Source organism: Afipia sp. OHSU_II-C1, from assembly GCF_000497575.1.
Lineage (GTDB): Bacteria > Pseudomonadota > Alphaproteobacteria > Rhizobiales > Xanthobacteraceae > Afipia.
Genome location: NZ_APJI01000002.1, coordinates 1 through 56893, shown reverse-complemented (window position 1 = coordinate 56893; position 56893 = coordinate 1). Strand labels below are relative to the sequence as shown.

The window sequence follows — 56893 nt, the reverse complement described above, 5'->3', positions numbered from 1 at the left end:
ACGCTCACGATCTGATCTACTGCATTGAGAATGCGCCGGAAGGGATGGATGCCGTCGCGGCCGCGTTTCGCGAGGCGCTCGGCGGCAAGCATGCGGCTGTCGTCAAGGAAGCCCTTGCGATCCTGACCAGGCGGTTTGCAACGGACGACAAGGCTGAGGGCTATCGCAAGGACGGTCCGATTGCTGTCGCACGCTTCGAATTGAGTGAGAGCGAGGACGCCGAGCAGCGTGAGGCGAGGCAGTTGCGGCAACGCCGGGTCACGGACGTGATCGAGCAGCTCGTGAAGAAGATCGGCTAGCGGAGAGGCCATGGTGCCGATGACGCTGATCGACCTGCACAGACCAGCATCGTGGCCAACCGATCTGCGGTCCTATCTTGATGCGCGCCATGATCTGTTCCTGGGCTGGGAAAGAGGTAATGTCGCCGCGCCCGCCTATGACGAAGCGATCTACGGTCTGATCGACGTCTTGCAGCCTTATGCGATTACCGGCTGGCATTGCACGCGCCTCACGGATGCCGAAATCGATCAGATTGCGCGCGACGGGATGCAACTTCCCAACACCGCCTTACTCGACCGTCGTATCGATGCGCTCGTGGCGTCCGGCGAGTTGGTGCCTGAAATCGCGGTGAGGCTAAAGGCAACGAACCAGAGCGGCGACGCGAACCGCGCCGGGATGGTCTGGTTTTGCTTCTTCCATCCACGGCTCGCGGGCGAGAGCGGGATTGAGCGATTCTTCCGTCATTGGGGTGGCGAGGCTCTCTACAATTCGCATGAGCGCGATCCGATCACATCGCCAGCCATCAGCGTCATCGGGAAACCGTGTGTGATTGAAGCCGATATTCCGATTGCCTCGCTCGGCAAACATGGCGGTCTATCGTTCAAGATCGTCCGCCGATTCTTGAAGCGTCGCGGCTTTCGAACGCGCGAGCCAGTCGACCACGAAGATCGCATAAGAAAGCCCTTGCCGGCCGAAAACATCCGGCGAATCGTTTGTTTTTCAGAAGCCGACTTCTCTTCGCTTACCGGTTGCGCGGAATGGCGGCAACCTCTCCGTGCCGCCAACCGCGTGCCAACCCGACGGTGATGTATTAATGCGCTCGCTTTCGAATTTCCTCAATGATCTTCCGGGCGTTCGCCCACGAAAGGCAAGAACGCTTATTCTTGAAGGGGATCTGCTATCGAAAGATGAGCGCGCCGATATTCGCTGGCGCGACAACAGCTGGCTCGACGCTGTCCTCGAGGTCGGACCCGACGCTGCCGCTGCGATTCTAGCGGCGTATAAAGAAGGTCTCCTGCCAATGAAGAAAGGCGCGGTACCAATTGCAGCGCCAGAAGCGCAGGCGTATCTCGCGCAAGGCGATGAACTGAGGAGACAGATCGCTGAACGGACACGACGCGAACAAGCAGTCAAGGATTCCTCGCTGATCCTGGAGAATGATCTGACCAATCATCGTTTAATCGACAGTGTCTTCATCGCAAGCATCGGGCCGGGTTCAGGAACGATGGTGCTGGCAGGCATCACCGTGCACAAGCAGGTCATCGGTTACAAAAGTAACAGCGGCAAGAACACCGGCTGGCGTGTGCGATTCGATTGGATTGGATCGGACGGTCAGCCACGCCATTCCGAGACAATTCCTCCCGAGGCAGACAATCGGCGCAATGACCCCGACCGGAATTGGGGGCTGTACGAATAGCTGCAAGCCTTTAACGACTTTTGAAGTGCGTCTCCCTCCGGGACCGGGCTGTCGGCTTTGCTGAAGCCCCGGCGTGCCGGGTCTTCACCCTTCGGGCTTCCATCCCTGACGCGGCGACTGCGGTTCCTCTGCCGCTCTCGAATCAGGCGGCGCAAGCGGCTGTCGCAACAGGAAAGTGAGAGTGCCGGCCGGTTTGGCCGTGACGGGTTGAAGGCCGCGGGAGAGGCTCGCGGCGCCCGTCGCGGAGAACCGCGATGCCGAGACATGACCGCAACGCCCGGACCGGCGCTGGCCGGACCGGATTCTACGAGGACATCACCAACGAGATCATCGCCGAACTGGAAGCAGGGCGTGTGCCCTGGGTTCAGCCGTGGGGAACGGCCGCGGCGAAGGCTTCGCTCGCCATGCCGCAGAATGCCTCCACTAGCCGACGGTACAGTGGCATCAATGTCCTGATTCTGTGGGGCGCCGTGATCGAGCGCGGTTTCTCCGGCCAGAGCTGGCTCACCTTCCGCCAGGCGCTATCGCTCGGCGGCCATGTCCGCAAGGGCGAGCGCGGCACCACCGTCGTCTATGCCGACCGCTTCGTTCCCGATGGCGAGAAGAGGCGCGCCATCGACGCCGGCGAAGAGGTCCATGCGATTCCGTTCCTGAAGCGCTTCACGGTCTTCAACACCGATCAATGTGACGACTTGCCCACGCAGATCGCAACCGCCGCGCCTCCGCCCGGCGTGGTTGAGCCGCAGGTTGAAGCGTTGATCAAGGCCACCGGCATCGACTTCCGGATCGGCGGCAACCGCGCCTTCTATCTTCCGTCGGAAGATTATGTACAGGTGCCGCCGCCCGCCGCTTACTTCGAGCCGATCAACTGGCACCGCACGGCGCTGCATGAGTTGGGACACGCAAGCGGTCATCGCTCCCGCCTCAACCGCGATCTTTCCGGCTCGTTCGGCTCGAAGAAATACGCCTTAGAAGAGCTAATCGCCGAACTGTGTGCCGCGTTCTCGTGTGCCTCCCTCGGCATCGTGCCGACCGTCCGCCATGCCGACTACATTGGATCGTGGCTCGAGGTCTTGCGAGAGGACAACCGCGCCATCGTACGTGCCGCCAGCGCCGCGTCGAAGGCAGCCGACTTCATCCTCGGTTTTCGGCCCGACACCGATGAGGCGACCGCCGGATCGGAAGGTGACGGTGGTCGGGAAGCTGCATAGTGAGCGCATGCGGCCCCACCGCATGAATTACGGCATGTTTTCGAAACGGGTTAGCGCCTGCGGGCATCCGAACACTCGACGCCGTGTCGAAATGCTCGTTTCGCAGATTACGCACGCTCGCGGCGCGGCGCATCCCGCAAATCTCGCGTTTCAGAGCCCATCCACCTGAGTCCGAAGCGAGCCGCCCGAGAGTAAGAGGCGGGCCGGAGTTTTCGTGACGGGTTGGAGGTCGAGAGAGAGTCTCCGGCCGCCCGTCGTGGAGAATCCGACATGGCAAGCGCCGTACAGAAGATCAAGCTCAGTCCCTCCCGCGATATTCCCTTCAACAAGCTGGTGCTCAGCCAGTCCAACGTCCGGCGCGTGAAGGCCGGCATCTCGGTTGACCAACTCGCCGAGAGCATCGCTCAGCGAACCTTACTGCAAAGCCTAAATGTTCGGGCGGTCGTCGACGCTGACGGCGTGGAGACCGGGATGTTCGAAGTGCCCGCCGGCGGGCGACGCTACCGCGCGCTCGAACTGCTGGTAAAGCAGAAGCGAATGGCGAAAACGCAGCCTGTCCCTTGTGTGGTGCGGGATGGCGGCATCGCGGAAGATGATTCACTTGCTGAGAATGACGAGCGGGTCGGCCTGCATCCGCTCGATCAGTTCCGAACGTTCAAGCTCCTGCGCGACGGCGGCATGAGCGAAGAGGACATCGCTGCGCGGCACTTCGTGACGCCTGCGATCGTGAAGCAGCGGCTTCGTCTCGCCTCCGTGTCACCTAAACTGCATGACGTCTACGCCGCCGACGACATGACGCTCGAACAACTCATGGCCTTCTCCGTCGTCGCCGACCATGCGCGCCAGGAGCAGGTCTGGGACAGTGTGAGCAGTTCCCAGCTCGATGAGCCCTACCAGATCCGCCGGATGCTCACGGAGAATACCGTGCGGGCATCCGATCGGCGTGCCCAATTCATTGGGCTCGCTGCCTACGAGCAGGCCGGCGGCGCCGTGATGCGCGATCTCTTCGAGCATGACGATGGCGGCTGGCTTCAGGACGTGCCGCTGCTCGACCGCCTGGTCACCGAGAAACTCAAGGCCGAAGCCGAGACCATCGCTGCCGAGGGTTGGAAGTGGATCGCGGTGGCCGTCGACTTCCCTTATGGCCACACCGACGGCCTGCGTGAGCTTGACGGCGAACCAGTCGACCTGACGACCGACGAACAGGCGACGCTCGAGGCGCTCAATGCCGAGTACGCCAAGATCGAGCAGGACTACCAGGATGCCGACGAACTGCCCGATGAGATCGATCAGCGTCTCGGCGAAATCGAAGCAGCACGTTCCGCTTTCGATGCCCGATCGCTCCGCTACGATCCGGCCAACGTCGCCCGCGCCGGCGTGTTCGTCAGCATCGACGCCGAGGGCGTTCTGTCGATCGACCGCGGTTACGTCCGGCCGGAGGATGAAGCGTCAGTGGTCGGCGATCCGGATTCCGAGGCTGACGCTGCAGCCGAAGGACAGACGGGCAACGGACAAACCGTCGCTGGCTCGGTCCAGCGTGCGGTCATCACCGTTGGCGGCGCGCCGATCGAACCCGTCGAGGAAGACGATGACGACACCGTCAAGCCGCTGCCGGATCGGCTAATCACGGAGTTGACCGCTCATCGGACGCTCGCGCTGCGTGACGCGCTGGCGAACGAACCGGCGATCGCCTTCCAGGCCGTGCTGCACAATTTCGTGCTGGCGACGTTCTACCGCTTTGCGTCGTCGAGCGGCTGTCTGGAGATTGCGATTCGGACGCCGACATTCCCCGCTCAGGCTCCCGGCCTGAAGGAGAGCACGTCGGCGCGGACCATCGATGCGCGTCATGATGGATGGAAGGCTCGTTTGCCCAAGGATGAGAGTGACTTGTGGGACGCTCTCACTGCACTCGACGGGAGCGCGCAGGCATCGCTGTTCGCATACTGCGCATCATCCGCCGTCAACGCGCTCTACGAGCCGGCCAACCGCTACAATGAAGGCCGTGTCTCCGCCCACGGCGTGCGTCGTCGGCTCGACCAAGCCGACGTCCTGGCGCGTGCGGTCGGGCTCGACATGGTGGCGGTTGGGTGGAAGCCGACGGTTGACAACTATCTTGGCCGCATCACCAAGCCCCGCATCCTCGAAGCGGTGCGCGAAGCGAAAGGTGAGCCGTCCGCGCAACTCATCGACCACCTGAAGAAGGCCGACATGGCGCGGGAGGCCGAGCGCCTGCTCGGGGACACCGGCTGGCTGCCCGAGCCGCTCCGTCTTGCCGAGACCGATGCGGCCCAACAGGCCGAAGGCGAGCCACTGCCCGCGTTCCTCGGCGAAGACGACGATGAAGTGTTGGGTGACGGCGACGAAGATCAGCCGCACGTCATCGCGGCGGAATAAGGCTGAGCGGTGCGGAGCGGCTTTGGTCGCTCCGCACCCTTTATCTCTTCCCGATTCACTCCCGCCCGGCCTTGTGCCGGGCTTTTTCGTTTTGGAGGCAGACCATGAGCATCCCTGATCACGCCCGCGACAACTTCAACACGCTGCTCCGCGCGGCATCCGACGGCAATCTCGCGCTGATGGAATGCACCGACGCCGTGACAGGTGAAACGCGATACGTCATCTGCGCCGTCGGGCGTGACGGAACCGACTACGTCTTCACGCCCTTCGGCCACCTCGCCGATGGCAATCCATATGACGCCTATCGGCCGCCGGTGAGTTCGTCCAGCGAACCAGTGTCTGCGCTGCCATGAAAGGGAGAGTCGGGCCGGGAGGGGTTTGAGCCGGCGTGGTCGAGAGAGCGTCCGACGGTTCATCCCGATTCCGCTCTCCGAGGTTCTCCCATGACACCGACATTCGTATCCGTGGCCGCTCTCGCGGCCACATCCCATTCCACTGCGCCCGGTTCTGTAACGAAGGTCGACGCCATCGCCAGGGTCGCGCAGTGTTTGCTTCCTCACCTCGAGCGCGGTCAGCGCATCGATGCGCCGATGCTGCGCACGGCCATGGAAAACGCCTTCAGCGCATCCGACGCCGATGGCGCTTGGGATTGGAAGGCGGCTTACGACGCTTGTGAGGCTGCGACCGTCCTGTTCATCCGCAGATTCGGTCCCGCCATGCGCGCGCGTGCCGCGTCGCCCGCCGCCATGCTGCCGATGCTGGCCAAGATCACGAGCCTACTTCCCACCCACACGCGCCGCTCCGAAGAGAGCGAGGCGCTTCAGCAGTTCTCGACGCCGATCGCATTGGGGTTCGCCGCGAGCGTCGCCGCCGCGATCTCACCCGCCGATCGCGTGCTGGAGCCTTCGGCCGGCACCGGCTTGCTTGCTGTTCTCGCTGAGTTGTCGAGCGCGTCGCTTGTTCTCAATGAGTTCGCCGATACCCGCGCATATCTTCTCTCGCATCTCTTCCCCGGTACCGCCGTCACTCGCTACGACGCCGCCCACATCGACGATCATCTCGACGCCGGCATCATACCGAGCGTCGTGCTGATGAATCCGCCATTCTCCGCGGTCGCGCATGTCGATCGCCGCATGACAGACGCGGCCCTGCGGCACATCTCGTCCGCTTTGGCACGCCTTCCTGAGGGCGGACGCCTGGTCGCGATCACGGGGGCAAGCTTCTCGCCCGAGAACCCAGCTTGGCGGGAGGCGTTCGTTGACCTGCAGGTCCAAGCACGCATTGTCTTCTCCGCTGCCATCGATGGAGCGGTTTACGCCAAGCATGGCACGACCGTCGACACGCGCCTGACCGTGATCGACAAGGCGCCGGCCCAAGATGCGGCGACGTTCCCAGCATCACCAGGGGTCGCATCGGACGCGGCCGCGCTGCTTGGCTGGGTGATGCAGCACGTGCCACCGCGCCTACCGGTCGCGAGCGCCGTGTCTCTGCCGATCTCGCGTCCGGCGATGCCGCGAACGGTGCGCGCTTACGCGATGCGCCCATCCTCCGCCCCAGCTCCGGAGCCTGAAGGGATCGAGCTCGCCTTTGAGACGGTTGCATGGTTGCCCGCCGAAAGCGTCAGGCTCACGGATACGCTTTATGAAGAATACGGATTGCAATCGATCCGTATTCCCGGCTCTCAGGCGCATCCCACCAAGCTGGTGCAGTCGGCTGCGATGGCGTCGGTCGCGCCGCCGGTCCCGGCCTATCGACCGCACTTGCCGGCGAATGTCATCACGGACGGGCTGTTGTCCGACGCCCAGATCGAATCCGTCATTTATGCCGGCGAGGCCCATGCGGAATTTCTCGCCGGATTGTGGACCGTCGACGAGACCTTTGATCTCGTCACCGCCGCGCGGGACGATGCAAAGAATGCCGTGCGATTCCGGCGCGGCTGGTTTCTCGGCGACGGCACCGGCGCCGGCAAGGGCCGTCAGGTCGCCGGCATTTTGCTCGACAACTGGCTTAAGGGCCGCCGCCGCGCGGTCTGGATCAGCAAGTCCGACAAGCTGATCGAGGACGCCCAGCGCGACTGGTCGGCGCTCGGGCTTGAGCGCCTGCTGGTGACGCCGCTGTCGCGCTTCCGTCAGGGCACGTCGATCCGCCTCGGCGAAGGCATTCTGTTCACGACATACGCGACACTGCGTTCCGACGCGCGTGACGAGAAGGTGTCCCGTGTCCGGCAGATCATCGATTGGCTCGGCACTGATTTCGACGGCGTGATCGTGTTCGACGAATCGCACGCGATGCAGAACGCGGCCGGCGGCAAGGGCGAGCGCGGCGATCAGGCCGCCTCGCAGCAGGGCCGCGCCGGACTGCGCCTGCAACATGCGTTGCCGAACGCACGCATTCTCTATGTGTCGGCGACCGGCGCCACCACGGTTCACAATTTGGCCTATGCCCAGCGGCTCGGACTCTGGGGCGATGAGGACTTTCCCTTCGCCACGCGTGGCGAATTCGTGGAAGCAATCGAAGCTGGCGGCGTCGCGGCCATGGAAGTCCTGGCGCGCGACATGAAGGCGCTCGGGCTCTACGCGGCGCGTTCGCTGTCTTATGAGGGCGTCGAGTACGAACTGGTCGAACACCGACTCACCCACGAGCAGATCGGCATTTACGACGAATATGCCGGGGCGTTCTCGATCATTCACAACAACCTCGACGCCGCAATGCGGGCGGCGAATATCACCGGCTCGACCGGTACGCTGAACGCGCAGGCCAAATCGGCCGCGCGCTCCGCCTTCGAGAGCGCCAAGCAGCGCTTCTTCAATCACCTCATCACCGCGATGAAGACGCCGTCGCTGATCGCGTCCGTCGAGCGCGATCTGAAAGACGGCCACGCCGCGGTGATCCAGATCGTTTCGACCGGCGAGGCGCTGATGGAACGCCGCCTCGCTGAAATTCCGACCGAGGATTGGGCGGACGTGCAGGTCGACATCACGCCGCGCGAATATGTGCTGGACTATCTGGCACACAGCTTCCCCACCCAGCTCTTCGAGCCGTTCACCGATAGCGAGGGCAATCTGTCGTCGCGGCCGGTGTACCGCGATGGTCAACCGGTCCAGAGCCGTGAGGCTGTTGCCCGCCGCAACGGCCTCATTGAGAAGCTGGCGTCATTGCCACCGGTCCACGGCGCGCTCGACCAGATCGTCCAGCGCTTCGGTACCGACACGGTGGCGGAGGTGACTGGCCGCTCCCGCAGGATCATCCGCAAGACAGGATCGGACAAAGTCGATCGTCTGGTTGTTGAGAACCGCGCTGGCTCTGCCAATCTCGGCGAGACGCAGGCGTTCATGGATGACGTCAAGCGAATCCTGGTGTTCTCGGATGCCGGCGGCACCGGGCGTAGCTATCACGCGGAGCTATCGGCGAAGAACCGGCGGCTGCGGATACATTATCTCTTGGAGGCCGGTTGGAAGGCCGATGCCGCGATCCAAGGGCTCGGCCGCACCAATCGCACCAACCAGGCGCAACCGCCGCTGTTTCGGCCGATCGCCACGAACGTGAAGGCCGAGAAGCGGTTCCTGTCGACCATCGCGCGGCGCCTCGACACGCTCGGCGCTATCACCAAAGGGCAGCGCCAGACCGGCGGTCAGGGTCTGTTCAGACCTGAAGACAATCTGGAGAGTCACTACGCACGCGACGCCTTGCGTCAGCTCTACCTCCTGCTGGTGATGGGCAAGGTCGAGGGGTGTTCGCTCCAGACGTTCGAGGACGCGACCGGGCTCAAGCTGACGGATTCCAATGGCATCAAGGACGACCTGCCGCCGATCACTACGTTCTTCAACCGTCTGCTGGCGTTGACCATCGATCTCCAGAACATTCTGTTCACCTCTTTCGAGCAGTTATTGACTGCGCGCATCGAGGGCGCGATCGCGTCGGGCACATATGATGTCGGTCTGGAGACGCTGACAGCCGAGAGCTTCACCGTTACGGACCGGCAGACGATCTACACCCATCCCGGCACGTCGGCCGAGACGCGGTTGCTCACGATCACCCAGCGCGAGCGCAACCGGCCGGTTACGCTCGATGATGCTTTGGATCGCCTGTCGGATCCCCGCGCCGTGCTCTTGGTCAACAGCCAGTCCGGCCGCGCCGCCGTGCAGGTGCCGGCCCGCAGCGTCATGCTGGACGATGGGCAGGTCGAACGCCGTGTTCGCCTGATTCGCCCGATGGAGCATTCGGTCACGCCGCTGGCCGTGATGCCGCAGACCCATTGGCAGGAGGCCGACCGTGAGACCTTCGCGCAGACCTGGTCGGCAGAAGTCGTGGACGTGCCTGAGTTCACCGATAGCGAGATCCATATCGTTGCCGGTCTGTTGTTGCCGATCTGGAAGCGCCTGCCGAATGAATCGACGCGCGTCTATCGGCTCCAAACCGATTCCGGCGAGCGCATCATCGGCCGCAGAGTCTCGCCCGCATGGGTCGCGACTGCGATCGAGACCAGCGCCGTGACGCTCACGCCCGATGCCGCACTTGCGGCATTGCTCGACGGCAAGACCGTGCTCGGTCTTGCCGAGGACCTTCAGCTTCGCCGCGTGCGCGTGATGGGCGCGAACCGCATCGAGTTGACCGGCTTCACCGACGCTATGCGAGACCGGCTGCGTGCCTACGGCCTGTTCCATGAGATCATCTCATGGAAGCTCCGCCTGTTCGTCCCGATCGATGCGGGTGGTGTCGCCGTCCTGGCCAAGGTGCTGGAACGCTATCCCGTCACGCGCGTCGCAGAGCGGGCGGCATGACCATGGCGGGATATGCCGGTGAACTGGCGCACCGCCTCGCGCGCGAGGCCGAGGCGGTGTGCCGCTGTTATCTCTCGAACGGTCGCCGCGAAGGCCGCTATTGGCTGGTCGGCGACATCAAGAACACACCCGGCCGCTCAATGTTCGTCCGTTTGAGCGGTCCTGAATCCGGCAAAGGCGCCGCGGGCAAATGGACCGACGCGGCCACAGGCGAACATGGCGACTTGCTCGACGTCATCCGGCAGTCGCTTGGCCTTGTCGACTTCCACGACATCGTCGACGAAGCCCGACGGTTCCTCAGTCTGCCACGGCCAAAACCGGATCCCGAGCCTAAGCCTCGTCCAGCATCCGCATCGGCCGGCTCGCCGGAATCGGCACGTCGCCTGTTCGCGATGTCGCAACCGATTGCGGGCACTGTCGTAGAGACGTATCTGCGCACACGCGGCATTACGGCTTTGCACGGAACCGGAGCCTTACGTTTCCATCCGCGTTGCTACTATCGCCCGGACCGCTATGCGGCAACTGAGACCTGGCCGGCGATGATCGCAGCCGTCACCGATTGCGACGGCCGCATCACCGGAGCGCATCGCACTTATCTTGCACCGTCTTGGCTCGCCCCGACGGGCGACGGCAAGGCGCCGATCGATACGCCGCGGCGCGCGATGGGCCATCTCCTCGGCAACGCGGTCCGCTTCGGCGCTGCACACGACGTCGCAGCCGCCGGCGAAGGCATCGAGACCATGCTGTCGCTTCGTTGCGTCATGCCGTCCATGCCGATGATGGCTGCGCTGTCGGCCGCGCACCTCACCGCCATCCTGTTTCCGGTGACGCTGCGCAGGCTCTATGTCGTTCGCGATAACGATCCGGCCGGTGATGGCGCGATGGCTGGACTGTTCGACCGCGCACGCATGGCCCGGATCGACGCGGTCGCGCTATCGCCCCACGGCGACGACTTTAATGAAGACCTGCGCCGCCTCAGTGTCGATGCGCTGCGAGCAGCCTTGCGAGTGCAACTCGCACCGGAAGATGTCGCACGGTTCATGTCGCTCTGAGGCGAGGGCCGGAACGGGAAGCCAGGCGTGCGCCGCTCCGGACTTTTTCGGCGGTCTCCGTCGGGACGCCTTCCTTCGGTGTCGGAGAGGGCCGCGCTCACGGCCTTCTGAGAGGGCGATCGAGGCGGCAAACGGCCCGGCCCCTGCAATGGCGTCCGCCGACTATTTTCCGTCGCGCCCCAAGTCCACCCCATCGCGCAAAAGCGCGACGGGGCCCCGGGGTGGGCGCTTTACATCGCGAAACAAAATAGCCGGCTCCCGCCATCCTCCGCTGCGCTTCGGCCGCTGTCGCTGCGCTCGGCGGTGCAGGTCCGGTCCGCCCGCCGCTTTTCGTCGCCACGAAGGCCGCGATGAGCGCAGCCGATCCGACAAAAGGAAATTTCCCATGACGACCGATCACGACGAGACCAGCTACGAGCCGCCGCACGCGACATCCCCGACCGACCACATCCTCGCCGAACTTCAACTCCACGGCTATCGTCCCTTCCAGGACGAGCCCGATCCGCGACCGCTGCCAGAAGCCCGCACCGTCGCTGGCGCCGTCGCCGATATCTTCGACGCCTTGATCGTAACTCTGAGCGAAACCCGCCTCGAACCCGACCTCGACGACCTGCTGTGGTCGACCGTCAATCTCTTCCACCGTGCCAACGAGCGGATCGAGCGACAGCTCGATGACAACGAGCAGGCGCAACGGCGCAGCCAACGCGAACAGGATGGCTCCGAGATCCGCTCGGTCGAACTCGAACGCCTCACAGCCGAGGGCATGACGCTGATCGAGCGACGCAACACGATGGAATTCTTCCGCGATCAGGCGGCCGAGCACTTCGCGCGCCATACCGGATCGCCCTGGCATCCCCGTAACGGCTCGATGGTGAACCATCGCGCCCTGACCGCAGCGGTGATCGACAGCCGCGACTTCCTTGCAGCCAAGCGCCGGGCCGAGACCGAAGTCATGCTGCCGGCCGGACCGAAGGTCGCCTTCACCGGCGGTCTCGACTTCAACGATCACCACCTGATTTGGGACAGGCTCGATCAGGTTCGCACCAAGCACCCGGACATGGTGCTGCTGCATGGCGGGTCGCCGAAGGGCGCCGAACGCATCGCCGCCCGCTGGGCCGATCACCGCAAGGTGCCACAGATCGCCTTCCGGCCCGATTGGACGAAGCACGCCAAGGCCGCACCGTTCAAGCGAAACGACGCGATGCTCGAGACGCTGCCGATCGGCATCCTGGTTACGCCGGGCTCCGGCATCCAGGCGAACCTCGCCGACAAGGCGCGCCGGCTCGGCATCCCGGTCTGGAAGGTCGGTACCGGCGGCGCGTAAGCGCCGCCACCGGGATCAGTCGCACGGCTTCTCTTGGCGACTGATCGAGTGGCCTTGTCGGATCGGCCGCAGGACTCCGGCGACAAGCCGGTGCATATTATGCGGTGCGCTAGGGGTGGGGAGATGCACATGGGAAAAGGTCGAAAACGGTCAGTAAGACAGCACTATATTCCGCAGTGCTATCTTCGGCAGTGGGCTCAACAATACCGCAAGAGCCACCAACTCTCCGTCTTCGACCGTAAGCGGAAGAAAAGTTACAAGTCCAACGTAAAGGACGTTGCCTGTCAGAACTACTTCAATCGCATCAATGTAGACGGCATGGATCATGAGGCGCTTGAGAAAGCGCTCTCCGAATTTGAGACGAGGCTTGCCGAGGCTCTTGTCCGCATCAATGAAGCGAGAACGCTCGATAATGAAGATGATAAGGCGCATTTGCTCACGCTCATCGGTCTGACGGCCCTGCGTTCTCCTGCAATGCGAGAGATGATCCGCAAATTGCACGAAGATATCGGCAGGCTGAATATCGCTGGACGAATAGCGACAAAGGAAATCTACGAGGCAGACGTTGCCAAAGCGAAAGAACAAGGAGCGCTGCCCGAAGACTACGACGTGTCCTACGATGAGATGAAAGCAGCGTTCGAAAGCGGCAAGTACAAACTGGCGCTTGATCAGAACTACCAGATCAGCCTGGAACTCATGCTACTCGACCACATCCTTCCGCTGCTTTTCAGGCGCGGGTGGGTGTTGGTGAGAGCCCCGGAAGGCTCCGGCGGCTTCATCACAAGCGACAGTCCGTTCTATCTCACGTGGTCTGACCCGGCGAGGCGGAAAGGTGATCTCGCGCCGGGCCTCGCCATGAACGGTACTGATGTTTACCTTCCGGTCTCGCCGACGCTCGCGGTTGTGGGCGCCTTCAATCTTCGCAACGCCAATGATGATGCTGATGATGCACGCGTGGCAATGCTGAATAGCGCGATGGTCGCGAGTGCCATTCAGCAGCTCTACTCCCGTGATCACAAGTTTTCATATACGAGAGGAACTGATGATCCTGTTCGAACGGGCAATCAACTCATCTCCGACAAGCGGTTTTGTTGATGTTCGAACAGCTCCTGGGCACGCCTGCGGTAGGCTTCTGTCTCGATCTTTCACTGTCGCTGCGGGACCATTTTCGCTATTAAGATAGTTGCGCCGTGGTGGTGGTGGAAGGCGCAACCCTTGCCTCTTTTGTCATGGGAGCCATCACCATGCTTGTCATCGGCATCCTCCTCAACATTATCGGCCTCGGCTTCTTCTGCTGGGCGCTATTCACGCTCGCGATCTACGCACTGCCGTTCTTCATCGGCATGAGTGCCGGCCTCTATGCGTATCACGCTGGAATCGGGCCGCTCGGCGCGATCGGCGTTGGCGTCGTCACCGCAGTGTTCGTGCTCGTCATCGGGCAGGCCATCTTTTCGTTCGTCCGTACGCCCATTCTGCGCATCGCGGTCGCGCTAATATTCGCGATCCCGGCCGCGCTCGGCGGCTACTACGCGACCTTCGGCCTCTCCGGCCTCACCATGACGTCGGATCTCTGGCGACAGGCCTTTGCCGTCATCGGCGCGGTCTTGATCGGGGCGACGGCCTGGACGCGGCTTGCGGCAGCCCCGCCCGCTATGCCGGCTGGGACCGGACGGCCGGCACTGTCGAGGTCCCGCGCCGCGACCTGGTGAGAATTGTGCCGCGCCCCCACGTCTGCGGGTTCTGATCGGAGTAGGATCAAAGCCCAAGCTCGCAGACATGACCTGCACACGATGCGCGCGGTAAGCCGAAACGCTTTGGAACCAGTCCTCCGGCTCCGGGCGATCAAGATGCGGTGGCGCGGCGTTCGGTTCCGACTGTTTCGGGGAACGGGACGTAGCCGTGGGGGATGACAGGACGATTTGCAGGCTGCCTTATCCTGCGGTGCTGTGTCGGTGATGTTCGCTTGTTCTCCTTGGGATTCTCTGTTCCGAGAGCACGCACCATTCGGGTCTCTACGATGGCCTGACCTGGCCGAACACCGGCTGCGCCTCGATCGCCTAGCCGCAATGCCGGCGTTCAACTTTCTTCCCCTGGGCTTCGCCCATTCCTCGCGAGGCAAGAAAGTTGCCCGCCTGGCATCCTCCGCTGCGCTTCGGTCCGCAAGCGGATGCGGCGTCGATCGTCTCCGGCCTTTCGGTCGCCATCGAGACCGCGATGGTCGCGGCTCGGAAACAGAGAGCAAGGAGAACTATCATGGCGAACATCGGCACCTTCACCAAGACCGAGCAAGGCTTCGTCGGCGAAATCGTCACGCTCACCTTCCAGGCCAAGAACGTCCGCTTCGTCCCTGAAACGAACAGCAGCAACGAGAACGCCCCGAGCCACCGCGCCTTTGTCGGCCGGGCTGAGATCGGCGCCGCCTGGTCCAAGCGCTCCGGCGAAGGCCGCGACTACCTCTCGGTCAAGCTGGACGATCCGAGCTTCAACGCTCCGATCTACGCGAACCTCTTCAACGACGAGGATGGCGAGAGCTTCACGCTCATCTGGTCCCGCGGTCGCAAGGCCAACGCCGATTGAGCCGGCTTCCCAGCGCCCCGCCCAGTACATCGGGCGGGGCTGCCTCTTCGAGCCGGATCCCAAAGGCCGAGAACGCTCGGAGCCGCGCGGCGATGGCTCCGACCGCACGTTTTGGCGCTATGGCAATGACCAATCGGCGACACAAATTCTGGCCATGGTGCACCTCCTTGGACCGGCATCCCCGCTCCGCACGCCCCCAAAATGCCCTCATAGAACTGGCGTCAGTAGCGAATACCTAGTATATTAGGTGGCAGTATATTAGTGATCCGGCGACGTCTTCTGCATGAGCTTGCGGGAGACTGTTGCCACGAACTTACGCCGGTTGCGCCAGGTCAAAAACCTGTCGCAAGAGGAGCTTGCGGACCGTGCGGGCATCAATCGGAACTACGTCGGCATGCTGGAACGCGAGCAGCATGCGGCGACGATCGACATGCTGGAGAAACTCGCCGTCGTTCTTGAGGCCGATCCGGTCGAATTTTTTCGACGCGACCCTTGAATGCGTCGGCTGTTTCCCGCAATTTTGCGATAAATTCACGCGAACGTTTTCATGAACGGGGAACCATGGATGCATGGGCCTCTGCTCACCATGGCCGAAACTTGCGTGAGCGATAGCAGATCGTCGCCTACGCGATACTGTTTCGGCCATCATGACGAGATCGGAAAATTGCGAACCGCTGAGGGTCGCTGCTGTTCCCGGTCAGAGAAAACACGAGGGGCACCGTGAGCACACTCCCCTTTGAAGATCGCCCACCGCAGCTGGATCGCGTCAGCCCTTACGACGAAAGACTTTTGACAAGTTACGTCCGGCTGCTCGATGCCGAGGCCGAGGGCGCCGACTGGCGCGAAGCCGTGGCCATCATCTTTGGACTCGATCCAGAGAAGGAGCCCGAGCGTGCGAAGATCGTGCATGACAGCCATCTCGCCCGCGCACACTGGATGACCGAGAAAGGCTATCGTCACCTTCTTGAGAGACGCATGCAGTAGAATATTGCTGCGCCTCCCTCGAACCGGAGAAGGCAAGCGAGCGAAGCCAGCCACTTATCACGCTATTCCAATTTGGAGTCTAGCGAACCGAGCAATCCTCCCGATACTCAACCAAACGGATCCGACGAAGGGTCGGGCGAAGGGAGGACAATGATGCCGGCGTCCGACTGGCGGTCCGCGAGCACCGCCGACAGACTTATGCGACTGGACCGAGATCAATTTGCCGTCGAGTTTCTCCGACGCAATCCCGCCTATCGCGAGGACTACCGCAATACACAAGAAGGTATTGCGTCCGGCTCATTGTCGCGCGAGGCCGGAATGGCTCTACTCGCACACCGATGGGGGTTGAGCTTTCCCGCATGAGCCCGACGTCCCCGCGTGGGAGACTCCCGCCTTGTGGCGGCCGGAACACTCACCTGCCGTTGTCGTCGTTGCTCCGGCGCCTGACGGTTTCGCGAAAGCACATCCGATCGATCTTGACGGGCTCCTGCCAGTGGCGTGGAACGTCGTCACTGAGGACGGCCGTCGTGTCGTGATCGACGATGCAGAGGGCCGTCATCGCCTATGGTTCGTCAACGACGTTCACACCCACGGCAGCACTTTCCTGATTCCGTTCGATGATGACTTCAGCGCTCGGCTGCACAGCCTTCAGCGTCTCCATCGCCGTCTATCCGGAAAACGCGCCGGGCCGCCGTTGCGTAGCCTGCAGCTCACGTCGCTACAGCGTGCTCGCCTGATCCTCCAAGTCCGAGCGCTTGATGGCGAACTGGAAGGCGTGACCCGGCGAGAAATTGCAGCCGTCTTGCTTGACGCTGGGGCGCGCAACATCCCCGCCATCGAATGGAAGAACGCGGCCCTGCGCAAGAAGATCAACCGCGTTGTCGCCAGCGCCGTCGCGCTGATGAATGGTGGCTACCTCACCCTCCTTCGCGGCGATCCCGCACGCGCCGAACGCTTTCGGCGCCGTTGACTGTGTTGGAAGGGCACAGCCACTTCGCCTGGCTTCTCAGTCTGCCCAGAACGGTGAACGCACGCGGCTTCGCACGGCTCGGCTTCCGCCATGAGGTCGAGGGACGCCGCAGAGAGCTTCCTACGGCGGGTCTCCCCCACGACGCCGATCTTCCGTCACGCTTGCCTCCGCTCCGTTGCCTTTCCCGGCAGCGGCCCCCGAACGGCCCGGAGGCACATCTTGGACTCATCACCTTCCCGCGTTACGCCGCGTTTCGTCCGCACACACGACGCCGCTGCATTCCTCGGTCTCTCCGGCCGCACACTGGAAAAACACCGCTGCACCGGCACCGGCCCGGTGTTCCGCAAGCTCGGCGGCCGCGTCGTCTATGCGATCGACGACCTCGAAGCCTGGGCCGCCGAGCGCGCGCGCAACTCAACCTCCGATCCCGGACGCGCGACTGCGTCGAGCGGCACGGTGCCGTCGCGTTCAGCGCCGGTGCGTCCTCGTTGAGCCGGGCCGATCAGATGCGCCGCATCGCCGACGACCAGCAACTCGAAATGTTCCGGGCACGACCCGGCGACATGGCGTTGCGCGACGCGCAAGACCTGATGTCCTGGCCGTTCTTCTCCCTCGCCAAAACCCCGCGCGTTCGGCCGATCGATTTCAAGATGGGCGAGGTGACGATCCGCGTCGAGGCGACGCCGGAGCACGGCATGGCGACCATCTGGGACGCCGACGTGCTGATCTGGGCCGCCTCGCAGATCGTCGATGCGCGTGACCGGGGCCTGCGCACCTCACGCCTGATGGCGGCAACCCCTTATGAAATCCTGACCTTCATCGGCCGTGGCGATTCGGCACTGAACTACGAGCGCCTGAAGGCCGGACTGGATCGCCTGCAATCCACCACCATTGCCACGTCGATCCGTCAGCCAAGTGAGCGCCGGCGGCACCGCTTCTCCTGGATCAACGAGTGGAAGGAGCGTGCCGACGGCGCCGGCCGGCCGCAAGGCATAGAGCTGATCCTGCCGGATTGGTTCTACGCCGGCGTCATGGTGGACGCGCTCGTGCTCACCATTGACCGGACCTATTTCGACCTGACCGGTGGACTGGAACGCTGGCTCTACCGGCTGGTGCGCAAGCATGGCGGCCGCCAGCAATACGGCTGGAGCTTCGACTTCCGGCACCTTCACCTGAAGTCCGGCAGCCTCTCACCCTACAAGCGGTTCGCATTCGAGCTGCGCGACATCGTCCGGCGCCAGCCGCTCCCCGGCTACCAGCTCGGCTTTGTCTCGGGCGCTGTCGGCCAGCCGCGCCTGACGTTTCAACCTACCGCCCTGCAATCCACGTCGACACCGCGCGTCCGCGCGGCGCGGCGCCAACCGGTGCATAAGCTGTGAATCAACCCGTACTATCAGGAACCCGGACACCCGTACGATCAGGAACCGCAGGCCCGTACTATCAGGAACCGAAACCGGACCTAAGCTCCGGCGCGGCTTGCCAAAATCGCGCGCCTAACTTTGCTAACATTGAATCCTTCGGATTCTTGCTAACGCGACCGGCCGATTGCGGAGCACCGAGCAACGACCATGCGTCGGCTGTGCCTTCTCCCGAGAGCGATTGTGATCGACCAGCGTCACGTCTCGCTGCTGTCGTATTGACGCTCTCGCCTCTGGAACGGGCACAATCCGGCAACCATGGGCACGCCGCTACGGTCGAGGTGGCGCCATGATCGTCGCGCTCCTCAATCACAAAGGCGGTGTCGGCAAAACCACTCTCGCTTTGCATCTCGCAGGTGAATGGGCGCGCCAGGGCCGCCGCGTCACGCTGATCGACGCCGACCCGCAGGGCTCGGCTCTCGACTGGTCCGAGCAACGGATGCGTGAGGGACTGCCGCGCTTGTTCGGCGTCGTCGGTCTGGCACGCGATAAGCTTCACCGTGAAGCACCCGCCATCGCTCGCGGCGTCGATCATGTGGTGATCGACGGACCTCGCGTCGCCGCCGTCATGCGCTCAGCCTTGCTTGCCGCGGACCTCGTTCTGCTTCCGGTACAGCCGTCGGCCTTCGACGGCTGGGCCTCCGCCGACATGCTGACGCTCATCGACGAGGCGCGCAGATACCGCCGCCTTCGACTCCTGGCGCGCTTCCTCGTGAACCGCTGCTGTGCGCACACCGCGATCGTGCGCGAGACCGTCAAAGCGCTCGCCGATCACGATCCGCCGATGCTGCGCCAGCGCATCGGCCAGCGCGTCGCCTTCGCCGATGCCGCCAAGACCGGCCGCCTCGTCCGCGAGATCGGCGCAGCATATTCCGCCGTCCGCGAGGTCAGAGGCTTTGCCGCCGAAGTCGGAAGGATCGTCCGATGACAACCCCTCCGACCAATCGCGGCCCCAGTATTGGGCGCAGGAGTAAGTTCGCCTCCCGGCCAGGCGATGCCGAGCGCTGGGTCAAGTCGCGCGAAACGCAGCCCCGCCCTCGGCGCAAGCGCGGTCCCTTCGCGGCACGTCTCACCGTCGATGTCACGCCCGATCTGCGCGGCCGCATCAAGGTCGCGGCCTTCCAGCGCGGTGTGACGGTCGCCGACATGCTGCGCGACCTCCTTCTCAAGAGCTTTCCCAACACCGATGGAGGCACGCCATGAAGGGCGTCACGATGATCGGCGTGTCGCGTGCGCAGAACGCCGACGCAGCACTCACCTTTGTCGAGCTGACTTGGCACAAGCAGCGTATCGAGAACCGGTTACGCTTCGGCCGGCAGGTCGGACAGCAAGTCCTCGATCGCCAACGCCGTGTCGTCAGCGTCGCGCCGGGCAGCATCTTCGCCTTCGTCCGCTGGGCGGCCAACGACTACGGCACCATCATCTCGCGCATCGATATCGTCCGCGCTGTCGCCGCCGGCGAGCGCTATCAGACGCTGCCTTTCGTCCGGCCAGGCGGAGAGATCCTGCTGCGCATGGACGGTTGGCCCAAGGTCGAACGCGTGTTGCAATTGATCGACGCGGTGGAAGCGCTGGGAATCGATCCGGCCGACGCGGCGCCGGATTACTGGCAGCATGTCCACAACCGGCTGTCCGTCAATGAGACGCCGCGCGCCTACACCCGCACACGCCACCAGGCATGGCTCAAACGGCGCGAGGTCAGCCCATGACCCGTGTCGCAACCATGCTGACCACGGTCGTCACCAGCATCATGCTCGGTTCGTCGGCTTTCGTTGACCCGCCGAAGACGCTGATCTGGAACGCCAGCGCCAGCGCGCCGGTCGGCCTCTACGCCGTGCAAGCGGCCAACGATCTTGCTGTCACCGATCTTGTCGCGGTCATGCCGCCACCGCTGATCGCCGAATTCCTCGCTGACCGCGGCTATCTGCCGAACGGCATGCCGCTGCTGAAACGCATCCTTGCGCTCCCCGGTCAGACCATCTGTCGCAACGGCCTCGACATTCTTGCCTATGGCGCCACCTACGGGCGCGCGCGCGAGCGCGACAAGGCCGGTCGCAAGCTCCCGGTCTGGCAAGGCTGCCGCCGCATCGCCGACGACGAACTCTTTCTCATGAACGATGCCCCGGACAGCGTGGATGGCCGCTATTTCGGCCCGTTCTCGCGCCGTTCGGTCATCGGCCGCGTGCTCCCCGTCTGGACCGACGAGGCAGGCGACGGCCACTTCGAATGGTGGGCCAGCACCCGTTAGCCGGCTTACCAACCACCTCACCACCACCAACCGAAAGGACGACGACATGGCACAGATCGGCACCTTCACCCGCACCAAGCATGGCTTCACCGGGCACCTGCGCACGCTCTCCCTCGACATCGAGCTCACACTTGTTCCGGCCGAGCACACCGATACCGAGAACGCGCCAGACTATCGGGTTCACGCTGGCGACGAGGATGGACCGGAGGTCGGCGCGGGCTGGAGTCGCACTGGAGAGAAGGCCGGCGAATATGTCTCGCTGCAGATCGACGATCCCGCCTTCACCCAACCGATCCGCGCCAACCTGTTCCAGTCCGGCAACGACCGCTCCGCATTCCACCTGCTCTGGACTCGCCCGTCCAAGCGCGAGAATCGGAGCTGATCCGTGCCGCCGCTGCGCAAAACAAATGTCATGCGTTCGCGCGGGATGAGCAATGATCACGTCATTCCTCTGTTCGCGGAAAAGCCGGCTCATTCCTCCGTCCCGCTCGTCCATCAGTCAGCCGTCGCGCGCAGCGGCGGTCAAGGGCGGCCGCAGGCCGGCGCTTGCGCCTTGCCCTTGACGGCCGCGAGCACGATGGCATCGCGCAGACGCGCGACGGACGGAGCAATCCAGGAGCGCGCGCCATGGATCTCGTGACATTGGTGACCGCCTGCGCGCTCGCGGTGGATCCTAAGCTTATGCACGCGCTGGTTTGGCACCAGTCGGGTGGCGAACCGTGGGCGATCTCGGTGCAGGGCGAACCAAACCCGAGGATTTATTCAAGCATGGATTTGGCAATCCGGGAGGCGCGCACAGAGTCGCGCGCTGTCTTGCGTGTGGGTCTCGCCGGGCTTTCGATGCCGCCATCGAAAGTCGCAGCATCCGTTCTTCTGCCATGCCGCAACGTCGCGATGGCAGCAGCCCAGATCGCCAAGCACGCCAGCCGATGCAAAACGCATCCGCGTCTGAAAGTCGATCCGACCTTCTGCGCCGTTGCCGTTTATCGCGGTTCCTGGGAGCAGCCGGACGTCAAGTTCGCGACCGACGTCGCAACATCCGTTGCCAAAGGTGACGCTCCAAATTTCGACATGCCACGGGGCACGAGTACGGAGATTTTCGACACGGCTGGCGATGCGCAGCCTGACGCCGAAACGCCCATCGTCGACATAACAGCGGCATTCGCGGAGCGCGCCCGCGGTTGGTCGAGCGCACTCTTTCCCCCCAAGTCCAAACCCGCAACGAGCGAGCCCGAGAGCAGTTCGACTTCACTTCCGTCTGCAGCCGAACCGCCATCGTCCCGTGCGCGCCCGAACCTTCCATCAGACAGCAATGCGCAAGATCGCGAGCTGTTTGTTCGTCGCTCAGGCATGGGCATTCCATGATGAACCGCGTCGTGAATCATCGTGAGATTACGAAGCGCAGCGCACCAAGAAGTGCGAGCCGGGAGGGGAGCTGCAACACGACCGTTCGAGGGCAAGATAAAAGGCCGCGAGGTGCGGCCCGGTCGGGGGACGGTCGGGGCATTGATCTCGCAAGTGTTTTGGTGCCTGCGCCGCGATGTGCACCGGCATTCCGCAGCCTGCGCACGCGACAATTCCGCAATTTGTTCAACGAAATTCGCACCTCGCGAGACATTGGGCCATGAGCCGCGAGGACGACTTCCGCATCCGGCCAGGCCGCATCCGCTCGCGCGGGGTCCAGCGGGCAAAACCCTTTGTCGCCCAGGCGCTCGCCGCGGCGCAAAAGGCCGGTGGTCAGGTCTCGCACAACGGCAGGATCGGGGCGCCGCGCGCCTCGCGCTTCGGCCGCGGCCGTGTCGCCAGTGTGCAGGCCAATCGGCTGCTGACGAGTCGCTCGCGTCTCGCCACCGTCAAGACGCGGATCGTTCGGCACAATGCTCGCCGCGCGACGCTCAAGGCACATCTCAGTTATCTACGCCGCGAAGGCGTTACGCGCGACGGCGAGAAGGCGCACATGTTCGGGCCGGAGACCAATGATGCCGACGTCAAGGGCTTTACCGAGCGCTGCGAGGATGACCGGCATCATTTCCGCTTCATCGTCTCGCCCGAGGACGCTGCCGACATGTCCGACCTGAAGGGGTACGCGCGCGACCTCATGCGCCAGGTCGAAAAGGACCTCGGAACCAAACTCGACTGGGTCGGCGTCGATCATTGGAACACCGACAACCCACACGTCCACGTCATCCTGCGCGGCCGCGCCGAGGACGGGAAGGACCTCGTCATCGCGCGGGACTATATCAGTCAGGGCATGCGGGCGCGGGCGCAGGACCTCGTCACCCAGGAACTCGGGGTTCGCTCGGACATTGATATCAGCCGCAACCTCGACAATCAGATCGACGCCGAGCGCTGGACGCGGCTCGACCGCCAGCTTGTCCGCGATGCCGGTCAGCACCGCGTCGTCGACCTTGCACCTCGACCCGATCGACAGCCCGACCCATACCTGACGCAGAAAGTCGGCCGGCTGCGCAAGCTCGAATCTCTCGGCCTCGCCCATCAGCCCGGCCCAGGCCAATGGGTCATCGCGGACGAGGCAGAACCGACGTTGCGTGCGCTCGGCGAACGCGGCGACATCATCAAGCGCATGCACCGGGCGCTCACCGAGCGCGGCATCGACCGGGCTGCGTCGAGTTATGTGCTTGCCGGCGAGGGCATCGGCGATCGCGTTGTCGGCCGGCTCCTTGATCGCGGCCTCGACGACGAGTTGACGGGCACCGCCTATGCGGTGGTCGACGGCATCGATGGACGCACCCATCACATCAAGCTGCCCGATCTCGACGCGGCCGGCGACAGTACGACCGGATCGATCGTCGAGTTGCGCCAGTTCGACGACGCGCAAGGCCGACGCCGAGTCGCACTGGCGGTGCGATCCGATCTCGATGTCGACGCGCAGGTGAAGGCGTCTGGCGCCACCTGGATCGATCGCCAACTCATCGCCCCCGAGCCCGCAGCGCTCGGTGGAGGCGGGTTCGGCGCCGAGGTGCAATCTGCGATGACGGCGCGCACCGATCACCTGATCGAGCAGGGTCTGGCACGGCGGCAGGGACAACAAGTCATCTACGCGCGCAATCTGCTCGACACGCTCCGCCGGCGTGAACTCGATGCGATTGGCGAAAAGCTCGCCGCCGAAGCGGGGACGCCGTTCCGGAAGGCGGCGAGCGGGGAATACGTCGCCGGCATCTACCGTCAGCGCCTCATGCTCTCTTCCGGCCGCTTCGCCATGATCGATGACGGGCTCGGCTTCCAGCTCGTGCCCTGGTCGCCGTCGCTGGAACGCAATCTCGGCAAGCACGTCGCCGGCATCGCCCGAGCGGACGGCGGCGTCGACTGGAGCTTCGGCCGGAAGCGCGGACTCGGCCTGTAAGCATCGGACGATTGCGTCGGAAGGATCAGTATTTTTTCGTTTGGCTACGTTCGCTTGCGACCGCCCTTCGATTGCCATTGAACGCGGGCGCGCGCGCGCTTTTCTGACGCTCTAAGTTCGCAATAGGGAATGAGCCGTGACCGCGACCAAGATTCTCTGGGGCCAGATTCTCACCGTCTTCGCCATCGTTCTCGCCACCACCTGGGGTGCGACGCAGTGGACGGCGTGGCGGCTCGGGTTTCAGCCGCAGCTTGGAACGCCGTGGTTAGATCTCGCGGGGCTGATGGTCTATCCGCCGCCTGCCTTCTTCTGGTGGTGGTACTTCTATGACGCGTACGCACCCCACATCTTTTTGGAGGGCGCGCTGATCGCCGTCTCTGGCGGTTTCGTCTCCATCGCTGTGGCCATCGGCATGTCGGTCTGGCGCGCCCGCGAAGCCGCGCATGCCGAGACCTATGGCTCGGCGCGCTGGGCGAACGCCGGCGAGGTCAAGGCGGCCGGTCTGCTCGGGCCGGATGGAGTCGTGCTCGGCAGGCTCGGCGACGCATACCTGCGTCACGACGGACCGGAGCATGTGCTGTGTTTCGCCCCGACCCGCAGCGGTAAGGGCGTCGGCCTCGTGGTGCCGTCGCTCCTGACCTGGCCGGGCAGTTGCATCGTCCACGACATCAAGGGCGAGAACTGGGGCCTGACTGCGGGCCTGCGGGCGCGCTTCGGCCGCGTCCTGCTGTTCGATCCGACCAACGCCGAGAGCGCTGCCTATAACCCGCTACTCGAGGTTCGCCGCGGCGAATGGGAGGTCCGCGACGTGCAGAATGTCGCCGACGTGCTGGTCGACCCGGAAGGCTCTCTGGAGCGGCGCAATCACTGGGAGAAGACCAGCCATTCGCTGCTGGTCGGCACGATCCTGCATGTTCTCTATGCCGAACCAGATAAGACACTCGGCGGCGTCGCGTCGTTCCTCTCCGATCCCCGGCGTCCGATCGAGACGACGCTGGTCGCGATGATGACGACGCCGCATCTCGGCAAGAAGGGGCCGCATCCCGTTGTCGCCTCGGCCGCCCGAGAGTTGCTCAACAAATCAGAGAACGAGCGCTCCGGTGTGCTCTCCACTGCCATGTCGTTCTTGGGATTATACCGCGATCCCGTCGTGACGCAGGTGACGCGGCGCTGTGACTGGCGCATCGCCGACATTGCCGGAGAAGAGAAGCCGACGACACTCTATCTTGTCGTGCCGCCGTCCGACATCAGCCGTACCAAGCCGCTGATCCGCCTCATCCTCAACCAGATCGGCCGGCGTCTCACCGAGGACCTGAACGCGACGCACCGCCGTCACCGCGTGCTCTTGATGCTAGACGAATTCCCGGCGCTGGGTCGCCTCGACTTCTTTGAATCAGCTTTGGCCTTCATGGCAGGCTACGGCCTGAAATCCTTCCTCATCGCGCAGTCTCTGAATCAGATCGAGAAAGCCTATGGCGCCAACAACTCGATCCTGGACAATTGCCATGTGCGCGTCAGCTTCGCGACCAATGACGAGCGCACCGCCAAGCGTGTGTCCGACGCGCTCGGAACGGCGACTGAGATGCGGGCGATGAAGAACTACGCCGGCCACCGGCTCTCTCCTTGGCTGGGCCATCTGATGGTGTCGCGCTCGGAGACGGCGCGGCCGCTGATGACGCCCGGCGAGGTCATGCAACTTCCTCCCGACGACGAGATCGTCATGGTCGCCGGAGTTCCGCCGATCCGCGCCAAAAAAGCTCGCTACTTCGAGGACCGGCGGCTCGCGGAACGCATCCTGCCGGCGCCGAAACACCCGGAAGGAGGAAGCAATCCCAAGCTCGACGATTGGTCCGCACTCGCGCCCGTCCAGCCGCCAGCGCCCGTCGCGGATGACGGTCAGGGTATTGGGACCGCAGTGCTCGCCAACATCACTCACGAGGATAGCAAGGCGGAAAACGATCCAGCCAATGCCGGCCTGCGTCGCGAGCCCGGCCTCGAACGGCACAAGGACATTGCGCCGGAATCCATGAAGCCAACCATTAATGAGTTCGATCCTGACATAAACGAGCGTGACGACGATGCCATCCTGGCGCTCGCCCGCAACGCCCGGAATGTCGCGCGGCAGGTTGCCCTCGACCCGGGCGACGGCATGGAGCTGTAAGGTGGAGAAGAAAGTTCGTCTCTCCGTCTACCTTGAGCCGGACCTCATGAATTCCCTTTCCGACTATGCCGCGCGGCGTGACCAGTCCCGTTCCCTGATTGCAGAGGCCGCGGTTGCGTCTTTCCTGTCTCCAGACGCCGATGAGCGTCGTGAAGCCACCATAGCCAAGCGCCTCGACGGCATTGATCGCGGCATGCAACGGCTCGAACGCGATACAAGCATAGCGATTGAAACCATAGCTCTGTTCATCCGCTTTTGGCTCGCCTCCACGCCGCAACTGCCGGACGCATCGCAGGCAGCTACGCGCGCCAAGGCCGCCGAGCGGTACGACAGCTTCCTGGAGGCGCTCGGTCGGCGCCTTTCCAAAGGGCCTAAATTCAGCCGGGAGATCGGCGAGAATCGTCACACATCTACCTCGAGCTAGTTATGATCTCGCCGGGAATGGTATTCAGCACGACTGTAGAACATCTCGCCCGCGGTTGATCTGCTCCACGTCTGACGCCGGTCCGCGTGAGGCTGCCGGCATACTCGTTACGAAGTACAATTTTCTTCCGAGTTTGATTTTTTAAGCAGCATTTTGGCCGCCTTTTTGTGTAAGCGACGATATGTAATGTGGTCTGCGCGCCAAACCGCGTTTTTTTAGCGAACGGCTTACAATTTCCGAACAATCTGGGCTTTCGGACTTGCAGCAGCGACGTGTCTTACGCCTGTCTTACGAGCGGCCGCCGCAAATGCCATGAAGACCAAGCGCACCCATCTCCGGCCAAAGCCCATACGGGAATACATTGGCTGAATCGATTTCAGCCGCTATCCGCGCACGCATTTGAAAGACAGCCGTTGCTTTCCGATTGCTCGCCCGTCGGCTGTGGTAGCGGCGACTTCGCCGCGCCACACTGCAGGTGCATAGTCACGAGAGTTCTACTTAAGATCCGCGAAGCCTCACGCGGTCGTACGGCCAAGGCGGTGCCATGAAACGCAAGGACCACTGCTTGTGCCGATCTGAACCTTTCCAGCCATCCGGATAATCTGCGACCTACCCAAGCAGCATCGTCCGCTTCTTCAGTAATCGCGTGCGGCGCTCAGTTCGCGGCCGCGCTCGTGAATGCCTCAAGCGCGTCCGCCATGGTCTTCAGGACGTCATCCTTGTCATCGATCCTGTAACGCGCCTTGAGTGTCTCCGGCGTCGTGTAGGCGATCCACACCTTGCCGGCGTCGTCCTCCCACGCGAGCACCTTCATCGGCAAGTCGATTGCAATGTGGCGGTTGGCCTGCATCAGCGGCGTGCCGAGCCTGGGATTGCCAAACAGCAGGACCTCGGCGGGCTTGAGTTCAAGCCCGGCGGCCTTCGCTGCCGCGGCGTGGTCGACCCGGGCGATAGGCGCAATACCCTTGTCCTTAAGCGCGGCGGTCAGCCGGTCGAGCGTCTCTTTGACCGGGTGTTTGCTCGGCCTGATGGCCAATTCGTCCGCCCTTGCTGGCAGCAATAGGGCGAGAGCCATCACCATTGCGATCACAAGGCGCATGTATGCACTCCTTCTTCGCGTTACCGACCAAACGCTTGTGACAGGATAGTCGTCGCGGGCACTATAATTTGACTAGCAAAAATCAGTCACAAGTCGGTGATGTCGGACCGTCTGGTCCTCGTCACCCTGACAGGCGCTAAGCCAGAGCCTGGCGTTGGCGAAGAAAACCGTGTCGTTCGGTGAATGGACAAGCGTCGCCAGCTCATATGCATCGCCCGCGATAAAATCACAGTTCGTCAAACCTCCTTCTGCCAACCGGAGACGGGCGACTTGCAGCAGCGCTGAGTCAATATCAATGCGACGACACGGCGGGCGACTTTCGCGATTTGTTGCGTGAACTATCAATCGCCAGAGCAAAGATCAATAAATTCCCATGCTTGGTTTCACGCCGATTCTTGCAAGGACATCCGCAGGATTTGTCCGCAGAGCCTTCCACCAACCAGCGGTTCGCACATCTGTCCCCTCGAAAAACCAGCTGGTTGCTCAGTCAAGGTTCGTGCCCAGTGTCCCACTGTCGGGCGGCGGGCTGCCCCCACGCGCTCGCGACTAATTAATGGTTTCTAGACCGAACACAAGAAAGACATCGGCTGGCGAGATTGTGAGGTCGTGGGTCTTTTCAGAGGTCGCAAGTCCGGATAAGGTTTAGCCTATGAATTGTCGTCTATTTTTCGGTCGGTTGCTCGCGATTTTCGTATCGTAGGGCTGGTAGTTGCGCCGCTGGCGACGCCAGCAGCAGCCAAAAGGCTGTCCGCCGTCTCGATGACCGATATGTCCGCCGAAATGCCCTGCTGTCCAGATGAGCAGAACAAGAATGATTGTTCGGACTGTCCGCTTGTTGCGATATGCATGCTAAAGAACGCCCAGGCGCAACCGTCCGCAAGCGCAATCGTAGTGCAGCTCCCAACGCGCGAACTGTTTTTTGCTGTCGTCGACACAATCGCCGAGAGCTTGGGTAGCGCTCCTCCCGAACATCCTCCTCGAATGTTGGTCTGATCGGCGTTGCCACGCCGTTCGCTGCCGCACGGCTCACGCCGTGCGGATAGACGCATGCCGCCTTGCGGCAGACCTGGGACATTGAGGACTCTAAAAATGAAAACGCTGAACTATTCGCGCGCCTTAGCGGCGGCGTTCATCTGTGTTGCCACGACCGGTGCGGTCACTGTCGCGCGCGCCGACATCAAGGATTATGAATTTCAGCTCGTCGATCAGACGATCAAAGCTGGCCCTGACCGGATTATCACTGTTCGGCTTGTCAACAAGACCACGGGCAAGGTCGTGCCTGACGCAGTCATCTTCGCAACCCGTCTCGACATGGCGCCGGACGGGATGCAGGAAATGGCCACCAAGGTCGCGCCCGTACCGGGCACGGAGCCGGGCACCTATCGCTTCAAGGCGATAGTCAGCATGGCGGGCCGCTGGCAGCTTTCACTGGGCGCGAAAGTGCAAGGCGAAACCGGCACGGTTGAAAGCAAGCTCGTCGTCACGGCGGAAAGATGAGCCGCGTCATTTTGGCAAGCATCGCCGCTGCCGCGTTGATCGCGGCGGCGGCTGGCGGCTTCGTTGCTGGCCGCACCGACCTGCGGTCCATCGAGGTGTCGCGCACCGCGACGATTATGCCCGCGGCGGCTCAGACGAATGGCGAGCCGATCTACTATCGGGACCCGGATGGCAAGCCGTTCTATTCACTGACGCCGAGGAAGACACCGGACGGGCGCGACTATCGCGGCGTACCGGCCAGCGCGGACATCAGCTTCGATGAGGCATCTGCTCCGGAAGCAGTCGCGGCGCCAATGGATCGAAGGATCAAATATTACCGCAACCCGATGGGGCTCCCTGATATGTCGCCCGTTCCGAAGAAGGATTCGATGGGAATGGATTACATCCCTGTCTATGAAGGCGATGACAGCGACGATGGCTCGATCAAGCTGTCGCGGGGAAAAATCCAGCGCACTGGCGTGAAATCGGAACCGGCAGCTTTGCGCGTCATCCGCACGGTAATTCGCGCACCGGGCACGATCCAGCTCGATGAGCGGCGTATCTCGGTCGTCTCGATGAGGTCGGAAAGCTGGGTGCAAAAGGTCGCCAACGTCACGACCGGCACGCGGGTTAGCAGAGGCCAGCCGCTGCTAGAAATCTACAGTCCTGCGATTTCAAGTGCCGCGGCCGACTACGTTGCGGTGATGAAATCGAAGATCACTAGTGGCGATGAAGTGTCCGGGCGCGGTTCGCGGCGTCGGCTGGAAAACCTCGACGTTCCGGATACCGTGATCGCGGCCATGGAGAGAAGCCGTGCCGTCCCGGTTGCAGTGGAATGGTCGGCGCCGCGCGACGGTATCGTGCTGGAGCGGAATGCGATCGAAGGCATGCGCGCGCAGCCTGGAGATGTCCTGTTCCGTGTTGCCGACACCTCGATGCTTTGGGCGCTGGTCGATATTGCGGAGCGCGATCTCGGTACCGTTGTTGTAGGACAACCGGTGGCCGTGAGAGCACGCAGCTTTCCCGGCCGGCAGTTTACCGGCAAGATCGGCGTGATCTATCCGCAGGTGAACCGCGAGACCCGCACGGCGCGGGTGCGGATCGAGCTGTCCAATCCGGATGGCGCACTGCTTCCCGATATGTACGTGGACGCCGAGATCAACACGGGCCAACCCGACCCCGTGCTTGCGGTTCCCGAGAGCGCCGTTCTTGATACAGGCACAAGGCAGGCGGTGTTCGTCGACAAGGGACAGGGCCGGTTCGAGCCGCGCGACGTGAAGCTCGGTCATCGCGGGGACGGCTACGTCGAGGTGCGCGAAGGCGTCACCGAAGGAGAGGCGGTCGTCGTCGCCGCCACGTTCCTGATCGACGCGGAAAGCAACCTCAAGGCAGCGCTCAAAGGCTTCGCCGATGGAGGAACGCAGCCATGATCGCCCGCCTCATCGAGTGGTCGGCCCGCAATCTCCTGCTTGTGTTGTTCGGCGCCGGATTCGCAGCGGCGGCGGGTCTCTACGCGCTCGTCCATCTGCCGCTCGACGCCATCCCGGACCTCTCCGACACGCAGGTGATCATCTATACGGAATATCCCGGGCAAGCGCCTCAGGTGATCGAGGATCAGGTCACCTATCCATTGAGCACTGCGATGCTCACCGTGCCGCGCTCGAAAGTGGTGCGCGGATTCTCGTTCTTTGGCGTTTCTTTCGTCTACGTCATTTTCGAAGACGGCACCGATATCTATTGGGCGCGTTCGCGGGTGCTGGAGTTCCTCAATGCTGCAACGTCGCGACTGCCGTCCGGGGTCACGCCGACGATCGGGCCTGATGCCACTGGCGTGGGGTGGGTCTACCAATATGCGGTGATGTCGAAGGAGCTCAATCTATCGGAGACGCGTGCTCTTCAGGACTGGAACCTGCGATTTGCGCTAGCCAAGGCAGAAGGTGTGGCCGAAGTCGCCAGCGTCGGCGGCTTTGTCCGCCAATACAACGTGATCCTCGATCCTCAACGGATGCGCGATCTCGGCATCACGATGCAGAAGATGCGCGAAGCGATCCGTGCCAGCAATGCCGATGTCGGCGGCCGTACCGTCGAACTCTCGGAGTTCGAATATGTCGTCCGCGGCAGAGGCTATCTCAAGAACATCAACGATCTTGGAGATATCGTCCTCAAGATCAACAATGGAACGCCTGTGTTGCTGCGCGATGTGGCGCGCGTTGAGCTTGGTCCGGACGAACGCCGCGGCATCACCGAGCTCAACGGCGAGGGCGAGGTAGCGAGTGGCATCATTCTACAGCGTTTCGGCGTCAATGCTCTCGACGTGATCCAGAACGTCAAGAAGCGCTTTGCCGATATTGCAAGCAGCCTGCCAAAATCCGTTGAGATCGTTCCAGTCTATGATCGCTCGAATCTGATCAATGCAGCCATTGAGACCCTCAAACGCACGCTGTTCGAGGAAAGCGCCGTCGTCGCGTTGGTCTGCATCGTCTTCCTGCTCCATTTTCGCAGTGCGCTGGTCGCGATCCTGATGCTGCCCGTCGGCGTTTTGATGGCGTTTGGCGCGATGAAGCTGCTCGGGATTGGCTCGAACATCATGAGCCTGGGCGGCATCGCGATTGCGATCGGCGCCATGGTCGATGCGGCGATCGTCATGATCGAGAACGCGCACAAGCATCTGGAACGAGCCGAACCCGGTCGCTCGCGACTCGATATCCTGATCGCCTCCGCTTCCCAGGTCGGGCCGGCGCTGTTTTTCAGCCTGCTGATCATCACGGTGTCATTCATGCCGATCTTCACGCTGGAATCGCAGGAGGGGCGGTTGTTCAGCCCGTTGGCTTTCACCAAGACATTTGCGATGGCGGCGGCGGCTCTCTTGTCGATTACGCTGGTGCCGGCTCTCATGGTGATCTGCGTCCGCGGCAGAATCATTGCCGAGTACCGGAACCCGATTAATCGGTTCCTGATCTGGATTTACCGGCCCATCATAAAAGGGGTAATGCGCGCCAAAACACTAGTGATCGTCGTCTCGCTCGCGGTTCTTGCAGTGACCATCTGGCCTGCCCGGCAGCTTGGCACCGAGTTCATGCCGAATCTGAATGAGGGCACGCTGCTTTACATGCCGACCACGCTGCCCGGTATTTCAGTGACGAAGGCCGGCGAGCTGATGCAGATGCAGGACAGGATCATCCGAACATTTCCGGAAGTCGCTTCGGTCTACGGCAAAGCGGGTCGGGCGTCGACGGCAACGGACCCGGCGCCGACCGAGATGTTCGAGACGGTGATCAACCTGAAGCCGAAGGAGGAGTGGCGGCCGGGCGTCACGCTCGAAAGTCTGACCGCCGAGATGGACCGCGCTTTGCAGTTTCCCGGCGTCTCGAATGCATGGACCATGCCGATCAAGGCGCGCATCGACATGCTTTCGACCGGCATCCGCACGCCAATTGGCGTGAAGGTCATCGGCACGGACCTTGTCGAGATCGACAAATTGGCCAAGCAGATCGAGCAGGTTCTGAAAGCTGTCCCCGGTACCTCGTCAGCCTACGCCGAGCGCGGGATTGGCGGCTACTATCTCGACATCATGCCTAATCGAGCCGCGTTGGCACGCTACGGAATCATGATCCAGGACGTGCAGGACGTCATTGCGACGGCACTTGGCGGCCAGACGGTGACGACGACCGTTGAGGGCCGCCAGCGATTCAGCGTTAATATGCGCTATCCGCGAGAGCTGCGCAGCGATCCGCAGGCGATTGCCCGCGATGTCCTCGTGCCGATGCCGAATGGCGGTGCCGTGCCGCTCGCCGAGGTCGCTAAGGTCACCCCGTCGCGCGGCCCGACCTCAATCCGCACCGAGAACGGACAACTGGCGGTTTACATCTATGTGGATATCCGCGACCGCGATCTCGGCGGCTATGTGGCCGACGCCCAGAATGCGGTGAAGGCCAGCATTCGGTTTCCGCCGGGGGCCTACGTCCTCTGGAGCGGGCAGTACGAATATCTGGAGCGCGCGACAGCACGGCTGAAGATTGTGGTGCCGGTAACGCTGCTGATCATTTTCCTCCTGCTCTATCTCAACTTTCGGTCCTTGACCGAGACGATGATTGTCATGCTATCGCTGCCATTCGCCCTGGTGGGCGGCCTGTGGCTGATGTGGTGGCTTGGATATAACCTGTCGGTGGCGGTCGTCGTCGGCTTCATCGCACTGGCCGGCGTCGCGGCTGAGACCGGTGTCGTGATGCTGATCTATCTCAATCAAGCGTTCGAGGAGATCAAGGCACAACGCCATGCCGAGGGCCGGCCTTTGACACGTCATGATCTTTACGACGCGATCATGGAAGGCGCGGTGGAGCGCGTGCGGCCGAAGATGATGACGGTCGTTGCGATCATGGCAGGCTTGCTGCCGATCATGTGGAGCACCGGAACGGGTTCAGAGATCATGCAACGGATCGCGGTGCCAATGATAGGCGGGATGATCTCGTCGACCATCCTTACATTGGTTGTAATCCCCGCGATTTACGGGCTCATTAAGGGGAGGCCACTCACAGACCGGGCTCAGGGCACACTCGCAGCCGGCCGAATAGCATCAGTTCGGTGAACCGCGCGCAAAAGTTTACCAGCGGTAGGACGCGGCTGGAACGTTGCTTACCGCGACTAACCGTTAGCGTGAGCTGGCGCGTGCGTGTGAGGCGCCGATCACGGCGATCTGAGCGGCGCGATAGGGCGCCGACAGCGCCATTTCGCCAAAATGGAAGCGAAGTGCGGTCGAGGCGTCCATGTCGAGATCGGCATCGTGAACGGCATGAAACCGCCAGAGGACAGGATTATGATGATAAGCACGCGCCACAAGTAAAGAGTGTAATCATCATCAGCACGGCAAGTAGCACCTTAAGCCACTTCGGAAGCCCGAGTCGAGGCAACAGCCCCATGCGACGCTGTGCAACAAGACGCGATATCGGGTCGACGACCGGCTTTTCCAGAAGACTCAAATTGCCGCGTTAAGCCTAGCGACGGCCAGGTCGCGCGCGTTTCGTGCTTTTTGATTCTCTCTGGGTTCGAAGAGGCCGGCGGTATTCGGCCCAAACCAGCGCTGCGAAGGCACCCACAATCAAGGTACCCGTCAGCCAAGTCGGAACCGGTTCCGTTCGGTGTGGCCTCGCCATAGGGGGACAAACGCGAGCCGATGTCCTCCGTTCCGTGCCCACCTTGATCTACCTTTACGGATTCAAAGCCACCAACCGGAGCTTTCAGAGATCCAGGCGCTCCGACTGCACCAGCCGCTATTCTGGCCTTCAGAACGTCATCTATGGATCTCCGTCGCTCGACAGTGGATATCGGCTTTCCCGTTGTCAGGAAGCTCCTCATGCGCTCGCGATATCAATTGTCCATTTTCTGCTGCGAATGCCTCACGCCCCGCCACACCGCGCGAAGCCAACCCGATCTCGTACCCGCTGGGACTGAGAAAGTGGCACTCGTACTTGATAGCCGAGAACGGACTCACGCGGCGGTCAACCGAGATCGTTAATTCAAACCGAACCGCCCGTGTTGGGACTAGTCCGAGCCAACGAACGGGCGTGACCGAGGCTTCTACGACAACGCCCGGAATTAAGGTTGGTGTCATTTGTGCCGTAGCATGAATCTGCGCCGCGACCGGTTCTCCCGCAATAGCGAGGACAAAAACCGCCTTTATTACCGGTGTCTGTATCATTGGCCGAAGACGTACGTGGCGTGCGAGATCGCGGTGAGCGGGAATTTTGCCAAGTTGAGGTCAGGTCGCAGCTCTACCTGCGGCGCTCTGCGTGCTGTTTTTGGAGCGTTGAAAAAGAAAGCTGAGGATCGCTCCGACAAGAAAGCCACTCGTACAGATCAAAAGCCCATAAGCGTTCAGACCGAGATCGAGTGCATATTTTCCATCGCCGAGCGAGAGGCTTGACGGAAAAATGCTGATGCGCATAAAGGTCTCAATGGCACGCAGCACGCCAATGACGAGACCCGGCCAGAATGCGAGGTGGAAACTCAGCGCGCTCGCTGAACGAAGCCATGACAGCAGGAAGATTGGCGCCAGACCCATCACCATCGTCCCGCTGATAGTCGTGGCGGCGATGATGGCCGGGCCGACCCGGTCACCAGCGTAAATCGTCAGCAGCGGCAAGTTTCCTATCACCGCGGCCGCGAGGATAGCCACGCGCCCGGTTGTCAGGTGTCGCCCCGCAACCTGTGCCCAGCCGCCGCGCCAGTCCAAAGCAGTGAGTTTTGCCACGCTGGTAAAGGTTGAGTCGATCGTCGATCCGCCCGAAAGCAACATGACGCCGTTGAAGATCAGCATCATGATCAGGCCGAACGAGGCCGGAACACTGACGGTCGGGTTGACGGGCAGGCCATAGGCTCTCCCGTACAGTCCAATAAGGCTGAACAGAAAAATGGCCGCGCCGCTCAGGACGCCAGCGAGAATGAAGCTTTTCAGCATGTCCCTTGGTCTAGACAGGAAGCCGCGATCGGTCATAACCGGGTCATGAAACGGATAAGAGAAAATCTGGATCGCCGCGAGAGCACAGAAGGTCAATCCGGCATTCCAGGTCCGATCGTCGACTGCTGGGACGCCCTTGCTTTCGAGGTCCGGTAGAAGTACGGCCAAAACTATCCCCAGAAGCACAAAGAGGAGGATCGTCTGCAGGCGATCGGTCAACAGACTTGCGCGCATTCCCCCGGACCACGCGTACGACAGCGTGAACAAGGTAATGGCGACCACTGCGAGCCAATAAGGCAGCGAGCCTTCTGCGCCGAAATAGAGCGACATGACCTTGGTGTTGGACCAGACTTCATTCAACAGCCTGAATCCGATGGTAATCAGAAACAGCTTGGTGCAGAGGCCGCCATACTTGCTGATGAGCATGTGCGGAAGAGATTTGTAGCCGCCACGGGTGCGCAGAAAATAGATGGCAACGCCGGCGACGATGAAGCTGAAGTAATAGATGGTGTAGCCGGCTCCGCCGATCCATCCGAACGCCGCCGACAAGTCCGCTGCGTTTGCAATTGACTTTGCGAAAATCCAGGTTACCGCCGCGCTCATTGCCACCAGCCAAATACCCGGAGGTGCTCCCGAATCGCTGCGGCCGTCAAAAAACTGATCGGTGTTCACACGCTTCGGCGTGACCCACCAGGTGACAAGGCAATATGACGCAAGAACGATCCAGGGAGCCGCAGAGTCCATCATTTTCTACCGTTGGGCGCGCTGACGCGTGATGCAGGGCCGAAAGCGGGCGCATGCTGTGCCCGTTTCTACCAAGGCGCATCCCCTGACACCGCAAGTTTATTTTTTGGATTCCGCGTAACCTTTTGGAGCCGCTCTGCGAATGACTCTTAAAGGGTAAAAATGCCGTGCAGGATGCCTCCTGAAAGGCTTGTTGTGCTCGCTCGCGCGTTCCTTGATGTGGACCCGCTGAAAAGAATTGATGCATGAACGCAAATGTTCCGATCTTGTGCTGCGATGGGCCGGTGGTAGTTTTTGGGGGTGCGTACAGCAATCTGGAGGCGACCCGAGCTCTGCTGGACGAAGCCGCGCGGCTATCGATACCTTCGGCGCGAGTTATCTGTACTGGCGATGTTGTGGCCTATGGGGCGGATGCCGCTGCAACGGCGGCGCTGGTGCGAGAGGCCGGTTGCCATGTTGTCATGGGCAACTGCGAGGAGAGTCTGGCGGACAACGCTCTGGATTGTGGCTGCGGTTTCCCCGATGACAGCGCGTGTCAACGGCTTTCGAGCGCATGGTTCAGCCATGCGGACCACGAGATCAGCGCCGAGCTGAGATCTTGGATGGCGGGTTTACCTCGCAGGATCGACGTCGAAGTCGGCGGCGCGCGGTTCGCCGTAGTTCACGGTAGTTCCCGAATCATTAACCGGTTTATCTTCTCGTCCACGCCGGCAGCGGAAAAGGCCAGCGAACTCGATCATGCCGGCGTTGACGGGATCATCGGCGGACATAGTGGCCTGCCGTTCACGCAGGTCATCGACGGCAGGCTCTGGCATAACGCCGGCGCCATCGGCATGCCAGCGAACGACGGCACGCCGCGGGTCTGGTTCAGCATTATCGAGGCTGATGGCGAGATGATCTCCATCCAGCACCGCGCGCTCGACTATGATTTCGGGACGGCCGCCCGGAAGATCAGGGATGCGGGTTTGCCGGAAGGCTACGCGGCGGCACTTGAGACGGGCATTTGGCCTAGCTGCGATGTGCTGCCGTTGCGCGAAATTCGCGAACGCGGCGCGGCGATCAATGAGGGGACAGCGGTATGGCGTCCGCTCCGTGATCCGCTCCGCACACCGTCCCGAAGGAAGCCGGCAGCGCTCGACCACGCATGGCCTCGGCTGGACCGCGACAACACACCGCGTTTGGACAATGCAAAATTCAAAGACCCGGTTTTGACGGCTAAAGGCGAGCGCCGCGCCTCAGTCAGTCTGAAAAAGCTGACGACGCTGTGGATCAACACCGGCACGCTCTGCAACATCACCTGCAAGAATTGCTACATCGAATCCAGCCCCAGGAATGACCGCCTCGTCTACATCAGCAGGCTCGAGGTTGCAGGGTTCCTCGACGAGATCGCCACAGACAATCTTCCAACGGAGGAGATCGGGCTGACCGGCGGCGAGCCTTTCATGAATCCCGACATCATCGGAATTCTGGAAGACTGCCTGACGCGCGGATTTAAGGTTCTCATTTTGACAAACGCCATGCGCCCGATGCAAAGGCACAAAAAGGCGCTGGTCGATCTCAAGGATCGCTTCGGTGCGTGCCTCAGCGTCAGAGTGTCGCTGGATCACTATAGCACCGAACGCCATGAGGAAGAGCGTGGGCCCGGCACCTTCGCGGCTGCGTTTGCAGGCCTTTTGTGGCTCGGGAAGAATGGCTTCAATGTCTCAGTCGCAGGCCGGACCATGTGGGGCGAGGACACCGCGGCTCAGCGAGCCGGTTACGAGCGTGTTCTATCCGAGGCCGGTATCTCTGTCACCGGCGGACAATCGCAGCCGCTGATCCTGTTCCCTGAAATGGAAGCAGCGCGGGATGTTCCGGAAATCACGACGGATTGCTGGGACATCTTGAATAAGTCGCCCGATGACGTGATGTGCTCGTCGTCGCGAATGGTTGTCAAGCGCAAGGGCGCGGAGCGACCCGCCGTACTCGCGTGTACGCTGCTGCCTTATGACGAAGCGTTTGAGCTTGGCGCCACCCTGAAGGAGGCCGACCGCGCTGTGCCTCTTAACCACCCGTACTGCGCACAGTTCTGTGTCCTCGGGGGCTCATCGTGTTCTGGCAAATGACGGGTCGGCGATAGCATGAAATCATTTCTCGGCATCATTGGCGGCTCGGGGCTCTATGATCTCCCTGGCTTCGGCGAAGCCAAGTGGACGCCCGTCGATACGCCATGGGGAAAGCCATCAGACGATCTGCTCATCGGAGAGTTGAGCGGCATGCCCGTAGCATTTCTGCCGCGGCACGGGCGCGGCCATAAATTGTCGCCGAGCGGGATCAATTATCGCGCCAACATCGATGCAATGAAACGCGTTGGCGTGACCGACCTGATATCTTTGTCTGCATGCGGATCGCTGCGTGAGGAGCTTTCGCCAGGCATGTTCGTTCTTGTCGATCAGTTCCTGGACAGGACATTTGCCCGCGAGAAATCGTTCTTTGGAAACGGGTGCGTCGCTCACGTCGCGTTTGCCGAGCCGGTGAGCCCCCTGCTGGTCGGCCATGTCGCTTCAGCTGCAGAGGTCGAGGGGATACCGTTCCATCGTGGCGGCACGTATCTTGCCATGGAAGGTCCGCAATTCTCGACACTGGCCGAAAGTCGCATCTACAGATCGTGGGGATGCGACGTCATCGGCATGACGAATATGCCGGAGGCAAAGCTCGCGCGCGAGGCAGAGCTTTGCTACGCGACGGTTGCGATGGTGACGGACTATGACAGTTGGCATCTCGACCACGGCACGGTCGATGTATCCAAGGTCATCGAGACACTACTAAGCAACGCGGAACAGGCCAAGCACTTGATCATGCGCCTGGCTCAAGACTTCCCGTCAGAACACGAACCATGCCCGATCGGGTCCGACCGGGCGCTTGAGCATGCGATCATCACGTCGTCACAGGCGCGGGATCCGGCGCTCGTCGCCAAGCTCGATGTTGTCGCGGGGCGCGTCCTGAAATGAATAGCGCGACGGCGGCATATTCACCGGGTGTCGACTCGGTGCAACATGAGATGCCGCAATGACGGAGCAGGGAGCCTCTTCACGCACGATTTGGTCGATTGGCTTGATTGTTGCGGTGCTCGCCGCCGCTGCGGCAGGTTTTTTCCTGCCGTTGCAGGACTGGCTGCGATTATTCACGGACTGGGTGAATGGGCTGGGCGCCGTCGGAATTGCGATCTTTGCCGCGGGATATGTGACTGCAGTCGTTTTGCTTTTGCCGACGTGGGTGCTGACGGTTTCTGCCGGCCTCGCATTCGGGCTTTTGGCGATTCCGCTGGTTGTTACCTCGGCCTCGGTCGGCGCGGTTCTCGCCTTTTTAATCGCTCGCTATGCATTTCGCGAACGCGTCAAGGTCATGATTCAGAATCGGCCGGTGCTCAAGGCGCTTGACGCCGCGGTAAAGACGGACGGATGGAAAATCGTCGGCCTTCTTCGGCTCAGTCCGCTCGTGCCCTTTAACCTGCAGAACTACTTCTTCGGCGCAACAAACGTCGCGTTCGTGCAGTACGCGGTCGCAACTTTCTTCGGGATCATCCCCGGAACCTCCCTCTATGTCTATGTCGGCACGCTGGGACGGGCGGCCGCTGCAAGCGACGACGCAAGGATATCGAGGATATTGCTTCTCGTTCTCGGGCTCGTTGCAACTTTCGCGGCAATCGCGATCATCACGCGAAAGGCGCGGGCGATGCTTCGACAGGCCGGCGTTGAAGTGGCCTAGTATCATGTCCCGCTTCGTCATCTGAAAATGGTCCATTCATGTTGACGATCATCATCCCGGTCCTGAACGAGGCGCAAGAAATCGACGCGGCGCTTGGCGCGTTGCAGTCACTGCGCGGATCGGGTGTCGAAGTCATCGTTGTTGACGGAGGCAGCGCAGACATGACGCTTGCCGTGGCATCGGAGTTCTGCGATCTCGCGATTGCTGCACCTCGCGGTCGAGCATCGCAGATGAACGCCGGGGCGGCCCTTGCCAGGGGCCGCTATCTGCTTTTTCTTCACTCGGATACGACGCTTCCGGACCGTGCCTGCGAAGAAATTGCCACTGCGCTGGGCGACAGTGGCGGACTGTGGGGGCGATTCGATGTCAAGATCAGGTCCGATCTGGCCGCGCTCGGAATTGTCGCTCGTCTGATGAATTCGCGGTCACGGCTGACGGGCATTGCGACGGGCGATCAGGCGATCTTTGTTCGCAGGGACGTGTTTGAGCGTATTGGCGGGTTTCCCGATATCCCCCTGATGGAAGACCTTGCCATTTCGAAGGTCTTGAGACGGCTTGGGCGCCCCGCCTGTTTGTCTCTGAAAGTGACAACATCAGGACGGCGGTGGGAAAAACATGGAGTCCTGAGGACCATCGTCCTGATGTGGCGTCTGCGGCTTGCCTATTTTTTGGGAGCCGACCCGTTCGATCTTGCTGTCAGGTATGGCTATGAACCTCGGCGCAACTGATCGGGCCGGCGTCGCTGTCTTCGCAAAGGCTCCAGTCGCAGGCTTTGCCAAGACGCGCCTCATCCCCCTTCTTGGCCCGCAGGGCGCCGCCGATCTGCAGAGCCTTTTGATCGGTCTAACCCTCAGGCTGGTGCATGCCTCGCCGTTGCGGCCGATCTCGCTTTGGTGCGCGCCTGATCGTTCCCACAACCTGTTTCATCGTATGAAGGAAAGGTACGGTCTCGACCTGCATGATCAGGCAGGCGAGGATCTTGGCTCGCGAATGCTGCTGGCCTTCGAAGTCCTGACGCGCGATCGACCGCTGCTCCTGATCGGAACGGATTGCCCGGCCTTGACGCCGGCTCATCTGATTCGCTGCGCACAGGCACTGAGAGACGGAGCGGATGCCGCTTTCGTCCCCGCGGAGGATGGCGGGTATGCATTGATCGGATTGCGGAAGGCCGTTCCGCAACTTTTCGACAAAATCTCATGGGGAACCGAAAGCGTCATGGAGCAGACGCGAAGGCGTCTGCGAAGCCTGCAACTGCGGCATTTTGAAACCGCAACGCTTTGGGATGTCGATACGCCGGCGGACTATGAACGTGCCCGCGCCGCGGGGCTTCTTCAACTCGACTAGCGTTGCGTCCTGCACTTGCCACGAACGGTTCGCAGCAATTTCACCAGACCATGTAACGACGAACGAAACTCGTATCGAGCCATTTTTTCCAGTACCAGACCCAGCGACCCTCGGCCGACCAGTTGCCGCGCGACGCGACCGCATAGCGACCGCCGGCAGAAATGAGGCTGAGCCATGTGGCCTGCGGCGAAAACGGCAAAAGCGGCGAGCCCGTTGCGGCGCGCGACAGATTTTCGGCAAGGAGGGGGCCCTGGCGCACCGCCATGACGCCAGATTTCGCGCGCGGGCTCTCGATCATGCCTGCCGCATCTCCGGCTGCAAAGACGCCCTGGTGTGAGGTGGATTGCAGGTATCGATCGACGGCAATAAAGCCGGCCCTATCAACTGCAAGCCGCGACCGTGCGAGCCATTCTGCCGGGCGTACACCCGCTGCCCAAAGCAGGATGTCGAACTCACAATGCAGGCTCTTGTCGTCGAATCCGGCGAAGCCCGTCAGAACGGCGATGTTGCGGGATGAGAGAATCCGAAGAAGGCGAGTGCGCACCGACATGGGATAGCCGAGCAGAATCTCGTCGCTTCTTTCGATCAGGAATATCTTGCTCTTGGAATCGACAAGTCCGACTTGACGCAAACCCGCCAGCCGATGCTCAAGCGCCAGCACGAGCTCAACGCCGGCTGCGCCCGCGCCGACGACCGCTACGCTCGAGCGCGGATGCTCCTGCAATCGCTTCAAGACCTCGGGCCAGCGTTGCATGAAAAGGTCGATTGGTTTGACCGGAATAGTCAGCCCCCGGATGCGCGGTGCGCCGGAAGCATCCGTGACGGCGCCCACGTCGATGGAAACGATGTCGCCCGCAATCTGCTGGCCATTTGACAATGTGACCCGTCTGGCGTCCGCATCGAAGTCGACGGCCTCTCCAATCACCATGTCGCAGCGTTCGAAATCGGCCAGGCGCGAGATGGATATGAAAGGCTCGCTGGCTTCGTAATAGCCAGCGACATAACCAGGAACCATTCCCGAATAGGCCGCATATGGAAATTTGGAGACGATCGTGACGTGAATGTCGGGCCTTGGCTGCGCTCGAAACCGTCTGAGCACCTCGACATGGGCGTGACCGGCGCCGATCAGCACAATGTGTGCTGAAGGGCTGGTGCGTGGCGCGTTTTGAAAATTCACTCCCTGTGACCTCTATTCCGCGCCGAACCAGATATCGCCGTAATAGGCTGTTGCCCGCTGGCCGGAATTATCGGTGTCGGTCATCAGCGCAACGGCGTCGATCGACGTTATGTCCTGGCCAAATAGCTCACGCAGGTCGGATCTGACGTTCCGCTTGTGAGAGACCCATGTATTCAGGCCATTCGATCCGGAGTTAACCGCGACAAGGCGCACCTGCTTTGTGAACGGGCTTGTCCAATGGCTGCCAGCTGAATGCTTGCTGGCCCACACGTAGTTGATGGACAGCGAGTTCATTCCCATAATCCCCTTTTCCGAGACGACATAAATTCGCGCCGCGAAGTCATCCCCGGTCTTGGCGTTCTCATCGAGGCCCGAGAGCGGGTGTGTGACCTTCCAGGACCAATTCATGAAAGGCGTCCTGGTCAGATCGATCGTGATCTTCCTGAATCGGCCGGAAGCTGCCGCGTTGGAGGTTGCCTGCAATACAATTGCATTTCTTGCCGGGTCTCGTACCAGAGCGTAGACGGTCTCTCCCTTGAAAGAGCGCGTCTCCCATCCTGAAACATTGGCTTGCGAAAAAGCGCCAACAACAACGGTATCGTCGGCAACAGCGTTGCCAGGCGGCAAAACGAAAGCTGCCAGCACGAGTCCGGCGCACAGCCAACGTCGGAAAGATATCACGATCGATGTTGCTGCTCGCCGGCGTCTCACGAGCGTTGCCATCGATGCCATCCTTCGGACAATCGCAGAATCCATGCCGGGACATGCGCTCTCTGCCATTGGCCGGCGGCTGCCTTGTTTGCTTCCATCCAGCCTGGATAAGCATGGATCGTTCGCAGGATGGCCTTCAGACCGAGGTCATGTTTCATCGCCAGCGTAAATTCAGCGATCATGTCGCCGGCGCGCGCACCGACTATTGTCACGCCGAGAATTTTGTCTTTTCCCGGAACCGTGAGGATTTTGATGAATCCGGCATCGGCTTCATCGGCAATAGCGCGGTCGAGATCGGCGAGGTCAAAGGTGAGGGTCTCGCAGGAGATGCCCTTTTGCACGGCTTCCGCTTCGGTCAGCCCCACGCGGGCAACCTCAGGATCGGTGTAGACCGCGGCGGGAAAAACGCGAACATCCACCGACCATCGCCACAGCGCGCCAAACAGCGCATTGATGGCGGCAAACCAGGCATACTGGCTTGCCGCATGCGTCAACTGCAGCTCTCCGATGACGTCGCCGGCGGCGAGTATGCTTGGCACGCGGGTTCGCATACGCCGATCCACGACGAGCCTGCCCTTGTCCAGCAAGCCCAGTTCCTCAAGACCAAATCCTGACGTTCGCGGCTTGCGCCCGGCCGCAACGAGCACTCTGTCGAACGCGATCGATCGGCCGTTGCCAAGCCGAACGGCGTGGCGGCCGCTGTCATCCCTCTCAAAACGCTCGATGTTGACGCCGACATGCAGTTCAACGCCTTCCTCCGCCAGCGTCTTGCTTACAAATTCGCTGGCCTCCGGCTCTTCGCGAGCCAGCAGGCGCGACGCGGCCTCGATCAGCACTACCCTACTGCCAAGTCGGGCGAAGCTTTGGGCGAGTTCGCAACCGACGGCTCCGCCGCCGACGATGGCCAGCGTTTCCGGCTGTTCGGTCAACGACCAGATGGTCTCCGACGTTAGCGGGTCAGCTCGATCCAGACCTACGATGGGCGGAATTGCCGGTCCTGCCCCGGTCGCAATGATGATGTTGCGGGTCGTCAGTTTTCGGCCATCGACGTCGATAGTCCACGGATCGGCAACCCGTGCTTCGCCCTTGATCACCTCGACCCCGAGCGAGCGATACCGCTCTGCGGAATCATGGACCGCGATCCGCCCAATAACCCGTCTGATGCGCGCCATGATTTCCGGAAAGTCCGGCGTCAATTCGCCATGCAGGCCGAAGCGAGCGGCCTGCGTGGCCTCCTTCGCCAGCTTGGCGGAACGGATGAGAGCTTTGGACGGGACGCAACCGGTGTTGAGGCACTCTCCGCCCATCAGGTCGCGTTCTATGATGGCAACGCGGGCCTTTGTAGCTGCCGCGATATAAGCCGAAACAAGACCGGCAGCCCCGGCGCCGATTACGACAAGATTGTAGTCAAACGATCGTGGGCGTTGCCAGTCCCCGCTGCGCTTGGCACCATGAGTAGCCATTGAGAGTCATCCAAATTTTTCAAGATACGATTCGCCGGAAGGCGAGACGCCGCATTTTATGCCGAGGTGTGAAGCGTCGAATGCGCCAGCTCCCTCACGTCAGGGGTCGCGCGGGAAGCGTATCAAGTTCGACCGGCGCCTCTGATCCGATCAAAGTGCCGCTCGATGAAATGGTCCACCGACAGCGTTCCTGGGCCGCGCGTCAGAATAAAGATGAGTATCGATGCCCACAGCAGGTGCTCCGTCCACGCTTGCGGGTAGATGAATATCTGAATGACCGTAATCATGCCAAGCAACGGCAGCGTAGCGAATCTCGTAGCAAGGCCCAGGAAGAGCAGAACGGGAAATGTCAGCTCGTTGAAGGTTGCGAGCTTCGCGGCGAGAGCAGGGTCTATAAAAGGAACTTTGTACTCGTCCTCGAACAGTTTGACCGCAAATTCCCAGGAGTTGATTTTGAGCAATCCGGAATTGAAAAAGACAGCGCCGACCGCGACTCGCATCGCGAGCTGAATAATGCCCAGCGGAAGTCGTTCGAGATGCTCGCGCAGCGAGACAAACCGGCGCCGCAATCCAGTGGAAGCTACGGAGTCGGGACTTTGCACGATTGTCATGTCGTTGACTCCTGCGGCGGGATAATAGAGGTGACAGCGCTCATCGCGAAAAGCCTGCCGAAGCTTGCGCCAATGTCGAATTGGGAGTTCACGTCGAGTGCGCACTCGGCTGCGAGCCCGACGGTCTCGCCACGGCAAAGTATTTGCCGAAAGGTGAACTCGTCGGGCCCTAGACGGGAAAATTGAAACTCGCCGCGCGCACCGCGAATCTCGAGGAAAAGATCGCCCGGTGTCAGGACAAGTCGATCCGGCGCATCGCCGGTCAGATAGTGTTTCAGCAGTTCATCAAGCGGCCAGCCCGCACGGAAATAGCGGGTGCCCGGCTGAAGTCCAAATCTCAGGGCCGGTATGGAGTTTGGATCTATCGCAGCGAGCGATGTGATTGGAACGGGCTCAAGATCGATGGCGATCGATGTCTGCCCGATGTGTAGTTCCAGTTCGCTGAAAGATCGCAAGTAAGGCGTTTGCCGGGCTAACGGGTTCGCCGCAAGAAAGTCCGGAAACTCATGGCCGTACTCCGCAATGCATGGGGCGGACGGCGGGTGTTGCTTGACAAACCGCGTTGCGGCTTCGGCGATGAATGCCGTGCCGACAAGCCATTGTGTGGCCGGAAATTTGGCGAGAAGGGCGGCAACAAGGCTCGCTTCATAGTGCCGTTGATGAATTCGCCATCTTGGCGCCGCGGCGAAGCCTCCTGCAAAAGATGACAGGACATCGGAATTGCTTCCAGAGACGAGCGCATCTCTAAGTCGCGTTTGAATCTCAGCCAGCACGCCGCGTCTCCGGCGTCAGCACATTTGCGGCAATTTCGTTGGCATGGTTTGCCTCCGCCAGAAGCACGGCAAGCGAAGGAATATCGTTATCCCATTCGATCAGGGTTGGCTTTGGTCCGAAGCGGCGAAGCGCATACGCATAGAGATTCCATGCGGAGTCGGCGATAGCGGCGCCGTGAGTGTCGACCAGCACCGTGGCACCCGGTCTTCCGTCGTCCTCTTCCGCCGTGAAGCCGCCAAGATGAAGTTCGCCGATGGCGTCGGCGGGAAGTCCGTCGATATACCTGAAGGCGTCAAATCCCATGTTGTGCGCGCTGAGATGCACGTTGCTGACATCGCAGAGCAGGCGGCAGCCGGTTCGCGCAACAAGCTCGCTGAGGAATTCGACCTCGGTCATGGTCGAATGACCGAACCCGACATAGCTTGACGGATTTTCTATGAGATAGGGTCGCCCAAGGCCGTTTTGGACCGTGTCGATATGGCTGACAAGGATGCCCAGCGTCTCATCGTCGTAAGGCAAGGGAAGAAGATCGTTGAGGTACTCTCCGGCGTGCGTCGACCACGCCATGTGCCCGGATACAAGGATGGGACCGATCCTGTCGATGAGGCGGCGCACTCTCTTCAAATGGTCCATGTCAATCCCGGTAGCACTACCGATCGATACGCCGACGGTGTGTACCGAGATCGGATAATCGCGCGCGACGTTGTCAAGAAGCTCGCATGCGTGCGGATTGGCCAGGAAGTTCTCGGGATGAATTTCGAACCACGCGACAGGCGGACGGCTGGCCACAACCTCGCTCAGATGCGGGAGGCGAAGGCCAACCCCCGCGCTTAGAGGGACTTTATGAGCTGAGGTCATGGCGCAGCGCGTCCTTGGCCAGTTACGCTTTGGGCGTCGCGCTGGCGCCGACGATGCGGTCGCAATATCCCGCGGGTACATAGACCCAGGCTCTGGGATCAGCGTTGACCTTCGAAGTACCTCCGCAGGAATTGTTGCCCGTGGAGGCGCAGTCGTTCTTGCCCGCCTTCGCGATGCCGTAGCACTTCTCGGCCTTGAAGCTTGGTGTCGGCGCCGGGGTTTGCGCAGACGCCAGGGTCGGTGCCGCCACGGCCGCTGCGAGCGCCGATGCGATAACGATGCGTCGATTCATGAGTTCCTCCGCTTGGTGTGATGACTGAACGGAAGCCGCAAAAGCGACCGTCGGCGACCGGACAGGCCGCCTGTACAGACATTCGCTCTGGAGACCGGAAAGGTTACGCCGTTGCCGCCCATAAATTCGCAGGTGCAGGCTGGAGTGTTTGCCAATTTGGCTCGTAAACATGCCGATTTTGCTGGCCTGGTTCTTTGAGCCCAACGATTCAGTGACTTATGACCCCAAAGCCGGGCTCCGATCCGCCCATCGAAACTGTCGGTAATCGAAGCCGCGTTCAATGGTTGGTTTTACCACCGCAAAGTAAGGTGAGATGTCGAAGTCTCGCGGAACGAACAGGGACGAGTGTCGGATTTTCATGATTTCCTGTTCGGAATATTGAGACCCGGCGCGCGCGATTTCCGGCAATATCGGATAACGAACGGACTGAAATGCTTCCGCGATCATTCCGGAGCATATGAGTTTTGTCGGGTCGCCCGATCCCAGCGCGATCATTCTGCGCCGCCAACGCTGCGGCACGGGCAGCGGCACGAGATAGCGCACAAGATCGAAAATGTTCTTGAGGTCATAACTAAGGCCGATACGCGAGATGGCGAAGTCGCAAACCTGGCGGCAGTGTCGATCGGAGAGGCGAATGGGGCGACAGATTCTGGTGTGAAATTTCGAGTATTTTGAAAGTGGTGCTGATATGACGCCGAGATTGATATCGGCCTCCACAAGAGTATGGGCCTGCACGCTGGCGTGCGCAGTCATGCCCAAAGGTCCCGTGTAGAGCGCAGCGTGCGACCAGGTTGATTGCGTCAGGTACTTGATCACGCCCGAAATATGTGTGTTTCCCTCGACCAGGAGCACGTCGGCCGGCATGAGCGTCGCCTGGAGAGCGGCCAGGTCGCCTGGCACGAACGGTTCATAACCTGCGGCCGGTTTTCCAAGGTAACCGGCAATCGCCTGTCCAATCGTTTCGGATATCTTGTTCACGAGTTTGTACTCGCCTTCTGACGGACCAGGGTCGTCGCCAGCCGATTGCGATCTGTCAGGCGCGCGTTTTCGTGCCCGTCACACGTCGATACATTCGTCGCCGGAGCTGGGAAGGTTACATGTAGCGCCGATCCATCGGGATGCGGATGGTCGCGGAGCAAAAATTGATTTGCGAATGTCTCAGGGGTCGAGCATGTCGAGCACAGGGCAATGGGCGCTAAGCTCGCTGGTACATTGTCCAACCGTCGCGGCGAGGATTGCCTCCAGCCTCGTCAGGTCGGCGAGCTTGTTGCGTACCTGCATGAGGTGCGTGACCGCGATATCCTTCACCCCCGCGCAAGACGTGTGTTCGGAATTGCTCAGGGCCAGGAGCGCGCGTACGTCCTCGATACTGAACCCCAGCTTGCGCGCGCGCCGAATGAAAGCAAGCCGCCTGATGTGGAGTTCATCATAGCTACGATGGCCGCCTTGCGTGCGCGGTGGTGGCGTCATGAGCTTGACATTCTCATAGTAGCGCACCGTCTCGAGGTTGACCCCTGCCGCTCTGGCAAGCTGTCCGATGGAGAGGCCTCTCTTTTTTGTGAGCATTTTTCGCTTGATCCCGTAGTCGCTACGGGTTGGAGAATGTCACGAATTCAGCGGGAGTGCCATCCATGACGAGTACTGAACTCGGCAAGCAGAGCTTTTCCGGGCCCAGCCCCGAGTCATCGACAGGCATCCTGGCGGGAACCGGCGCCGTCGTCGGGTTTGGTGCGCTGATCGCTTCCTCATGCTGCGCATTGCCGATCGTGCTCGCCGGCCTCGGGGTGACGGGGGCTGCATTCAGCGGCCTTGTATTCCTCGCTGACATCCGGCCCCTCCTGCTCGGCGGGGCGGCAGTCATGTTGGCGCTGGGCTGGGCGTTCGTGTTCTGGCGACGTCGCTCTCCCGCCTGTAGCGTGATCGGGACTTGTTTGGTGCCAGCGACGTCAGCCCGCGCCGTGACATTGCTCTGCATCGGTTCATTCATAGTTGGGCTGGCGCTCGTCTGGGATCCGTATGTCGAACTCAGCCTCGTCAAATTGTTGCGGTGATGCCGTGCAAATTCAATCGACCATCACCTGCCCGCATTGCGGTCATCGGGCTGTCGAGACCATGCCAACCGATGCCTGCCAGTTCTTCTACGAATGCAAAGGGTGCGGCGTGTTGCTGAGGCCGCTGGAAGGCCACTGCTGCGTATTCTGCTCGTATGGCACGAATCCTTGCCCGTCCATCCAGGCGGCCGCCCATGGCCTTGATCCAACGACGCGCTGCTGCGCGGCGAAGGAATATTGAACCGGCTCAGCCCGGCGATCTTGCTTCCAGCTGCTGATCAAGCCACTCGATTTGTCCATAAAGAGACACCCTCTTCGAGGAGGTAATCTCCAGGCGCCGATCCTCAAAGACATTTACATCCACATGCTCAGCCTGCCATCGAAGCATCGTTCGATCGCGCTCAATGATGAGCTGCTCAATTTGAGGCCTGAATAAAATAAACATGGCCGTGAGCCATTGATTGAGCGGCAGAGAAGGTCGATCGAGATCGATCTCGAAGCGATCGAGCATGGCGATGACATTATCGGCTCCGTACCAGGTCTCTCCGGTGACCCAGCGATTGGTGGTAAAGAGCGCCTCAGGCATCCCGGTTGGCGTCATCGAAATGGCGATCAGGTGTGAGGGGTCCCCGTTTGCGCCAGCTACGGGGGCGTGCCCCATCACCTTGGCGGGCTGGATACCGAGGGGCATTCCCTTGGGCCGCAGGAACGTGTGAAAATGCCCATAGTCCGCGGCATCCCGATCGTCGGGCGGGTGAGCATGAAAATAGTACTGAGCATGCGATTTCAGATCGTAGACGTCGTTGGGCGGGTAGTGTTCCCACTCGGTGAAATCACCGCTTCCGCGTAAGGCCTCGACAACGAGATTGCTTCCGGCTGTATTGAGGTCGCGAATGCAGTCGACGACTTTGGCGCCTGCATCCGCCATGCGCAGCAGGGCCTCATGTGAGAGGGGAGGGAATGGCGAGTCATTCCCTGCTTGATGCGCCGGCTTCATGACCGGATGCGACATAGCAGCCATCGCTGTCCTACTGAACGAGTTCACCGTCCAACACAAAACGACGTTCGGTGGGTCCTGTGGCGATCAGATGAAGGGTTCCCGCGCCTTTGAGGGCTTCCAGCTTCCCGGTGCCGCTTACGACTTGCCATACACCATTGTCCAGAAGCTTTGGCTTGCCGTCCGGTCCTTGCACAAAAGTCGCCTGGATCGTCCATTTTATGTAGGCCTTGTCTCCGTCCGCTCTGGTGAATTCGAGATAGCCGCGAGGCTCGCCGCCGACACCGGGGGTGATGTCATGAGCGCCATATTCCTGGACTGCGGCGCCGGCGAGCGGCCCCTGTCCTTCTGACTTGCCCTCTCGACGCACGAGCAAGAAGAAGTGTTTGCTCTTGTCGGCGAAATCCAGTCGAAGCGCTTCCTTCTGTACGACTAGCGCGTCGAATTTAACTGGCTCAGCCAGTGCTGTTGAAGCCGTCATAACGGCCAATCCGGCGATCGCTGCAACTTTGACTGCGGTATGGTTCATCGTTTCACTCCGTATTGCTTGGCTTCGGCATTCAAACGGACATTCAATGACCGGACAGTGCTGAACGCGATCAACGCGAAACCAGGTTGTCTTTAAATTTTACGTTCAAACGGGGTATCGAAGACGGCCAGATCGTTTGTTGGCCGCCTTCGAAATTTGGGTCGGGTCGCGATTTGGCCGCTTCGACACGACCATTGACTTCAAACTACTTCTTCTTCGGCGCGCAGGGATTGGCCGCCGCGCACGGGTTCGCGGCCTTGGCTTTGGGTGCGCACGGATTCTTGGCTTTCGCCGCTTTCGGTGCGCAGGGGTTTGCGGCCTTGCGTGCCTTCGGCGCGCAGGGATTTGACATCTGCGCCGCCGCCGGAAGCGGCATTGCGGCAACTAGGCCGCCAAGAGCGGCAATCGATCCCAAAGTCTGCAGAGACCTCTTGAGTGTAGACATATTTAGTTCCTCCTTGTGCTGTGGAAAATTGACGCGAACTCACAACCGCGTCGTCACGGACACCAGCCAGTCCGGCATGGCGCGCGTCAGGGAAGCCTCGATGATCTTGTCGAGGCCGGATAGGACGAAAGCTCCGATGCCGGCGAGGGCGGTACCCATGAGTGGTTTGCCGACCCGTGACACTCGCGCCAACCAATCCCGTCGCTTGATGATGGTTTGCCGGGAGCCGTAGGCGAGCGCCAGAATTGGAGTTGCGGCGCCGACGCCGAAAATCGCCATGATGGTTGCAGCCTGTGCCATGTTTTCGCCCTGCGCAGCGAGTCCTACGGCGGCTCCAAGGGTCGGACCGGTGCATGGAGACCAGATCGCACCAAGCAGCAAACCAACCGCGAATTGCCCCGAGATGCCTGATGGCTGAAGACGGCTAAGCAGCGTCTGTCCTCCGGTGGCTACCGGGGTCGCGACGATCGCCAGTTTGCTTTGCAGAAGCGGCACAAGCAAAACGATACCCATACCCAACATCAGTGCCGCGATCACAAGTCGCAGCGTTGAAGGATCAAGTCCCACGTTAAAGCCAACTGTCGCGATGCCGACACCAACGACGGCAAACGACGTCGAGAGGCCGCCGGCCAGCGCCAGAGGTCCCCATGCATGTTTCTCGATCGCCCCGAGCAGGACTATGGGAAGGAGCGGCAGGACGCATGGAGACAACGTCGACAGGGCGCCTGCGGCATAGCTAAGGGCGAGACTGCCAACGTCAGGCATGTCTAAAAGCCCTTGGCGATCAGCGCGCGAAGCCTGGCAGGATCGGTTTCACCGGTAGATCGCCCGACTTCCGTGGCGCCCTTGAAGACCACAAGCGTGCTTTGATACTGGACACGAAATCGCTTCAGGACGTCTTTCGAAGTGTCGAAATCGACCTCATAGACAACCAGACTTGGCCTCTCGTGCTCGATCTCCTGAACGATTGGCTTTTGCTGTCGGCAGGTCGGGCACCACGGCGCCGCTACATCGATCAGAATCGTCTTGCCGGTCGACTGAGCTTGCTGAAAGGCCTTTAGATCGAACGGCTGACCGGCTTGGGCGGCAACTGACGGTGTCAGCAGCAATATCGAGATGAAGAGAGCCGTTCGGAAAGTCGACAACATGATTGGTGACCCGCGACATAGGAGGAACGAGCCTCGCTTTGCTCGAATGTCAGGAATTCGTCGCCAGCCGGAAAAAGGTTACGTGCCGGAACAAGAATATTTGACGTCACCATGTCGTTTGAATTTCGCTTGCCGTGTCCGTGGTTGGGTAGCGTTTCGAGTAAAGAGGACGCGACGATGAGAGAACAAAGAGAAATGTAGTCACCGAAACGTTGCCGATCACGAGATAAAGACCCGGCTCAACGCCGGGCCCTTCCGCATCAACGGCAATTTGCCGACGGGTACTAGTTAGACGAAACGAAACAGACCCGGGATCACCGGGCCTGTTTCCGTCATTCTCAACCGAGCGACGCGATCAATACTGATTGGTCTTGTAGCGATCCATGTCGTTATCGCCAGGATAAAGACGCGTTTTGCTATAGTCGTCCGATGAGGTGACGACCTGGCGCGGTTGCTGAACGGTGATGAGTTCCGCGCGCGCGCCGGTGCGCTGGTTCGATTTGCTGCTCATGGCAAATGCAGCGGAAGAGCCAGCCAGCACAAGCGTAGCTGACAAAACAACGAGCGACTTGTAAAACATGATAGTCTCCTTAATGGCCGATGGGCGATATCGCCTCACCTGCTATTGAATTCGCCGCTCGAATAAACGAAGTTACAAGAAGAGCGTTCACATCGCTGTGTTCGGCACAGGCGAGCGCTGATGGATGCAGACAAGAATGACGTCGCCGGCAGAAGATGATCCTCTTGCGGAGCTGATGCGGGCCGCGCAAGCTGGCAATTCAAAAGCATATGCACTTCTGCTAGGCGAGATAACGCCACGTTTGCGTCGGATGGTTCGAGGCCAGAGGCGCTTTCTAAACGCGGAAGACGTCGAAGACATTGTCCAGGAAATTCTAATTTCGTTGCATGCGGTCTTGGCGACCTACGACCCTGGCCGGCCGTTTATGCCCTGGCTGATGACAATCGCACGTAACAGGCTTGCCGACGCGGCTCGCCGCTATTCTCGGCACGAGGCGCATGAGGTTCATGTCGAGGAATTTCCTGTAACTTTTTCCGAGGGTGGAGCGAATATAGAGTCTGAAGAGTATCGCGATCCCGAGGTGCTGAAGCACGCCATTCGCAGCCTGCCACCGGGGCAAAGGGAGGCCATCGAGATGCTGAAGCTGCGAGAAATGTCCCTGAAGGAAGCTTCCGTGGCCAGTGGGATGACCGTAGGTGCATTGAAGGTGTCGGTTCACCGGGCAGTGGCGACACTGCGACGAGCGCTGAAGAAAGAGTGACGTTGATGGATACCGACAAGGTTATCGAGCGTCTGGTGGACAGCTCCACGCCGGTTCGAAGGCTTGCGCGCCCCTGGGTGCGGGCCGTCGGCTGGCTCGCGGTTGGGATGCCCTATGTGGCGTTGGTGGTGTTGGTGATGGCACCTCGGCCCGATCTGCTTGAGAAGCTGCGCGACGTCAATTTTTCGATCGAGCAGACCGCTGCACTTTTGACGGCAATTTCGGCTGCAATTGCTGCTTTCGCGACCACCGTTCCTGGATACGATCGAAAGATCGTATTGCTCCCCTTGGCTCCGCTTGGCGTTTGGCTTGGAAGCCTGGGCCAGGGATGCATTGAAGGGTGGATACGATCGGGTTCGATTGCACTGGCTTTTGCCTCTGACTGGTTCTGTATTCCGGCGATCATTTTGGTCGGTACCGTTCCAGCGATTGCGATGGCTTTTATGCTCCGTCGTGGTGCGCCGCTGCGGCCTCACATTACCGTCGCCCTGGGTGGCCTGGCTGCTGCGGGACTGGGGAATTTCGGGCTGCGCCTTTTTCACGCGCAGGATGCCAGTCTCATGGTGCTGGTTTGGCAGATGGGCACGGTCGTTCTGCTTACAATTCTCTGCGGGTGGGCCGGTCAGCTTTTGTTGAGCTGGAAATCGCTCAACGGAGACGTGCGCCGCGCGATTTTCTCGCGCTAGAACCACGTTGACGTGTTCTGACCGCGTCGCAACGGTGAGGACATATCGATCGTCGCCGCGCAAATATTCTCTGCGAGCAGCGTAACCTTCCAGCAAGCTCGAGCGAACTCCGATTTCGACAACTCGCGCTCGCTCGTTATGCGAGCGCGAGTTTGCCGTGACCACCGGTGCCACACCCGTGTGCCGAGTGAGGCTGCGGCATCAAAGGCCAATAGCTTTGTTGGCGCAGTACGCGAGGTGAGCCAGTAATGTCGCAATTCAAGTTGAGCGCAGGCTCGGCGATGCCGAGTCTATCGATACCGAAGGTCGGAGGCGGTGAGCTCCTTATTGGCAGTGCAACAGGGTGGGAAATGGTTGTCGTATATCGCGGCAAGCACTGTCCGATCTGCCGAACATATCTGAAGACACTCGATGAACTTCTGGATCGATACAAGGAAGCCGGTGTGAATGTCGGCGCGGTTTCCGCTGACACTAGGCAAAAGGCAGAATCGCAGGCTCAGGAGGAAGGATGGCGCTTCGCAATCGGATACGATCTCTCGCTGGAGCAAATGCGCATGCTCGGACTTTACATTTCCGAGCCGCGATCTGCGCAGGAAACAGACCGACCATTCCCAGAGCCAGGTCTATTTGCGATCAATCCCGAGCGAAAGCTGCAAATTGTGGATGTATCTAACGCTCCTTTTGCTCGCCCCGATCTTGCTGCAATCCTCAAAGGCCTCAAGTTCATCCAGGAAAAGCAGTATCCCATTCGGGGGACGCTGGGATGACTGAACGGACTCGACGCCAGAAATTTCTTGGCCACTGATCTTGAAGCGACCGTTGCATGGCCGCATCTTCGATCCCACGCCCCAATGGCAGAGCGCTGCAAAATGAAGAGCGGCTTTCCAGATTAATGCGCGCCACGCAGAATGGCGATGCCATTGCGTACGAGAAGTTTCTTCGAGAGGTGGCCCCCTGGATACGAAACCTCGCAAAGCGATATGGGCAATCTATTGATTCCTCTGAAATTGAAGATCTTGTTCAAGATGTCCTGTTATCCATTCACTCGGCGCGCGCAACATTTGATCCGACGCGAGCCTTGATGCCATGGATCTGGGTGATTTTCCGAAATCGATTGTCCGATAGGATACGGCAATATATCCGCCGCGCCGCCCACGAAATTCAAACAGAGCATTTCCCACCGGACGTTTTTCCGGACATTTTTATTGATGTAACGCACGGAAGTGTCTTTTGCTGTCAGCATTCAAGGAAACTGATAGAAGCGATTAGCTCTCTTCCCCGCCGACAACGCGAGGCAGTTGAATTGGTCGGACTACGAGATTTGTCTCCTGCGGAGGCCTCCGCAATTGCCGGCGTCAGCGCTGTTTCTTTGCGAGTCTCCCTTCATAGAGGGGGATTACAAGTCTCCGCGGCAAGTTCGCAAAGTGATCACGTGCACTGCAAGATGAGCGGCGATTCTGCTTACTTGAGTCGATTTTAAGCCATCGTTGTGTTCCGACAACAATAGTGTCGCCCGGATCTGCGCAGAAATATTCCCCTACCCAGGAAACTGCAATCGAAGACGGCTCCCATGACCGACCTAGAGAAGCTGCTCAACTTCCGATTATCACAAGCGAAATTTTATTCGGTGAGGGTAACGAACTGTGGAGAGATAGGTTATCGGGAACCTTGATCGTGAAATTACGCCGCTTACGGAAATTTTCCAAGATCGTCGGTCCGACTTGAAACGCCTTAGCGAAAAATAGGGGGCCTTGATGTTGTTACTGAAGCAGGCATGCCAATGCGCGCTTTCTAACGGGGTGCCCTGCCGCTCCCTTTTTGTCGCCCTTATTGTTGGAACAATTTTGAATCTTATCAATCAAGGCGACGCTCTGTTCGGTGTGGGGCCGATCAATTGGATCAAGGTTGTTCTCACTTATCTCGTTCCGTATGCCGTTTGTACTTACGGCGCGGTTTCGTTTCAAATGCGGGACGCGAGGAAATCTCTTTCATGAAGTGATGAGAGGAGACGCCGCGCGCAACAGCAGCAACACCTCCGCGGTTGGACAATTGAGTCGCCGAGCTGAGGAATGAAATTGCGAAGATATTCGGAAAAAGTTCATCGGCCACGTAAGGCCCCCGTCGGGTCGGTCATTTTTTCCATTTCAGTTCTTGGGGCGTCTTCTTTACAAACAGAGAGAAGTTCGTGAGCATAAGCCTTGTTCTTTATCCCGTTTTCGGATGCTCTCTTGGCAGCGCCGTGTCCAGCGGCATCCCCCATCCTGCCGATTAACATTGTGAGCTTGGATAACTTTACGCATCAATTGCATGCGAAGGTACTTCGCAGTCACCGTCATCTTCAGCCCGTATCGCGGCCGAATGTTTATTTTAGACGATGACCTGCACCCCTGATTGCCCTCGTTT

General features: G+C 60.9%; 61 protein-coding genes (1 of these 61 cut by a window edge). 42 read left to right on the top strand and 19 right to left on the bottom strand.

Features of this window, described 5'->3' with window-relative positions; genetic code table 11:
* The 27 genes from I554_RS0101520 to I554_RS0101380 all read left to right on the top strand — a co-directional run.
* On the top strand, window positions 1-299 hold the final stretch of the coding sequence (locus tag I554_RS0101520; RefSeq protein ID WP_024575447.1) for a hypothetical protein. Its footprint begins 598 nt before the window's first position; 299 of the gene's 897 nt are visible here — the last part of the coding sequence; the start codon falls outside the window, past its left edge; it ends in the stop codon at window positions 297-299.
* A gap of 19 nt (window positions 300-318) precedes the next feature.
* Window positions 319-1086, top strand: coding sequence for a hypothetical protein (locus I554_RS0101515; RefSeq protein WP_029659425.1), 768 nt, complete (start codon window positions 319-321; stop codon window positions 1084-1086).
* 7 nt (window positions 1087-1093) lie between these two features.
* Window positions 1094-1696 carry a hypothetical protein gene (locus I554_RS0101510; RefSeq protein WP_024575445.1) on the top strand — a complete coding sequence of 201 codons (603 nt, stop codon included), beginning with the start codon at window positions 1094-1096 and terminating at the stop codon, window positions 1694-1696.
* A gap of 254 nt (window positions 1697-1950) precedes the next feature.
* Window positions 1951-2907: a zincin-like metallopeptidase domain-containing protein gene (locus tag I554_RS0101505; protein ID WP_024575444.1), complete on the top strand. Its 957-nt coding sequence runs from the start codon at window positions 1951-1953 to the stop codon at window positions 2905-2907.
* A gap of 270 nt (window positions 2908-3177) precedes the next feature.
* Window positions 3178-5301 carry a ParB/RepB/Spo0J family partition protein gene (locus I554_RS0101500; protein ID WP_024575443.1) on the top strand — a complete coding sequence of 708 codons (2124 nt, stop codon included), beginning with the start codon at window positions 3178-3180 and terminating at the stop codon, window positions 5299-5301.
* A gap of 104 nt (window positions 5302-5405) precedes the next feature.
* Window positions 5406-5654 carry a DUF6117 family protein gene (locus I554_RS0101495; protein ID WP_024575442.1) on the top strand — a complete coding sequence of 83 codons (249 nt, stop codon included), beginning with the start codon at window positions 5406-5408 and terminating at the stop codon, window positions 5652-5654.
* Between the two features lie 90 nt (window positions 5655-5744).
* Window positions 5745-10082: a strawberry notch-like NTP hydrolase domain-containing protein gene (locus tag I554_RS0101490; RefSeq protein ID WP_024575441.1), complete on the top strand. Its 4338-nt coding sequence runs from the start codon at window positions 5745-5747 to the stop codon at window positions 10080-10082.
* Between the two features lie 2 nt (window positions 10083-10084).
* Window positions 10085-11134, top strand: a complete 1050-nt coding sequence (locus I554_RS0101485; RefSeq protein WP_024575440.1) for a toprim domain-containing protein — start codon at window positions 10085-10087, stop codon at window positions 11132-11134.
* 385 nt (window positions 11135-11519) lie between these two features.
* On the top strand, window positions 11520-12458 hold the full coding sequence (locus tag I554_RS0101480) for a DUF2493 domain-containing protein (RefSeq protein WP_024575439.1): 939 nt from the start codon (window positions 11520-11522) through the stop codon (window positions 12456-12458).
* Between the two features lie 129 nt (window positions 12459-12587).
* Complete coding sequence (locus tag I554_RS0101470) at window positions 12588-13553, top strand: DUF4238 domain-containing protein (protein WP_192817716.1); 966 nt, start codon at window positions 12588-12590, stop codon at window positions 13551-13553.
* Between the two features lie 149 nt (window positions 13554-13702).
* Window positions 13703-14167 (top strand): hypothetical protein, encoded by a 465-nt coding sequence (locus I554_RS0101460; RefSeq protein WP_024575437.1) that lies wholly within the window; start codon window positions 13703-13705, stop codon window positions 14165-14167.
* A 544-nt stretch (window positions 14168-14711) separates the two neighbouring features.
* Window positions 14712-15035 carry a DUF736 domain-containing protein gene (locus I554_RS0101455; RefSeq protein ID WP_024575436.1) on the top strand — a complete coding sequence of 108 codons (324 nt, stop codon included), beginning with the start codon at window positions 14712-14714 and terminating at the stop codon, window positions 15033-15035.
* Between the two features lie 283 nt (window positions 15036-15318).
* Entirely contained in the window at window positions 15319-15531 is a 213-nt protein-coding gene (locus tag I554_RS0101450; RefSeq protein ID WP_024575435.1) for a helix-turn-helix transcriptional regulator, read from the top strand.
* Between the two features lie 224 nt (window positions 15532-15755).
* Window positions 15756-16019, top strand: a complete 264-nt coding sequence (locus I554_RS0101445; RefSeq protein WP_024575434.1) for a DUF2285 domain-containing protein — start codon at window positions 15756-15758, stop codon at window positions 16017-16019.
* A 150-nt stretch (window positions 16020-16169) separates the two neighbouring features.
* The gene (locus I554_RS27535) at window positions 16170-16382 is read left to right on the top strand and encodes a DUF6499 domain-containing protein (RefSeq protein WP_081710727.1); all 213 of its coding nucleotides are present in this window, start codon (window positions 16170-16172) and stop codon (window positions 16380-16382) included.
* A 130-nt stretch (window positions 16383-16512) separates the two neighbouring features.
* On the top strand, window positions 16513-16989 hold the full coding sequence (locus I554_RS25375; protein WP_192818021.1) for a DUF2285 domain-containing protein: 477 nt from the start codon (window positions 16513-16515) through the stop codon (window positions 16987-16989).
* A 219-nt stretch (window positions 16990-17208) separates the two neighbouring features.
* Window positions 17209-17481, top strand: coding sequence for a helix-turn-helix domain-containing protein (locus tag I554_RS0101435; RefSeq protein ID WP_024575432.1), 273 nt, complete (start codon window positions 17209-17211; stop codon window positions 17479-17481).
* A 14-nt stretch (window positions 17482-17495) separates the two neighbouring features.
* On the top strand, window positions 17496-18368 hold the full coding sequence (locus tag I554_RS0101430) for a replication initiator protein A (protein WP_029659877.1): 873 nt from the start codon (window positions 17496-17498) through the stop codon (window positions 18366-18368).
* Between the two features lie 328 nt (window positions 18369-18696).
* Window positions 18697-19335 (top strand): ParA family partition ATPase, encoded by a 639-nt coding sequence (gene parA, locus I554_RS0101425; RefSeq protein ID WP_024575430.1) that lies wholly within the window; start codon window positions 18697-18699, stop codon window positions 19333-19335.
* Complete coding sequence (locus I554_RS0101420; RefSeq protein WP_024575429.1) at window positions 19332-19610, top strand: hypothetical protein; 279 nt, start codon at window positions 19332-19334, stop codon at window positions 19608-19610. The genes parA and I554_RS0101420 overlap by 4 nt, the downstream gene beginning before the upstream one ends.
* Window positions 19607-20116, top strand: a complete 510-nt coding sequence (locus tag I554_RS0101415) for a DUF2840 domain-containing protein (RefSeq protein ID WP_024575428.1) — start codon at window positions 19607-19609, stop codon at window positions 20114-20116. The genes I554_RS0101420 and I554_RS0101415 overlap by 4 nt, the downstream gene beginning before the upstream one ends.
* A complete protein-coding gene (locus I554_RS0101410; protein ID WP_024575427.1) occupies window positions 20113-20655 on the top strand; it encodes a S26 family signal peptidase in 543 nt (180 codons plus the stop codon). Before I554_RS0101415 ends, I554_RS0101410 begins: the two co-directional genes overlap by 4 nt.
* A gap of 46 nt (window positions 20656-20701) precedes the next feature.
* Window positions 20702-21037 carry a DUF736 domain-containing protein gene (locus I554_RS0101405; RefSeq protein WP_024575426.1) on the top strand — a complete coding sequence of 112 codons (336 nt, stop codon included), beginning with the start codon at window positions 20702-20704 and terminating at the stop codon, window positions 21035-21037.
* A 245-nt stretch (window positions 21038-21282) separates the two neighbouring features.
* Window positions 21283-22020, top strand: coding sequence for a hypothetical protein (locus I554_RS0101395; RefSeq protein WP_024575424.1), 738 nt, complete (start codon window positions 21283-21285; stop codon window positions 22018-22020).
* A 259-nt stretch (window positions 22021-22279) separates the two neighbouring features.
* Window positions 22280-24019 carry a VirD2 family relaxase/mobilization nuclease gene (locus tag I554_RS0101390; RefSeq protein ID WP_024575423.1) on the top strand — a complete coding sequence of 580 codons (1740 nt, stop codon included), beginning with the start codon at window positions 22280-22282 and terminating at the stop codon, window positions 24017-24019.
* 136 nt (window positions 24020-24155) lie between these two features.
* Window positions 24156-26180, top strand: a complete 2025-nt coding sequence (locus I554_RS0101385; protein ID WP_024575422.1) for a conjugal transfer protein TraG — start codon at window positions 24156-24158, stop codon at window positions 26178-26180.
* The gene (locus I554_RS0101380) at window positions 26131-26604 is read left to right on the top strand and encodes a CopG family transcriptional regulator (protein ID WP_024575421.1); all 474 of its coding nucleotides are present in this window, start codon (window positions 26131-26133) and stop codon (window positions 26602-26604) included. The genes I554_RS0101385 and I554_RS0101380 overlap by 50 nt, the downstream gene beginning before the upstream one ends.
* 655 nt (window positions 26605-27259) lie before the next feature.
* On the opposite strand, the gene I554_RS0101375 is transcribed toward I554_RS0101380, so the two are convergent.
* The gene (locus I554_RS0101375; protein WP_024575420.1) at window positions 27260-27703 is read right to left on the bottom strand and encodes a DUF302 domain-containing protein; all 444 of its coding nucleotides are present in this window, start codon (window positions 27701-27703) and stop codon (window positions 27260-27262) included.
* A 1089-nt stretch (window positions 27704-28792) separates the two neighbouring features.
* Here I554_RS0101375 and I554_RS0101370 point away from each other — a divergent pair.
* Genes I554_RS0101370 through I554_RS0101360 form a run of 3 tightly spaced genes read left to right on the top strand, consistent with a single transcriptional unit; the run spans window position 28793 to window position 33764 of the window.
* Window positions 28793-29200: a FixH family protein gene (locus tag I554_RS0101370; RefSeq protein ID WP_024575419.1), complete on the top strand. Its 408-nt coding sequence runs from the start codon at window positions 28793-28795 to the stop codon at window positions 29198-29200.
* On the top strand, window positions 29197-30609 hold the full coding sequence (locus tag I554_RS0101365; protein ID WP_024575418.1) for an efflux RND transporter periplasmic adaptor subunit: 1413 nt from the start codon (window positions 29197-29199) through the stop codon (window positions 30607-30609). Before I554_RS0101370 ends, I554_RS0101365 begins: the two co-directional genes overlap by 4 nt.
* Window positions 30606-33764: a CusA/CzcA family heavy metal efflux RND transporter gene (locus I554_RS0101360; RefSeq protein WP_024575417.1), complete on the top strand. Its 3159-nt coding sequence runs from the start codon at window positions 30606-30608 to the stop codon at window positions 33762-33764. Before I554_RS0101365 ends, I554_RS0101360 begins: the two co-directional genes overlap by 4 nt.
* Window positions 33765-33827: 63 nt before the next feature.
* Here the strand turns inward: I554_RS0101360 and I554_RS27140 are convergent, their stop codons facing one another.
* Both I554_RS27140 and I554_RS0101345 read right to left on the bottom strand, forming a co-directional pair.
* Window positions 33828-34013 carry a hypothetical protein gene (locus I554_RS27140; RefSeq protein ID WP_024575416.1) on the bottom strand — a complete coding sequence of 62 codons (186 nt, stop codon included), beginning with the start codon at window positions 34011-34013 and terminating at the stop codon, window positions 33828-33830.
* Between the two features lie 921 nt (window positions 34014-34934).
* Window positions 34935-36305: a hypothetical protein gene (locus tag I554_RS0101345; protein WP_204366232.1), complete on the bottom strand. Its 1371-nt coding sequence runs from the start codon at window positions 36303-36305 to the stop codon at window positions 34935-34937.
* A gap of 317 nt (window positions 36306-36622) precedes the next feature.
* On the opposite strand from I554_RS0101345, the gene I554_RS26145 reads away from it, so the two are divergent.
* The 5 genes from I554_RS26145 to I554_RS0101320 are packed head-to-tail and all read left to right on the top strand — an operon-like array spanning window position 36623 to window position 41468.
* Window positions 36623-38482, top strand: a complete 1860-nt coding sequence (locus tag I554_RS26145) for a radical SAM protein (protein ID WP_029659433.1) — start codon at window positions 36623-36625, stop codon at window positions 38480-38482.
* 15 nt (window positions 38483-38497) lie between these two features.
* Complete coding sequence (locus tag I554_RS0101335) at window positions 38498-39367, top strand: S-methyl-5'-thioadenosine phosphorylase (RefSeq protein ID WP_024575412.1); 870 nt, start codon at window positions 38498-38500, stop codon at window positions 39365-39367.
* Between the two features lie 58 nt (window positions 39368-39425).
* On the top strand, window positions 39426-40124 hold the full coding sequence (locus tag I554_RS0101330) for a VTT domain-containing protein (RefSeq protein WP_024575411.1): 699 nt from the start codon (window positions 39426-39428) through the stop codon (window positions 40122-40124).
* A gap of 38 nt (window positions 40125-40162) precedes the next feature.
* Complete coding sequence (locus I554_RS0101325) at window positions 40163-40852, top strand: TIGR04283 family arsenosugar biosynthesis glycosyltransferase (RefSeq protein WP_024575410.1); 690 nt, start codon at window positions 40163-40165, stop codon at window positions 40850-40852.
* A complete protein-coding gene (locus I554_RS0101320) occupies window positions 40833-41468 on the top strand; it encodes a TIGR04282 family arsenosugar biosynthesis glycosyltransferase (RefSeq protein WP_024575409.1) in 636 nt (211 codons plus the stop codon). The genes I554_RS0101325 and I554_RS0101320 overlap by 20 nt, the downstream gene beginning before the upstream one ends.
* A 40-nt stretch (window positions 41469-41508) precedes the next feature.
* On the opposite strand, the gene I554_RS0101315 is transcribed toward I554_RS0101320, so the two are convergent.
* The 9 genes from I554_RS0101315 to I554_RS0101275 form a co-directional block, all read right to left on the bottom strand.
* On the bottom strand, window positions 41509-42645 hold the full coding sequence (locus tag I554_RS0101315; protein WP_051373154.1) for an FAD-dependent oxidoreductase: 1137 nt from the start codon (window positions 42643-42645) through the stop codon (window positions 41509-41511).
* Window positions 42646-42657: 12 nt separating this feature from the next.
* Window positions 42658-43368, bottom strand: a complete 711-nt coding sequence (locus I554_RS26140) for a DUF3047 domain-containing protein (RefSeq protein WP_051373153.1) — start codon at window positions 43366-43368, stop codon at window positions 42658-42660.
* The gene (locus tag I554_RS0101305; RefSeq protein WP_029659436.1) at window positions 43353-44819 is read right to left on the bottom strand and encodes an FAD-dependent oxidoreductase; all 1467 of its coding nucleotides are present in this window, start codon (window positions 44817-44819) and stop codon (window positions 43353-43355) included. Before I554_RS0101305 ends, I554_RS26140 begins: the two co-directional genes overlap by 16 nt.
* A gap of 122 nt (window positions 44820-44941) precedes the next feature.
* The gene (locus tag I554_RS0101300; RefSeq protein WP_024575406.1) at window positions 44942-45430 is read right to left on the bottom strand and encodes a DoxX family protein; all 489 of its coding nucleotides are present in this window, start codon (window positions 45428-45430) and stop codon (window positions 44942-44944) included.
* Complete coding sequence (locus tag I554_RS0101295; protein WP_024575405.1) at window positions 45427-46203, bottom strand: DNA-binding domain-containing protein; 777 nt, start codon at window positions 46201-46203, stop codon at window positions 45427-45429. Before I554_RS0101295 ends, I554_RS0101300 begins: the two co-directional genes overlap by 4 nt.
* Entirely contained in the window at window positions 46193-47062 is an 870-nt protein-coding gene (locus I554_RS0101290) for a DUF692 domain-containing protein (RefSeq protein WP_024575404.1), read from the bottom strand. The genes I554_RS0101295 and I554_RS0101290 overlap by 11 nt, the downstream gene beginning before the upstream one ends.
* Before the next feature lie 22 nt (window positions 47063-47084).
* A complete protein-coding gene (locus I554_RS0101285; protein ID WP_024575403.1) occupies window positions 47085-47354 on the bottom strand; it encodes a DUF2282 domain-containing protein in 270 nt (89 codons plus the stop codon).
* Window positions 47355-47570: 216 nt separating this feature from the next.
* On the bottom strand, window positions 47571-48332 hold the full coding sequence (locus I554_RS0101280) for a hypothetical protein (RefSeq protein ID WP_024575402.1): 762 nt from the start codon (window positions 48330-48332) through the stop codon (window positions 47571-47573).
* 180 nt (window positions 48333-48512) lie between these two features.
* Complete coding sequence (locus I554_RS0101275) at window positions 48513-48920, bottom strand: helix-turn-helix domain-containing protein (protein WP_029659439.1); 408 nt, start codon at window positions 48918-48920, stop codon at window positions 48513-48515.
* Between the two features lie 65 nt (window positions 48921-48985).
* On the opposite strand from I554_RS0101275, the gene I554_RS25905 reads away from it, so the two are divergent.
* Window positions 48986-49405: a mercuric transporter MerT family protein gene (locus I554_RS25905; protein ID WP_024575401.1), complete on the top strand. Its 420-nt coding sequence runs from the start codon at window positions 48986-48988 to the stop codon at window positions 49403-49405.
* A gap of 4 nt (window positions 49406-49409) precedes the next feature.
* Complete coding sequence (locus I554_RS27525) at window positions 49410-49646, top strand: GDCCVxC domain-containing (seleno)protein (RefSeq protein WP_244432696.1); 237 nt, start codon at window positions 49410-49412, stop codon at window positions 49644-49646.
* A gap of 6 nt (window positions 49647-49652) precedes the next feature.
* Here the strand turns inward: I554_RS27525 and I554_RS0101265 are convergent, their stop codons facing one another.
* From I554_RS0101265 to I554_RS0101240, 6 genes are all read right to left on the bottom strand, one after another.
* Window positions 49653-50426: a hypothetical protein gene (locus tag I554_RS0101265; protein WP_196812810.1), complete on the bottom strand. Its 774-nt coding sequence runs from the start codon at window positions 50424-50426 to the stop codon at window positions 49653-49655.
* Between the two features lie 7 nt (window positions 50427-50433).
* Window positions 50434-50931, bottom strand: coding sequence for a hypothetical protein (locus I554_RS0101260; protein ID WP_196812809.1), 498 nt, complete (start codon window positions 50929-50931; stop codon window positions 50434-50436).
* Between the two features lie 205 nt (window positions 50932-51136).
* The gene (locus I554_RS26130; protein WP_081710724.1) at window positions 51137-51376 is read right to left on the bottom strand and encodes a hypothetical protein; all 240 of its coding nucleotides are present in this window, start codon (window positions 51374-51376) and stop codon (window positions 51137-51139) included.
* Window positions 51377-51415: 39 nt separating this feature from the next.
* Window positions 51416-52141: a cytochrome c biogenesis CcdA family protein gene (locus I554_RS0101250; RefSeq protein WP_024575398.1), complete on the bottom strand. Its 726-nt coding sequence runs from the start codon at window positions 52139-52141 to the stop codon at window positions 51416-51418.
* Window positions 52142-52143: 2 nt separating this feature from the next.
* Window positions 52144-52524: a thioredoxin family protein gene (locus I554_RS0101245; protein WP_024575397.1), complete on the bottom strand. Its 381-nt coding sequence runs from the start codon at window positions 52522-52524 to the stop codon at window positions 52144-52146.
* 355 nt (window positions 52525-52879) lie between these two features.
* The gene (locus I554_RS0101240) at window positions 52880-53104 is read right to left on the bottom strand and encodes a hypothetical protein (protein ID WP_024575396.1); all 225 of its coding nucleotides are present in this window, start codon (window positions 53102-53104) and stop codon (window positions 52880-52882) included.
* Between the two features lie 136 nt (window positions 53105-53240).
* On the opposite strand from I554_RS0101240, the gene I554_RS0101235 reads away from it, so the two are divergent.
* The 5 genes from I554_RS0101235 (at window position 53241) to nrtS (ending at window position 56484) form a co-directional block, all read left to right on the top strand.
* On the top strand, window positions 53241-53804 hold the full coding sequence (locus tag I554_RS0101235; protein WP_029659443.1) for a sigma-70 family RNA polymerase sigma factor: 564 nt from the start codon (window positions 53241-53243) through the stop codon (window positions 53802-53804).
* A 5-nt stretch (window positions 53805-53809) separates the two neighbouring features.
* On the top strand, window positions 53810-54490 hold the full coding sequence (locus tag I554_RS0101230; protein WP_029659444.1) for an NrsF family protein: 681 nt from the start codon (window positions 53810-53812) through the stop codon (window positions 54488-54490).
* Between the two features lie 248 nt (window positions 54491-54738).
* On the top strand, window positions 54739-55257 hold the full coding sequence (locus I554_RS0101225; RefSeq protein WP_024575394.1) for a peroxiredoxin-like family protein: 519 nt from the start codon (window positions 54739-54741) through the stop codon (window positions 55255-55257).
* A 56-nt stretch (window positions 55258-55313) separates the two neighbouring features.
* Window positions 55314-55970, top strand: coding sequence for a sigma-70 family RNA polymerase sigma factor (locus tag I554_RS26125; RefSeq protein ID WP_081710723.1), 657 nt, complete (start codon window positions 55314-55316; stop codon window positions 55968-55970).
* A gap of 274 nt (window positions 55971-56244) precedes the next feature.
* Window positions 56245-56484 carry a nitrate/nitrite transporter NrtS gene (gene nrtS / locus I554_RS26120; RefSeq protein ID WP_081710722.1) on the top strand — a complete coding sequence of 80 codons (240 nt, stop codon included), beginning with the start codon at window positions 56245-56247 and terminating at the stop codon, window positions 56482-56484.
* Here the strand turns inward: nrtS and I554_RS27130 are convergent.
* On the bottom strand, window positions 56402-56599 hold the full coding sequence (locus I554_RS27130; RefSeq protein WP_155848255.1) for a hypothetical protein: 198 nt from the start codon (window positions 56597-56599) through the stop codon (window positions 56402-56404). The two genes, nrtS and I554_RS27130, sit on opposite strands and share 83 nt — an antisense overlap.
* Window positions 56600-56893: the final 294 nt, after the last annotated feature.

Coding starts and splice junctions, on each gene's coding strand:
- I554_RS0101290 (WP_024575404.1), bottom strand. CDS start 47,062: ATGACCTCAGCTCATAAAGTCCCTCTAAGCGCGGGGGTTGGCCTTCGC.
- I554_RS0101335 (WP_024575412.1), top strand. CDS start 38,498: ATGAAATCATTTCTCGGCATCATTGGCGGCTCGGGGCTCTATGATCTC.
- I554_RS25905 (WP_024575401.1), top strand. CDS start 48,986: ATGACGAGTACTGAACTCGGCAAGCAGAGCTTTTCCGGGCCCAGCCCC.
- I554_RS0101500 (WP_024575443.1), top strand. CDS start 3,178: ATGGCAAGCGCCGTACAGAAGATCAAGCTCAGTCCCTCCCGCGATATT.
- I554_RS0101360 (WP_024575417.1), top strand. CDS start 30,606: ATGATCGCCCGCCTCATCGAGTGGTCGGCCCGCAATCTCCTGCTTGTG.
- I554_RS26140 (WP_051373153.1), bottom strand. CDS start 43,368: ATGGCAACGCTCGTGAGACGCCGGCGAGCAGCAACATCGATCGTGATA.
- I554_RS0101515 (WP_029659425.1), top strand. CDS start 319: ATGACGCTGATCGACCTGCACAGACCAGCATCGTGGCCAACCGATCTG.
- I554_RS0101415 (WP_024575428.1), top strand. CDS start 19,607: ATGAAGGGCGTCACGATGATCGGCGTGTCGCGTGCGCAGAACGCCGAC.
- I554_RS0101320 (WP_024575409.1), top strand. CDS start 40,833: ATGAACCTCGGCGCAACTGATCGGGCCGGCGTCGCTGTCTTCGCAAAG.
- I554_RS0101235 (WP_029659443.1), top strand. CDS start 53,241: ATGACGTCGCCGGCAGAAGATGATCCTCTTGCGGAGCTGATGCGGGCC.
- I554_RS0101460 (WP_024575437.1), top strand. CDS start 13,703: ATGCTTGTCATCGGCATCCTCCTCAACATTATCGGCCTCGGCTTCTTC.
- I554_RS0101455 (WP_024575436.1), top strand. CDS start 14,712: ATGGCGAACATCGGCACCTTCACCAAGACCGAGCAAGGCTTCGTCGGC.
- I554_RS0101230 (WP_029659444.1), top strand. CDS start 53,810: ATGGATACCGACAAGGTTATCGAGCGTCTGGTGGACAGCTCCACGCCG.
- I554_RS0101275 (WP_029659439.1), bottom strand. CDS start 48,920: ATGCTCACAAAAAAGAGAGGCCTCTCCATCGGACAGCTTGCCAGAGCG.
- I554_RS0101325 (WP_024575410.1), top strand. CDS start 40,163: ATGTTGACGATCATCATCCCGGTCCTGAACGAGGCGCAAGAAATCGAC.
- I554_RS0101240 (WP_024575396.1), bottom strand. CDS start 53,104: ATGTTTTACAAGTCGCTCGTTGTTTTGTCAGCTACGCTTGTGCTGGCT.
- I554_RS0101480 (WP_024575439.1), top strand. CDS start 11,520: ATGACGACCGATCACGACGAGACCAGCTACGAGCCGCCGCACGCGACA.
- I554_RS0101365 (WP_024575418.1), top strand. CDS start 29,197: ATGAGCCGCGTCATTTTGGCAAGCATCGCCGCTGCCGCGTTGATCGCG.
- I554_RS0101405 (WP_024575426.1), top strand. CDS start 20,702: ATGGCACAGATCGGCACCTTCACCCGCACCAAGCATGGCTTCACCGGG.
- I554_RS0101260 (WP_196812809.1), bottom strand. CDS start 50,931: ATGAACCATACCGCAGTCAAAGTTGCAGCGATCGCCGGATTGGCCGTT.
- I554_RS0101490 (WP_024575441.1), top strand. CDS start 5,745: ATGACACCGACATTCGTATCCGTGGCCGCTCTCGCGGCCACATCCCAT.
- I554_RS0101245 (WP_024575397.1), bottom strand. CDS start 52,524: ATGTTGTCGACTTTCCGAACGGCTCTCTTCATCTCGATATTGCTGCTG.
- I554_RS0101470 (WP_192817716.1), top strand. CDS start 12,588: ATGGGAAAAGGTCGAAAACGGTCAGTAAGACAGCACTATATTCCGCAG.
- I554_RS26130 (WP_081710724.1), bottom strand. CDS start 51,376: ATGTCTACACTCAAGAGGTCTCTGCAGACTTTGGGATCGATTGCCGCT.
- I554_RS0101375 (WP_024575420.1), bottom strand. CDS start 27,703: ATGCGCCTTGTGATCGCAATGGTGATGGCTCTCGCCCTATTGCTGCCA.
- I554_RS0101250 (WP_024575398.1), bottom strand. CDS start 52,141: ATGCCTGACGTTGGCAGTCTCGCCCTTAGCTATGCCGCAGGCGCCCTG.
- I554_RS0101330 (WP_024575411.1), top strand. CDS start 39,426: ATGACGGAGCAGGGAGCCTCTTCACGCACGATTTGGTCGATTGGCTTG.
- I554_RS0101370 (WP_024575419.1), top strand. CDS start 28,793: ATGAAAACGCTGAACTATTCGCGCGCCTTAGCGGCGGCGTTCATCTGT.
- I554_RS0101305 (WP_029659436.1), bottom strand. CDS start 44,819: ATGGCTACTCATGGTGCCAAGCGCAGCGGGGACTGGCAACGCCCACGA.
- I554_RS0101395 (WP_024575424.1), top strand. CDS start 21,283: ATGGATCTCGTGACATTGGTGACCGCCTGCGCGCTCGCGGTGGATCCT.
- I554_RS0101505 (WP_024575444.1), top strand. CDS start 1,951: ATGCCGAGACATGACCGCAACGCCCGGACCGGCGCTGGCCGGACCGGA.
- I554_RS0101300 (WP_024575406.1), bottom strand. CDS start 45,430: ATGACAATCGTGCAAAGTCCCGACTCCGTAGCTTCCACTGGATTGCGG.
- I554_RS0101265 (WP_196812810.1), bottom strand. CDS start 50,426: ATGGCTGCTATGTCGCATCCGGTCATGAAGCCGGCGCATCAAGCAGGG.
- I554_RS27535 (WP_081710727.1), top strand. CDS start 16,170: ATGATGCCGGCGTCCGACTGGCGGTCCGCGAGCACCGCCGACAGACTT.
- I554_RS0101420 (WP_024575429.1), top strand. CDS start 19,332: ATGACAACCCCTCCGACCAATCGCGGCCCCAGTATTGGGCGCAGGAGT.
- parA (WP_024575430.1), top strand. CDS start 18,697: ATGATCGTCGCGCTCCTCAATCACAAAGGCGGTGTCGGCAAAACCACT.
- I554_RS26125 (WP_081710723.1), top strand. CDS start 55,314: ATGGCCGCATCTTCGATCCCACGCCCCAATGGCAGAGCGCTGCAAAAT.
- I554_RS0101495 (WP_024575442.1), top strand. CDS start 5,406: ATGAGCATCCCTGATCACGCCCGCGACAACTTCAACACGCTGCTCCGC.
- I554_RS0101285 (WP_024575403.1), bottom strand. CDS start 47,354: ATGAATCGACGCATCGTTATCGCATCGGCGCTCGCAGCGGCCGTGGCG.
- I554_RS0101390 (WP_024575423.1), top strand. CDS start 22,280: ATGAGCCGCGAGGACGACTTCCGCATCCGGCCAGGCCGCATCCGCTCG.
- nrtS (WP_081710722.1), top strand. CDS start 56,245: ATGTTGTTACTGAAGCAGGCATGCCAATGCGCGCTTTCTAACGGGGTG.
- I554_RS0101510 (WP_024575445.1), top strand. CDS start 1,094: ATGCGCTCGCTTTCGAATTTCCTCAATGATCTTCCGGGCGTTCGCCCA.
- I554_RS0101450 (WP_024575435.1), top strand. CDS start 15,319: ATGAGCTTGCGGGAGACTGTTGCCACGAACTTACGCCGGTTGCGCCAG.
- I554_RS0101380 (WP_024575421.1), top strand. CDS start 26,131: ATGTCGCGCGGCAGGTTGCCCTCGACCCGGGCGACGGCATGGAGCTGT.
- I554_RS0101225 (WP_024575394.1), top strand. CDS start 54,739: ATGTCGCAATTCAAGTTGAGCGCAGGCTCGGCGATGCCGAGTCTATCG.
- I554_RS0101430 (WP_029659877.1), top strand. CDS start 17,496: ATGCGCCGCATCGCCGACGACCAGCAACTCGAAATGTTCCGGGCACGA.
- I554_RS26145 (WP_029659433.1), top strand. CDS start 36,623: ATGAACGCAAATGTTCCGATCTTGTGCTGCGATGGGCCGGTGGTAGTT.
- I554_RS0101485 (WP_024575440.1), top strand. CDS start 10,085: ATGGCGGGATATGCCGGTGAACTGGCGCACCGCCTCGCGCGCGAGGCC.
- I554_RS0101410 (WP_024575427.1), top strand. CDS start 20,113: ATGACCCGTGTCGCAACCATGCTGACCACGGTCGTCACCAGCATCATG.